We start from the raw sequence: 54,209 nt of genomic DNA, 5'->3' as shown, positions 1-54,209 counted from the left end.
GCGGAGATCGCCGAGGAGGACATCGACGAGATCCAGGGCGCGATCGACAACATTCCGGTCCACGAGGTCGACGCGTTTCTCATCATCGCCGCGCTGGGCGGCGGAACCGGGAGTGGGGGCGCGCCGGTGCTCGCAAAGCACCTCAAGCGCATCTACACCGAACCGGTCTACGGGATCGGCGTCCTGCCGGGCAAGGACGAGGGCGGCATCTACACGCTGAACGCGGCCCGGTCCTTCCAGACGTTCGTCAGCGAGGTGGACAACCTCCTCGTGTTCGACAACGACGCCTGGCGCAAGTCCGGGGAGTCCATCCAGGGCGGGTACGACGAGATCAACGAGGAGATCGTCACCCGCTTTGGCATCCTCTTCGGGGCCGGCGAGGTCACCGGGAGCGGCGACGTGGGGGAGAGTGTCGTCGACTCCAGCGAGATCATCAACACGCTTGCTGGCGGCGGCGTCTCGACCATCGGCTATGCGTCCGAGACCGTCGAGAACTCCGGTTCGAGCGGCGGTTTCCTCTCGAAGATCACCGGGAGCGGGGGTTCGGAAACCGAGGACTCGGCGAACACGACCAACCGGATCACGAGTCTCGTCCGGAAGGCCGCACTGGGGCGGCTCACCCTGCCCTGTGAGATCGAGGGGACCGAACGGGCACTGCTGGTCGTGGCCGGCCCGTCCAGTTACCTCAACCGGAAGGGTATCGAGCGCGGCCGCAAGTGGCTCGAAGAACAGACCGGCAGCATGGAGGTCCGGGGTGGAGACTACCCCGTCGGCGACTCCTCGCAAGTCGCCGCGGTCACGCTGCTCTCCGGAGTCACGAACGTGCCACGCATCAAGGAACTCCAGGGCAAGGCCGTCGAGGCCCAGGAGAACATGGACGACATCCGGCAGGAAAGCGAAGCGGCCTTACAGGACTTGGTGGAAGACGAGGACGATGAACTCGAGCCACTATTCTAAACTCGCGATCGCTGCGGTGCTGCTCGCGGTCGTCGCGGCCGGCCCGGCCGCGGCGGTGTCAGTGAGCGACGCCACGGCTCCCGATACCGTCGAGGTCGGCTCGACGGTCGACGTGACCTACACGGTCGAGGACCTCTATACCAACTACAACGAGTGGAACCTGGAGGGGGCGACCGAGCTCGAGTCGGTCACCTGGACGGTGACGACCTACGATCTCAGCGACAGTCAACTCGACAAACAGCAGTACAACGGCCAGGAGTTCAGTCACACCCTCGACAAGGAGGGGGACGTGGCGATGGTCGAAGTGCGAGTTCAGGGGACGGTTCCCGAGTGGTCGAACTGGTCCTACGAGCCGGCCCAGTCGATCACGCTCGCTGACTTCACCGAGAGCCAGTCCGGCGGCGCGGAGAACGATCTGCTGACCTCGACGGCGCGGCCGTATACTGAATCGAGCCAGGCCGCCCGGACGGCCCTCGACGATGCGACCGCGGCGATCCAGGACGCCGAGGACGCCGGTGTCGACGTGACCGAGGCCACTGACCGCCTCGATAACGCCCGGTCCGCGTTCAACTCCGGCAACTTCGAGAACGCGCAGGACCTCGCGGGCGACGCCCAGGCGAGTGCCGAGTCCGCCCAGCAGCAAAGCCAGCGGACGAGCACGCTGCTCATGATCGGTGGTGTCGTGGTGGTGCTCGCGATCCTCGCCGGTGTCGGCTACTGGTATCTCTCCAACCGGGAGACCTACGACAAACTCGGCTAGGCCCATGCGGGCCCGCATTCCGTTCGACGCGACCACCCCCAAGCGACGGCTCGGGTCCGTACTCTCCGCCTCCGAGCGCGCGGACTTCGCGATCGCGATGTTGCGTGACGTGCTGCAGGCGATGGCGCCCACCGAACTGGAACCGACGGTGATCGCGACTGAAGAACCCGAGGCGACTGTGTCGGCCCCCATTCGAGTGGACGATCGCCCCCTCGATGCGGTGGTCGAGGACGCTATCGAGGAGCGGACCCCAGTTGCGGTCGTCATGGCCGACCTGCCACTCATCGAGCCGGAATCGCTGGCTCGCCTGCAGGCGACCGCCGGCGACGTGGTCCTGGCCCCGGGGCGCGGTGGCGGGACGAACGCGATGCTCGTCCGGACGGACTCGTTCTCGGTCGATTATCACGGCGCGTCGATTCGCGATCACCGCCGAATCGCCGGGGAGCGAGCCCTTGAGGTGGGCGAGATTGATTCCTTCCGGCTGGGGACCGACGTGGACGAACCCGCGGATCTGATCGAGGTGCTGCTCCACGGCGGCCCCCACAGTGTGGCCTGGCTTCGGGAGGCGGGGTTCCGGATCGAGACGACTGCGGGCCGCCCAACGGTGACGAGAGTCCCACCGGAGAGCACTTAACTGCCGGCCACCCGAGAGCCAACTCGTGTTTCCCGCGGCCGGACTCGACCTGTCGATCGACCAGTCGGCAGTCGAGTCGCTGCTGGCGGTCGAGCCCACGGCAGTCGAGCCACCCGAAACCGTGACCGTCGCTCGAAACGTCTTTCTCCCGCTGACGACGGCCTGTCGGTACGCCTGTGGCTACTGCACCTTCTACGATCCGCCGGGGGCGGCCGACCTGCTGGACCCGGAAGCGGTCCGCTCGAAACTTCGCCGCGGCCGCGAGGCGGGCTGTACGGAGGCGCTTTTCACCTTCGGCGATGATCCGGACGAGCGGTACACGGCGATCCACGAGGCCCTCTCCGCCCGCGGCTTCGAGTCCGTCCAGGAGTACCTGCGAGCCGGAGCAAAATGGGCCCTCGACGCTGGCCTGCTCCCGCATGGCAACCCGGGTGAGCAGACTCGCGAGGAACTGGCTGCGGTGGCCGACGTGATGGCCAGCATGGGCGTGATGCTCGAAACGACGGCCGAGGTACCGGCCCACGCGGGGCCGCGGGGCAAGTCCCCGGCCGATCGACTCCGGACGATTCGCGCCGCGGGCGAACTGTCGGTCCCGTTCACCACCGGCATCCTCGTGGGGATCGGCGAGGACTGGCGCGACCGGGCCGAGAGCCTGCTCGCGATTCGAGCACTCCACGAACGGTACGGACACATCCAGGAGGTGATCGTCCAGCCGGTGACTCAAAACGAGCGCTGGCAGGGCGCGGAACCGGGAACGGACACGCTCAGGCGGGTCGTCGCGATGGCTCGAACGGCGTTGCCCCCGGCGGTCGCCGTCCAGATCCCACCGAACCTCGCATCCGTCGAACCGCTCCTCCGGGCCGGCGCGGACGATCTGGGCGGAGTGTCCCCGGTGACGGTCGATCACGTGAACCCCGAAGCCGCCTGGCCCGCGTTCCGTGACCTGGCGGCGACCGTCGAGTCCATGGGCATCGCGCTTCGCGAACGGCTGCCCGTCCGCGAGCGGTTCCTTCCCGCGTCCGGACTCGAAAACGAGTGGATCGGCGAGCCAGTGGGACGAGTGATCTACGGTGATACTCCCGCTGGCCGGCACTACCGTGCCATCATCGGCGACACGGACGGCCCGCGAACTTAGGGCTCGGGAACCGTCTCCCCCGGGGCCAGAAGCGGTGTTCCGTCCGCGAGCGGTCCCAATACCGGGCCTGGCCGCTCTCGCTTCGGGTCGATCCGGTGACGGCGCTCGTAGTCAGTCGAGCGCTCGACCGGCACGCGATCGAGATCGTCGATCAGGTCGACCAGGGCCGCGACCGAGCGGAACTCGCCGTGGTCCCCGCCGGCGCGGCTGGTGATCGACTCCGCGAGGAGCGTGCCCGAGAGGTCGTCGGCCCCACCAGCAAGGAGTGTCTTCGCCAGGTCGTCGCCGTGTTTCACCCAGGAGGCCTGGACGTGCTCGATGTTGTCCAGGAAGAGCCGGGAAACGGCCACGACGAGGCGGTCTTCGGCTCTCGTGGCACCGCCCGAAACCAGGCCCCGCCTCGCGAGTGGGGTGTCGTGATGGACAAAGGAGAGTGGGACGAACTCGGTGATGGCTCCCGTCCGGTCCTGTAACTCCCGGATACGGGCGAGATGCCTGGCCCGATGGGCCTCGTTTTCGACGTGCCCGTACAGCATCGTCGCGGTCATCGGGAGGCCCGCGGCGGCCGCTCCTGCCATCGCGTCGAGCCAGCCCTGGGTGTCGATCTTCCCGGGGCAGATGACCTCCCGGACTTCCTCGATTAGGATCTCGGCGGCGGTGCCGGGAACCGAATCGAGGCCCGCTTCGCCGAGCCGGCGGTAGACCGTCTCGAAGTCCCAGTCGGTCCCGCGACGGGCGTGATCGGCCTCTTCGGGCGTCATCGAGTGGACGTGAAGCCCGTCGACGGACACGGCCCGGAGCTGCCCGGTGTAGGTTCCCGGATCGGTGCGGTAGGCCGCGGGCGGCCGGTAGGAGTGGCTGGATTCGGCCGCCAGGATCTCCCGATGCTCGTCGTCGAGCGCGAGGGCGGGATGGAGCCCGCTTACGGTGGTGACTTCCGAGATCCCGCGTCGAACGGCCTCCAGCACGAGCGACCGGGATTGGGCCGGCGAGCGGGTGTAGCCACGATTCTCGCCGTCGTAGCCGGTCTCGAAGGTGTGAGCGCTGTCCCGATAGTTGCAGAACAGACAGCCCGTGTCACAGGCGGTTGTGACGTTGTTGTTGAGGTTCGCGACGAAGGTGACCGAGTCACCGACGACGTCCTCGCGGCGGTGATCGGCGGCGGTGACAACCGCCTCCAGGCGTTCGGGGTCGATGCCCCGCCGATCCGAGCCGGTAGTGAGCAACTCGATCGCATCGGCGACGGTGAGCCGGTCCCCGGCCCGGGCCCGGGCCAGGGCGTTCTCGAAGGACTGGTCGGTGTTCGGGCGGACCTCGAATTCGAACTGCTCGCGGGGGACACCGGTCGGCAGCGTGGGCCCGTCTGCCATGGCGTCGCGTATTCGGTACAGCCCAAAAAGTTCGCGGGGTCGGTGAGAAACGCTTTGGGGCCCCCGCTCCCAGGTGCGCGTATGACCAGCGTCAAGGACATTCGGGTCGAGACCCCGCCCTCGGAGGGGACTCTCGGGCAGGGAGCGTTCGTCTTCAGCGACGATTACTCGGTCTTCGACTGGGGGCGGATGCCCGACGAGATCCCACAGAAAGGGGCGAGTCTCTGTGCGATGGGCGCGTACAACTTCGAGCGCCTGGAGGAGGCAGGCGTTTCGACTCACTATCGCGGCGTGATCGAGGACGGCGAGGTACTGCCACTCGCGGCTGTGGAGGAACCCCCGACCGAGATGGCGATCGATCTGGCCCAGGTCCCGGACCTGCCACACACCGAGGCAGGCTACGATTACGAGGCCTACCACGCGGCTGGTGGCCCCATGGTCGTGCCGCTGGAGATCGTCTTTCGAAACGTCGTCCCGCCCGGATCGAGCCTGCGCCGCCGGACCGAGCCGGCCGATCACGGCCTGGATTATGACTCCTGGCCCGCAGAGACCGTCTCGCTCGAGGAGCCAATCGTCGAGTTCTCGACCAAATACGAGAAACAGGACCGCTACCTCGACCGCGAGGCGGCCGCACAGATCGCCGGCCCGGCGAGCATCGACGCGCTCGAGGACTGTGCCCGGACGGTCAACCGCGTCATTACGGAGCGGGCCGATCGAGTCGGGTTCACCCACCAGGACGGCAAGATCGAGTGTGTCTATCACGACGGCGAGGTGCTGGTCGCGGACGTGGCCGGCACCTTCGACGAGAACCGCTTCAGCGCGGACGGCATCCAGCTCTCCAAGGAGGTCATCCGCCAGTACTACCGCCGGACCGATTCGGAGTGGGTCGAGGCCGTCAAAGAAGCCAAACGCGAGGCCCTGGCGAGCGCGGAGCCGGACTGGCGCGAATCAGTCGAAATCTCGCCCAAACCGCTGCCCGAACACGTGCTCCGGCACGTCTCGAACATGTATGCGGCCGGCGCGAACACCTACCTCGGCCGGGACCGCTTCGACGCGCCACCCCTGGAGACGGTCCTGGATCATCTCCGCTCCCTGTAGGTATTCAGGAACGTGGGCTAACCCGGCGGTTCCAAAAGAGTTTTTGAGCACAATCGCGCACGTCAACTCGATGAGCGCCTACACCGCCACGGTGACGGTTCGTCTCAAGCGGGGCGTGCTCGACCCGGAGGCGACCACGACCCAGCGCGCCCTCGAACGCCTGGGCTTCGAACTGGAGGACCTCCGCTCGGCCGATCAGTACCAGATCGATCTGGACGCCGCGAACGCCGACGCCGCCGAAGATCGGGCCGCTGAGATGGCCGAACGGCTCCTGGCGAACCCCACGATCCACGATTACACGGTGGAGATCGCCGAGCGATGACCGTGGCAATCGTCCGGTTCGGCGGGTCGAACTGCGACCGGGACGCCGCCCGCGCGCTTGACTCCCTGGACATCGACAACGAGATCGTCTGGCACGAGGACGGTCTCCCAGCAGACACGACCGGCGTGATGCTTCCGGGCGGCTTCTCCTACGGTGACTATCTCCGGGCGGGCGCGATGGCCGCCCGCGCTCCGATCATGCAGGCCGTCAAGGAGCAGGCCGAGGCTGGCGTGCCCGTGCTGGGCATCTGCAACGGGGCCCAGATCGGCTGCGAGGCGAGTCTCACCCCCGGGGCCTTCACGACGAACGAGAGCGCCCGCTTCCAGTGTGAACACGTCCACGTCCGCGTGGAGAACGCCGACACCCGGTGGACCCGGGCCTACGAAGAAGGCCAAGTTCTCGAACTCCCGATCGCCCACGCCGAGGGCCGCTTCGAGATCGGCGCGGACGCCCTGGCGGACCTGCAGGCCGAGGACCGGATCCTCTTCCGGTACTCGACCCCCGACGGCGAAATCACTGCCGAAGCGAATCCGAACGGCTCGACTGACAACGTCGCTGGCATTCTCGGCGAGCGCGAAAACGTGGCCGTCCTCATGCCCCATCCCGAACGGGCCGCACTCTCGGACATCGGCGGGACCGATGGGCGGGGTATTCTTGCGGGCTTTGCCTCGGCTACCGTTCCACAGTGACCGGATTGCGGCAGGCGATCCAGCAGTGTGGACCGGCGTCGTCACGGACTTCGAACCAGCCGTCCGGACAACTGTATCCCTCTCGTCTGACGTCGGTCATGACCTGTCTCCCCTGCGGCGTGTGAGCCGCAGCCATGCTGTTCGACCGCATCCCTAATCAATCAATGGTACGTTCTCCTGCTATTTCCTGGAATTCGATAGGTCCTGTCGATCACCTCTCGAGTGGCATGTTGTAACTTTGTTCCCGTTCGAGGACGGTCTCCCAGGTCCGCTCGCAGGCACAGGACACCTCCCCGAAGACGGCCGGGTCCTGTCGCCGGTTGAAGTCCCCGATGGCCCGCTCGACTGTTTCATCACACTCCCCGCAGTTGTGCGGGCCGCGATCGCTGCCCGCGCCGACCGGGTCCGAGACGACGATGGCGTCGACGTCTGCGGTTCGGTTCAAGACTTCCGCGACTGACCAGAGCCAGGGTGGCCGGTAGCCACCGTCGTAGTACAGCTCCTCGATGAGCGTGTCCTCCATCACGGTCGTCGGGTTGAGCGAGATGGTGTGGGCGAACGCTGCGACCCGTTCGATCGATTCGACGGCGTCTTCGATGGCTTCGGACTCGGTGAGGAAGGGCGGTTTCAACAGGAGATAGCCCTTCACGCCCGCGCCGGCCTCCCGGGCGACGGCCGCGGCCTCCTCCACCGCCTCGAAGTCGAAGTACTTGTTCACGGCGTCCCGGCGGACCCGGTCGTTCGCGGTCTCGATCCCGACGGCGACGTCCGTCGCCAGCCCGGCTTCGAGGAACGGTTCGAGTCGGTCCGCGGTCACGAAGTCGGGGAGGGTCTCGATGACGATCCGCTCCCGGTCGGCGAAGGTCTCGGCGATGGCCGCTCGTGTCTCCGGGCCGACCTCCCGGTCGTCCAGGATCGACCCCGAGGAGTAGAGTTTCACCACGTCCGCGGGCCCGTCGGCCTGTTCGGCTTCACGCTCCAGGGCGGTCTCGATCTGAGCCAGCAGGGCCTCGTGGCTGACGCCCTCGGCGTTTTCGGACTCCGAGACGTACCCACACATCGTACAGCCCCCGGCCCGTGCCCAGCGACACCCGCCGGTGTCGAGGATGATCGTGAGCGAGGACCTGAGCCCGTCGGGTGTCAGATCCTCGTCGAGCCAGGTCCGGGTCGGTTGGGTCGGGTCCCCGCCCTCGTGCCGGGACCGAAGTCGGCCGGTGGCCCGGTTGAGCGCGTCGAGGTGGTTCCCGTAGTCGTATTCCGGTCGCGATTCGGCCATTGATGCACTCTACGCGTCGGCGCGTAAAGTGCCGTCGCTCGCGGCCCGTAACGGGTATTCGTTACATACTGACGGCAAGGACTACCCCATCTCCGCCCGTGGATGAATAGTGGAGGTTACTCATGACCGAACTTGGCGGATTTAACGACTGTGTCGCCCGCGTCGACCTGACAGACGGGGCGGTGGATTACGAGAGCATCCCGGACGAGGACGCGAAGAAGTATATCGGGGCTCGTGGCCTCGGTGTCAAATACGTCTTCGACAACGGCCCGGCGGTAGACCCCGAAAGCGAGGAGAACATCCTGACCTTCATGACCGGCCCGCTGACGGGCTCGCGGGCGGTCATGTCGGGCCGAATCGCCGTCGTCACGAAGTCCCCGCTGACGGGCACCGTCACTGACTCCCACCACGGTGGCTGGAGTGGGGCCCGGCTCAAGTGGGCCGGCCTGGACGGCCTCGTCTTCGAGGGTTCGGCCGACGAACCGGTCTACGCCGTCGTCGAGGACGGTGAGGTCGAACTCCGTGATGCCTCCCACGTCTGGGGCATGACCACCCACGAGGCCCGGGAGGTCCTGGAGGAGGAAGTCGAGGGCGAGTACGGCAAGAACCTGAGCTACATGGGCATCGGCCCGGCCGGCGAAGAGGGCGTGAAATACGCCTGCATCATCAATGAGGACGACCGTGCGAGCGGTCGCGGTGGCACGGGTTGTGTCATGGGATCGAAGAACCTCAAGGCGGTCATGGTCAAGTCCAAAACGGACATGCTGGATCCGGCCAACCCCGAGGCCTTCGCGGACGGCACCGGTCAGGCCATGGACGCGGTCCGTGGATCCGATGTCACGGCGCCCAACGAGGGCGGCCTCTCGGTGTACGGGACGAACGTCCTGATGAACCTCACCGAGGAAATCGACGCCCTGCCGACCCGGAACGGGAAGTACACCTCGACCCGTGCCGAGCGCGAGGACGACCCCGAAGAGCCCAATATGGAGGCCGAGGACGTCTCCGGGGAGTACGTCCGGGAGAACATTCTGGTCGACGAGCCGACCTGTCACTCCTGCCCGGTCGCCTGCAAGAAGGAAGTCGAGGTCGAGACCACCGTCGACGGCGAGGACATCAGTGTGCGGATGGAGTCCCTGGAGTACGAGCCGGCCTTTACCTTCGGCCCGAACTCCATGAACGACGACGTGGAGAAGTTGGCGGTCATGATCGACCGGTGTAACAAGATGGGCATCGACGCCATCGAGACCGGGAACATGATGGCCATGGCCATGGAGATGGACGAGAAGGGCTACGTCGAGGACACCATCGACTGGGGCGACGCCGACCAGATGATCGGCCTGATCGAGCGGATCGGTCGTCGCGAGGACGACTTCGCCGACGCACTCGCCGAGGGCGCGGCCGGGGCCGCCGAACGTCTGGATGCCCATGACACCCGGCTCGATGTCAAGAACCAGACCATCCCGGCCTACGACCCGCGTGGCATGAAGGGCATGGCCATCGGCTATGCGACCTCGAACCGCGGGGCGTGTCACCTTCGCGGGTACACGCCGGCTGCGGAGGTCCTGGGCATCCCCGAGCAGGTCGACCCCATCGAGGCCGAGGGCAAGGGCGAACTTCTGACGGTCTTCCAGGACCTGCATGCGGTCTCTGACTCCTTTGACATCTGCAAGTTCAGCGCCTTCGCCGAGGGCATCGAGGAGTACACCAAGCAGTACAACGGCATGACCGGCCGGGACCTCACCGAGGAGGAACTCAACGAGGCCGGCGAGCGCATCTACACGCTCGAACGCTACTACAACAACCTCAACGGCTTCGACGGCGAGGACGATACCCTCCCGAGTCGCTTCATCGAGGGTTCCGAAGACGCCATCCCCGGCTCCGGGGCCGCCGAGGGCGAACTGGTCGAGATGGACCTCCTCAAAGACGAGTACTACGACGTCCGTGGCTGGGAAGACGGCGTCGTGCCCGAGGAGAAACTCGACGAACTCGGAATCGAAGTCGGACCCGGGACTGGCGTCGGCGGTGCGGCCTCCGCCGACGACTAACCACGCCCAGTCGACCGAAGACAGGGGCCTTAAGAGAGCGCATTGATTGGTGGGAAACATGCCCACCGTCGCTGACATTCGTTCCCACGACGCGGACGACGACCCGCTGACCTTTCTGACGGCGTATGACGCACCGACTGCCGCTGCACTCGAGGCGGCCGGTATCGACATCATCCTCGTCGGCGACAGCGTCGGCAACACGATGCTCGGGTACGATTCGACCCTTCCCGTGACCGTCGAGGAGATCCTGAGCCACACCGGCGCGGTCACCCGGGCGACCGACGAGTCGCTGGTAATCGCTGACATGCCCTTCATGAGCTACGGGGCCGACCCCGACGAGGCCATCGAGACGGCCGGGCGGATGATAAAGGAGGCCGGCGCACAGGCGATCAAACACGAGAGCGGCCCCCACACTATCGAACTGACCGAGCGACTGGTGCAAAACGGCATCCCCGTGATGGCCCACCTCGGCTTGAACCCCCAGAGTGTCAACGAGACCGGCGATCTGACCCGTCGGGCGACCGACGCGGAGGAGGCCGAGGAGATCCTGGAACTCGCGAAAGCCCACGAGGAAGCCGGCGCGTTCGCGCTCCTGCTCGAACACATTCCGGCGAACGTCGCCAAACACATCGACGAGGCCCTCTCGATCCCGACGATCGGAATCGGGGCCGGCCCGCACGTGAGCGGCCAGGGCCTGATCATCACCGACGTGCTGGGTGTGGGCGACTGGGTCCCGCCCTTCGCCAAGCAGTACGCCGACGTGCAATCAGAGATGGAGAAAGGCGTCGAGGGCTTCCGCGAGGAGGTACAAAACGGAGAGTTCCCCGCGAACGATCACTACGTCGAGGAGCCCATCGACGGCTGGGACTAGCCTTTCGAATCGGCTTCGAGGGCGGTCCAGGTCGCCCCCGTCTCGTCCTGGGCACCGCGCTCGACAGCATCCGCGGCCTCGGTCAGGGCGGCCGCGATTGACCGTGCGTCACTGGGCGAGAGGCCGCCGACGAACACGTCGACGGACTCATCGGCCGACCGGATCCCCAGATTGATACGGTCACGATAGGCGTTCACGACGATTGATGGAGTAAGTCGGTCGGCCACGAACCGGGAGAACTCGTCCTCGAAGAGGACATCGAGGTGGGGATGGCTCATGCCTGGTCCCAGAACCGCTGCTCGGTTAGCGGTGGCGGTTCACCCGCCGGACCGAACCGCCTTTCGAGCGAACGTCTCGACGACGTCTTCGAGCACGGCTTCCTCGCCCTCGAAGGTGATCGTTATCTCGGTCAACTCGATCGAGGGGCCAATCGCGATCTTCTCGGCGGCGAACTCAGCCTCCCACCCAGGTCCAGTCGCCCGCTCGTCTTCGACTGTCTCGGCCCCGACCGATTCGAGGTAGATGCGGACCAGATCGGGGGTGATGCCCCGGAACGTCCGCTCGACGCGCATCTAGCCACCCGCCACCGGCGGGAAGACCGAGAGCCGGTCGCCCTCCTCCAGGCCCTCTTCCAGGCCGTCGAGATAGGAGATCTCCCGCCCGTTCTTGAGCACGTTGAGCTGTGGCTGGAGCCCGTCTTCGTCGAGGATTTCGCCTTCGAGGTCCGGGAACTCGGCTTCCAGGGACTTAAGAACCGCACCCACCGTGACCGGCGCTTCGAACGTCCGGGTGATGGTCTTCTGCCCGACGGCCTCCCGGAACGTGGCAAAGAGCCGGATTTCGAGTTCCATGCTACTCGGTGTCCTCCAGGCGGATGCCGTCCTCGACCAGGCGGGCGTTTCGCTCCCGATCGATGAGCGCGGAAATCTCCTCGTGCTCGTGGATCTGGGCGATCAGGTCGGCATAGAGGTTCCGCCAGCCGATGGCATAGATCGGAGATTGGCCCCAGGCACGCAGTTCGGCGACGAACTCGTCGTACTCCTCCTGGCGGTCCTCGAAGCGTTCGAGGACGTCGACGACCCGGCTGGCGGCCTCCTGGTCGGTGGTGGCCTCCTCGATGAATCGGTTGAGGCGGTTCTCCCAGGCCGCGACGGCCGACTGCATGTCCGCGGCCGCGTCGTCTTCGGATTCGGGAAGCGACTCGAGGATCTGGCGAGGGACACCGAGTGAAATGTCTTCCATGCCCACGGATGGGTCCCCCAGGCACAAAAGGGCCGCGTCGGGGGCGATTGACGCCCGGGCCGATCATCGCCCGACGAAAATCAGTTCAGTGAAGCTTCGACGGTCGGACGGGGTAGGTGTACAGGCCCATCTTCACGCGCTGCCAGAACGTCTCTGCCTCCTCGGCCTCCTGCTCCTCGGGGCCGCGCTGCTTGCCCGAGGGGCCGCGACTGAGCAGTTTTTCGGTCGCCTCCCGCACGCCGAAGTCGAACTCGACGTACCGGACCGGATAGTGCCAGGGGCGGACGTTCATGACGAAGTACAGACTCGCCAGGAGCACCACCCAGCCGAGCGCCGCGAGACCGAGGTAGCCGAGATTGATCGCCATGACTCAACCGAGGAATCCAACGACCGAAAAGGTATCCATATCGAGTCAGTCGATCGGCTCGGTGTGTCGCACGTCGACGGCTTCGCCTCGCGTACTCCGTTCCATCGCGGTTCCGTGCATCGTCGCCCGGCCGATTCCGAAGGCCTGGGGGCCCTCGAAGAGCACCTCTTCGCCCACCTGAATCGAGGACTCGGCCGTGCGGATCCCCGGCGCGAGGATGCTGCCGTGGGGCTGGAACGCGTCGATCTCGACGTGCTTTGTCTCGATCGAACTCTCGGCCCAGGCGTGTGCGCCGGCGAGCGTGAGCGCGAGGGTGCCATACTGGGGCACCAGGGCCGCCAGCTGGTCGCCATCGGAATCGAGTGCCTGGAGCCGGGGGTAGCGCCCCTGGAGTGTCAGTTCATCGAATAGCTCCTCGCCCGCGCCGGCTCCGAACTGGTAGTCGGCGATCGCCCGCAGGGTCGCCCGTTCCTTCTCCTCGACGCGGATCGTCCGCTCACCCTCCAGGGCCTCACCCAGTGCGGAAAGCGAGTCGCCGTCGGTGGGGTGGCCCGAAACGGTGTCGGTGACCGGCAGGTCCATCCCCGACGTGGCCCGTTCGACGATCTCCCGGTAGCCGTCCTCGGGGACGTGAGCGACGATCCGCGGGTAGTCGGTCCGCTCCAGATACGTCCGTAGCCGGTCGGCGACGACCTGGATCTCGGTCTCGCTCCAGGATCCGGTGACGGCGGCGTCGTAGTGCTGGGCCGGGTAGGTCAGTTCGAGTTCCTGCGGGACGACCCCGAGTGGCGAAGTCAGCGAGACCTTGTGGGCGCGATAGCGAGCGGCCTCCTGGAATCGCCGGTGGCTCTTGGAGTCGCTGTAGGGCTTGCCGGCCGAACAGGGGACGAGCAACAGCGGCACGTCCGAAAAGCGGTTCGTGTACCGCTCGGCCACTCGATCGGCGAACTGGGCCACCGCGGGCCGGAACAGCGAGTCCTCGGTCGTCGCGAGGAGTTCGCTGCCCCGAAAGAGCGGGGTCCGCTCGCGGAGGTAGGTTCCCTCCTGGTCGAGTCGCCGGAGCGCCGCGGTCAGCCAGGGCTCGTGTCTGACCTGGCCTTCGAGGTACTCACGAAGCGTCCCGGCTCGGATCCGCTCGCGAACTCGCCGCAGTTCGGCCCGAAGCGCTGCGACGTTGTGGTCGACACAGTCCGCTCGGGTAAACTCCGCACGCGGGCCCTGACAGGCCGGACAGGCACAGCCGAGTTCCGCGCGATCCTCCAGGAACGTCTCGCCCGTCGAATCGAGATAGCGACCCTCGGTCCCCGCCAGGACCGCCCGATGGTCGTCCACGAGATCCACCCCAGCGTAGGCCAACAGTCCCACGTTCGCCGGCGTGGCGATCCCCGACACCACGAGGGCAGCGTCGTCGGGAATCGTCCGTCGCACGTCGAGAAGCGTCTCCACGAGCGCTCGCGCGTGGCCCACGAGTTGGCCGGGGGCGGAGAGTACGTAGGCGTCAGTACCGAGGTCCGCGACGGTCTCGGGCGAGACGACGGCGGCACTCGGGCCGTCGATTTCGGGGGCGGGAACGTCCATGGCGGACTGCAGGTCCGCCGGCGTGCCGGCGGGGAACGCCCGGTGGGGGAGCACCGTGAGTTTCGCCGGGTCTCCCTCGGGGACAGTTCGATCCGCCGCCCAGAGACTCCCGGCGTCGGCCAGCGTGTCGCCGACCAGGCCAGGGGTCGCCCGGGGCTCCGTCAGCCGAAGCTCGCCCCGTCGGGCGGGCCCGTCCCGGTCGAGGACCTCGAAGTACTCGGTCATGTCCGCCTCTGGGGCCCCGGTCGGGAACTATCTTCCCATCCCCGACCCCAGATCTTCGACCGTCACGCGGGCCGGCAGGGTTTCGATCGCTTCGCGGGGCCAGTCGAACTGTGCGACCACAAATTTGGTCTCGGGATTGGCCTCGACGAGCCGTTTGACGCCGCGAGCCGCGGCCACGTACCCCGAATCGTCCATGCGCTCGGGCACCTCCGCCGTCAACGGGTACGTCGTCGAGAGTGCCGGCGGGACCGGGCCGAACGGTGGCTTGATCCGCCAGGAATCCTCGTAGCCGTCGTCGGATTGTCCTTCAGTGAGCAAGAGTGGGCCCTCGGCGTCCAGGCGGCCCAGCCGGTCGTGATGGCGCCTGACCTCCGGGCGGCGGGCGCTGTCCTCCGAGAGGTAGAAGAAAGTCGACTTGCTCGCCCGGTCGGCCCGCTCCAGTTGCTCGACGTGATCGAGCAGGGTGCGATAGCCATCAAGCAGGCTCGGGTGGGCGTGGGCTCGGGATTCGACCAGTTCGAGCAGCGACCCCTCACGGATCGCCTCCCGGATCCGCCGCATCTCGGCCATCGAGACGTGGAGGTTGTGTTCGGCCAGCAGCCGGGTCCGGGTCGTCTCGTCGGCGTCCCGGAGCGTAGCCGGGTCGTGCTCGGCACAGACCGGACAGGTACAGGAAAACTCCTCGATGTCTTCGAGATGCTTCGTCCCGCGGACGGTGAGGTATCGCTCGTCCCGGGCGAACAGGGCGTAGGCGGCCGAATCAAAGAGGTCCGCGCCCATCGCGACCATCAACGCGAAGGTCATCGGGTGCCCGGCCCCGAAGAGGTGGACCGGCCTGGACGGGCCGAGGCCGCGTTTCGCCGCGGCGAGCAGGTCGACCGCTTCCGCGTAGCGGTAGTTGTTCAGGAGGGGGACGACCGCCCCGACCGGGAACACGTCGAGATCTGTCGCCGCCGCGTTCGCCCCGGCCTGCTCGCGGAGGTCGGGGAACGTTCCGCCCTGGACCGGGGCCGTGACGAGCATGTCGCCGGTGTCCACCGACTCCGCGATCGCGAGCCGGCGTTCGGTCTCCGCCAGGTCCGATTCGACGGTCTCCCGGTCGGCGTCCGGGTGGGTCGGGATGTCCACCGGGGTCGCGATGTCAGAGCCCATCTCGGCCTGGAACTCGAGGATCTCTTCGGTCGTCACCGAGATGTCCCCGTACTCCGCGAGCTGGAAGGAGCCCGAATCAGTCATGATCGGCCCGTCGAAGCCGATCAGTTCGTGGAGCCCCTCGGATCGAGCCCGCTCGCGGAGGTCCTCGTCCTGGTAGATGATGTAGGAGTTCGTGATGAGCATCTGCACCCCGAACGCCGAAAGCCGGTCAGGGTCGATGGTGCGATAGTGGGGATTGACCACTGGCAACAGTGCCGGGGTTTCGACGGTCCGGTCGGCGCGGGGGACCGCTAGCTCGCCGATCCGGCCGGCCGCGTCCTGCTGCCGGATCTCGAAGGGCGCAGTCATTGCCCGCCATTGGCCCCGCGCGGTCAAACCCGTTCTGTTGTGGGCGGCGCGACCGTCACCTGGTCTTCCTGCTCGGCCACGTATCGCAGGAGCCCGAGGGCGGTCCGTCCGTCCCGGAGGTCCCCGGACAGCACTCGCTCCAGAAGCGCGCCGAGCGTGCTCGTCGTCACCCGGATGCTCTCGTTTTCGTCGAGGTCCTGTGTTCCCGTGGGCTCACAGCCCGTCGCAACGAAGAAATGGAAGACGGCGTCGGTGATGCCGGTCGCCGGCTCGAAGCTGTCGAGTGCGGTAAGCGCCTCGGCCACGTAGCCCGTCTCCTCGGTGAGTTCTCGCCGGGCGGCCACAGCAGGCTCTTCGCCCGGTTCAACCCCGCCAGCCGGGAATCCGAGGGTCAGCCCCTTGACGGCCTGTCGCCACTCCTCGATGAGAACGAGGTCGCCCTCGGGCGTGAACGGCAAAATCACGACACTCGGCGCGTCGTGCAGGTAATCGAAGTCCGTCTCGGTGCCGTCGGGCAGGGTGATCTCCTCGTGCACGATCGAGAATCCCGGGCAGGTGTAGGCGGTCGACCGCGATTCGGTTCGCCAGCGCAGCGAGTCGGCCCCCGCCTGGTCGTCGGTCTCGGGGCCTGTGTCGTCCATGTCTGTGTGTGGGCTTCTCGCTCGCAAAAACGTCCCGGTGGGAAACTGTTGGCCGACCGCGAACGGGGAACTCAGGGAGGGGGACTGTTCAGGCGGGACTGACACGCCAGGTCGTCGCGCTCGTGTACGACCACTTCTCGATCTCCAGGTCCGAGGCGCTCTCCTTGAGTTTGACCATGAGCGCACCGATCTCCTTCGGCGAGAGGCCGACGTCCTCGGCGATGAACTTGCTCTTGAAGTAGAGCTCGCCGTCGGTCGCCTTCTCCCGCAGGTAGGAGCGGAGCCGTGCTTCCTTGGGTTCGGCAGTGGTGGTCGTGGAGGGGCTCATACAGATACCCCTACTGTGGCCGGCATCTTATAGCGGGGTGAACGTTCGATCAAATTCGGTCACTTTCACGCCGACTCGATCCTTTTGAGACGTTTTATAAACTGCTCAGAACGTTCGAGACGTTTTACAAAGCGTTCTGCATCCGTAAGCGGAAAAATGGGAGCCTCCTCAGTGCTCGCGCTCGTGAACCCAGAATTCCTCAGCGACGGTCGTCTCCTTCTTGAAAATCGGAACCTCGTCCTTGATCCGGTTGATCCCCGCCTCCACGGCCTCGAAGGCCTGATCGCGGTGCCCGGCCAGCACGACGACGAAGACGATGTCTTCGCCGCGCTCGATCCGCCCGACCCGGTGGTGCATCGCGACCTCGTAGACCCCATCCCGGTCGGTCAACTCGGCTTCGATCTCGGCCATGCGGGTCTCGGCGACGCCCTCGTACTTCTCGAAGGTCAGCGATTCGGTCGGATCGTCATCCGGGTCTTCTTTGGCCCTGACTCGCCCGGTGAAGGTCGCGATTGCTCCGGAGAGTTCGGCTTTGGGGGACGCCTTCACTCGTGCGATCAGGCTGTCAAGTGTCTCGATCGGTTCGCCCGCCTCGGCAGTCGAGACGACGGCGTCCAGATCGAGGGCCTGTGGTGACTCGGCGACCATGGCTGGCTCCTCGATGTCGACTGCCCCGACGGCGATCTGTGGGACTGCCGCGTCCGGGAAATCGACGAGCAGGCCGTAGTCGTGGGCCGTCGCCACCGTCGACAGCGCGCTCTCGGCGTCCAGGCCCTCACCTTGGGCCGCCCAGCCGTCCTCGCCGACCTCGTAGACGGTCCGCTCGGCTGTTGGGTCGCCGGGCCGAACGACGCCGACCGATCCCTCGGCTTCCAGACGGTCCAGCACCGGTTCGAGGACGCTGTCGGGGGACGTTTCCGGCCCCGTGACGATCCCCAGTGGGTACATATCTCCACGCAGGGGCGGGCGCGGTTTGTAGGTGTCGTACGCGGCGGTGGGGATACCAATCCTTAAGACCGCTACCGGGTTAGCAGGGCCCAATGAGGGTGGTGGTTTCTATCGGCGGCAGCGTTCTCGCGCCCGACCTCGAGGAGTCGGTCGTGCAGGGTCACGCTGACGCCATCGAACAACTGGACGCGACCGGGATCGACCTCGGCGTGGTCGTGGGTGGCGGGTCGGTCGCCCGCGAGTACATCGAGGCCGCCCGGAACCTCGGGGAAAACGAGATCGCGCTGGACGACATCGGGATCGGGGTCACCCGGCTCAACGCCAGGTTGCTCATCGCGGCGCTTGACGATATTGCCGCGCCGGCCCCGATCGAGAGCTATCAGGGCGGCCTGGAAGCGATGCGGCGGGGCGACGTGCCCGTGCTGGGTGGGGTCACCCCCGGTCAGACGACCGACGCCGTCTCCGCAGCGCTCGCGGAGTACGTCGAGGCCGACCTCCTGGTCTATGCCACGAGCGTGCCGGGCGTGTTCACCGCCGACCCGGACGAGGATGAGACGGCCCGGCACATCGAGGCCATGACGCCCCAGGAACTGATCGACGTGATCGTCGACACCGAACTCGTCGCCGGGAGTTCGGCCCCGGTCGACCTGCTGGCGGCCAAACTAATCGAGCGCTCCGGGATGCGAACCATCGTGCTCGACGGGACCGACCCCGATCGGCTCGTCGACGCAGTGCTCCGCGGGGACCACGACGGGACCGACGTGACGGCCGACGGCGCGCAAACGATGCTCCCCGAGTGGCAGTGATGTCTGACGAGCACTCACCCATGCCCGACGAGACAGACCCCTATGTCCTCGACTCGGTGGACTCCCGGCGGGTCTTCTGGGCCGATACGGTTGCGGACCTGATCGAGGCCAGAGAGCCGACCGAACCCATCGTCATCAAGGGTGGCATCTCGCCCTCGGGGGTCCCACACTTCGGCAACATGAACGAGATCGTTCGGGGCTACTTCGTCGCCGAGGTGCTCCGCGAACGGGGCTATACGGTCCGGCAGGTCTTCACCAGCGACGACCGGGATCCGCTTCGCAAACTTCCGCGGAAGCTGGCCGCTCTCGACGGGGAGATCGTCGACCTGGGAGCCGTCGATGCCGGGGCGCTCGGCCGGAACCTGGGCAAGCCATACACCGACATTCCCGACCCCTTCGGCTGCTGTGACTCCTATGGCGCGCACTTCGCGAGCCTCGTGGAGCAGTCGGCGGCGGCACTCGACATCCCGGTGGAGATGATCTCGAACACCGAGCAGTACGAGGACGGCGCCTTCGAGGCCGCCACGCGAACGGTCCTCGAACGGGCCGACGAGGCTCGTGAGTTGCTCGCGGCCTACCAGGACAAAGTCGACGCGGAGTATGTCCCGTTCAACCCGATCTGTGAGAACTGCGGTCAGATTACCGAGACGGTGACGGACGTCGACCTGGAGGCGGGTACGGTCTCGTACCGATGTACAGATATGGAGGCCGGCGACCAGGTCATCGAGGGCTGTGGACACGAGGGCACGACCTCGCTCCGAAACGGGAAACTCCCCTGGCGGTTCGAGTGGCCGGCCCAGTGGCAACTGCTGGGGGTGGACCACGAGCCCTTCGGCAAGGACCACGCCGAGGGGTCCTGGCCCAGCGGCGCGGAGATCTCCCGGGCGATCTTCGACCACCAGCCCCCGGTGCCGATGGTCTACGAGTGGTTCACCCTCGACGGCGCGCCCTTCTCCTCCTCGGCGGGCAACGTCATCCTCGTCTCGGAGGTCCTGGAGTTTCTGGAAGTGCCGGTAGTCAAGTACTTCTTCAGCAAGGACCCCCGGAAGGCCAGGGACTTCTCGATCGAACATGCCGACCAGCTGGTCGCGGAGTTCGACCGCCTGGAGGCGATCTACTTCGACGAGATCGAGGACGCAAGCGAGGACGAACGAAAGCGGGCCGAGCGGGTCTATCCCTTCCTCGTGGACTCGATCCGCCCCGAGCGGATCCGGATTCCCTTCTCCTTTGCCGCGGTCCTTGGCATGACCGAGGACGAGGCGCTTCGGGAGGAGATCGCGCGACGGGAGGGCCACATTCCCGACGACGCCCCCGAGTGGGCGATCGAGGCGGCCCTCGACCGCGTCGAGCGAGCCCGGGAGTGGGCCCGTCGGACTGACAACGCCTTCAACTACGACCTCAAGCGGGCCTCGATGCCCACCGTGGAAATCGACGAGCCGACGGCGGCGGCCCTGGACGACCTCGCGGACTTCATCGAGGCGGGGGCCAGCCCCGAGGAGATCCAGGGCGAGATCTACGAGACGGCTCGCCGACACGACATCGACGTCGGGGACTTTTTCGCCACGGGGTATCGACTCTTCTTCGACCAGCCCGAGGGGCCGAAACTCGGTACCTTCCTCGGGAAACTCGACGAGCCCTTCGTGCTGGCACGGTTGCGCCGGGAGCGCTAGGGGAGGTCTGCCTCCCGGTCCCCGTAGAGCCCGGTGGTCACGACGATCCGGAGTCCCTCGGTGACCGAGAGTTCCGTCGCGATGACCTTCGAGCGGGCCACGATGGTGAGATAGCCGCCCATCGGGTTCGGGCTCATCGGGATGTAGACGTCCACGTACTCCGACTCCGGAAGCCGGGTCGAGAGCCGATCCGGGGTCTCGTCGGTCACGAATCCGAGCGTGTAGACACCCTTCCGTGGCCACTCGACGAGGACGACTCGCTCGAACTGGTCGCCGTGTTTCAGCAGGGCCGTCGAGGCCTCACGCGTCGGCGAGTAGATGGTGCGGACGATCGGAATCCGCTCCATGACGTGATCGAACTGGACGATTAGTTCGTCGCCGGTCCCCCGTCGAAACGCGATTCCGAGTCCGGTGATGACTCCCACGAGCAAGACCAGGGCCACGGCGTTCTCGACGAACCCGGTCTCGCCGGGCCAGAGTACGAGCAGGGGATCGATCGCGGAGACGAGCCAGCCAAAGAGGACGGACAGCACGAGCCAGGTGACCACGAGCGGGGCCACGACGACCACGCCGCTCACGAACCCCGTTCGGAGCGTCCGCAGTAGATCCTGCCCGTTCACGCGTGTCGATTCTCACCCCGGCCCCAAATATCTCGCGTGGGCACCCAACCCGAACGCCTAACCCGTTTCGGGACGGCTCTCCCGATGATGAATCCCTGGTCCTGGGTCCTCGGCGGCCTGCTGGCCTACTGGCTGGCGCTCTCTCTGCTTCGTTCCCGAGACTGGTTCCCGGAGTTTATCGGCGTGACAGGTCCGATACTGACTGTCCACACGAAACGGGGCCGTGACCTGCTCGACCGCCTGGCGGGTCCCCGACGGCTCTGGCGAGTCTGGGCGAACATGGGGCTCGGGTTCGCACTGGTGATCCTCGTCGGGTCCTTCCTGCTGTTGCTCGCGAACGCGGTCCAGGTCCTTCGGAACCCGCCACAGCCAACCGCGGTCAACCAGCCACAGAACTTCCTGGTCATCCCAGGGGTGAACGACTTCCTCCCGCTCGCGGTGGCCCCGGAGATCCTCTTTGGCCTCTTCATCGGCATGCTGGTCCACGAGGGCGGGCACGGCATCCTCTCACGGGTCGAGGGCATCGACGTCGAGTCCATGGGCGTGGTGCTGCTCGCCATCCTCCCGATTGGGGCCTTCGTGGAACCCGAGGAGGAGAGTGTCGAGGCCGCCGATCGAGGGAGCCAGGCCCGGATGTTCGCGGCCGGCGTGACGAACAACTTCCTGCTGACCGCGATCGCCTTCGCCATCCTCTTCGGGCCGGTCGTGGGCTCGATCGGTGTCGCACCGGGCGCGGCGGTCGGTGGGGTGTTCCCGGGTTCGCCGGCCGCCCAGGCGGGTGTCGACGCCGGCGACCGGATCGTCGCGGTCGGCGAGCAACCCATCGAACAGAATTCCGACCTCGAGGAGACGCTGGTCGCCTCGGGTGCCGACCGGGTGACGCTAACCCTCGGTGACGGAACCGAGACCAGCGTCCGGCGATCGGTACTGGTCACTGGCGTCGCGGATGACTCGCCGTTCGCGTCGCTTGGAACCAACACGACCATCACGGCGGTGAACGGGACCGCAGTCCAGACCGAAGCTGCCCTCCGGGCTGCGGTGGCGAACGAGACGGTTGTGACACTGGATACGGCCGGGGGCGACCGCGTGACGGGACCAGCAGGGGCGCTTGTCACCGTCGTCCCGGATGGGCCGGCGGCGACGGATGGGCTACCGACGGAGACCCCTATCGTCGTCACTGAGATCGGCGGGCAACGGGTCGCCTCTCAGACACAGTTGAACGCCGTGCTGGACGACTTTGACGCCGGCGAGACCGTCTCGGTCACGACCTACCAGGACGGGGCGGCCGAGACGAACGAGGTGGAACTGGGCGCCCAAGACGGCACGAGTTACCTCGGCGTGCAGGTCTACCGGGGGATCAGCGGCCTCGTCGTCTCGGACTTCGGGACGACACTCTATCCCGCCCAGACCTACCTCGATATGGCCGGTGGTGAGGCCACGGGGCCGGGCATCGTGGGCTTCCTCCGGGGGATCGGCGTGAGCCTGCTGCTCCCGCTGATCGGGAGCGTGGGCCTGACTGGCTTGGAGTACAACTTCGCCGGGTTCGTCGGGTGGAACCTGGGCTTTTTCACCGTCGAGGGCCCGCTCGCGCCGCTGGGGGGTGGCGTGTTCGTCCTCGCGAACGTCCTCTTCTGGACGGGCTGGATCAACCTCAACCTCGGCTTTTTCAACTGCATTCCGGCCTTCCCGCTGGACGGCGGGCACCTCTTGCGCATGATGGCCGAGGCGGTGGTCTCCAGGCTCCCGATCGGGGACCGCCAGATCGCAGTCCGGGCGATCACCACGTCGGTCGGTCTGACGATGTTGCTTGCCCTCCTCTTGATGCTGTTCGGGCCACAGCTACTCGGTGGCTGATCAGATCGAGAATCGGACCCAGACGTCGTGGCCGTCCGGACAGGTCAGCAACCGCGTTTTCGAGTCCACCGTCGTGGTCGGCTTCCCGTCCTGGCTCACCTCGAGGACCTCACTCTCCCGTGGCACGCCGACCCTGATCTCGCTTTCACAGGACGGACACTGAACGTACTCGACGCCCATGCCAGGGAATTCCATGGCAGTCGGGAAAACGATGTCGCCTCCGGGTGTTTATTTCGGTGCCGCCTGTAGGGCCCCGTGCATGCTGGGACCAGGGACCGCAACGCGCCGTGCAGCTGGCACTCGGTGGCCGTCCCCTGTGGGCGGTCGGGAGGGCTAACATGGGGGAGACGCCTGCGGACGAACGCATCGCGGAGCTCTCCGTCGAGGAGGAACTGCACCTCAAGGAGGACGCCATGGACGCCGCGCCGGTCGGTATCTCGATCTCCGATCCGTCGCTCCCGGACAACCCGCTCATCTACGTCAACGACCAGTTTACCGAGACCACCGGCTACGAGCGCCCGGAGATCCTGGGCACGAACTGCCGATTCCTGCAGGGCCCGGAGACGGACATGGACCGGGTGGCGAAGATGGCCGAGGCGGTGACCGAACAGAAACAGGTTGCCGTCGAACTCAAGAACTACCGGAAGGACGGCGAACTGTTCTGGAACCGCGTCGAGATCGCCCCGATTTACGACGAGAGCGGCGACGTGGCGTATTACGTGGGTTATCAGGCCGACGTCACCGACCGCAAGGAGGCCGAACTCGCGCTCGCGGCCGAACGGCAGACGCTGGATCACGTGCTCTCCCGGGTCACCTCGCTGGTGCCGGACATCGCCGAGACGATCGTCGACTCGGACACCAGGGATGACCTGGAAGCCTCGATCGCCGAGCGTTTCGCGACCGTGCCGGATCTCACCGCGGCCTGGGTCGGCCGCTACAACCCCTCGACTGGGCTGTTGCGCCCCGTCGCGGGTGATAATCGTCCTACGGAGCCACTCGGGGCCGAGGATGTCACCGGACTCGCCGCCGCGATCGACTCCGGAACCGTCGAAGTGCTCACGGACTCGACGGGTTTGTTCGCCGGGATGGAGCCCCCCGCCGCCACCGCGCTCGTGCCGCTCCGCTACCGTGACAGCGTCTACGGCCTGCTCGCGGTCGCGACGGCCGAGGCGGACGTGTTCGACGAGCGGGAGACCGTCGTCCTGGAGGCCATCGGTCAGTCCGCCGGGGCCGCGATCAACGCGCTCGAACGGGTGAGTCTCTCCGCCGGGGAGTCGGTCATCGAGGTCAGACTGGAGGTCGCCGATCCGGCCATGCCGCTGGTCGAACTCGCCGACTCGCTCTCGGGTGAGGTGACCGCCGACGGCCAGGCCACCATCTCGGACGGCCAGCCGACGCTCTTGCTCACTGTCTCGGACGTCCCCTCCTCATCGGTCGCCGAGCAGGTCAAGCGAACCGGCGATCTGAAACTGGTCGCCGGGAGCGAATCGGGGACTGTCCTGGAGTGGACCGTTCCCCCGGGGCCGTTTGCCCGCTCGATCGTCCAGGACGCCGTTCGACTCGAAGACCTCTCGGCGACTCCGTCGAGTGTCCGGCTCACCTTCGCGGCCGCCTCCGAGCACATGGGTAACACCGTCGTCGGGCGCTTCCGGGACGGCTATGAGGGGGTCGAACTGCTGGCCTTCCACGAGGTCGCGGACCGCGAGCAATCAGCGGAGAGCTTTCGTGAGCATGTGACCGACGATCTCACTGGTCGGCAACTCGAAGCCCTGCAGAAGGCGTATGTCAGTGGCTTCTTCGAGTGGCCGCGGGCCGTCGAGGGTGAGTCCCTGGCCGCGGCGATGGACATTCACCCCTCGACGTTCCACCAGCATCTCCGGGCCGCCGAGCGCAAACTCATCAGCGCGTACTTCGATGGGTAAAATCGAATTTTCGTGCGCCTGGGCATAGTTTATTACCGTGGCTCGGGAACACAAACAGTATGGCGGAGGTCTGCCCGACGTGCGGGCTCCCCGAAGAGCTCTGTGTCTGTGAGGACGTGGCAAAAGAGTCCCAGGAACTGTCCGTGCACATCGAGACCCGGCAGTACGGCAAGGAGATGACAGTCATCGAGGGATTCGACGAGAACGACGTGGATGTCTCCTCGCTTTCGAGTACACTCAAGTCCAAGCTCGCCTGCGGAGGGACCGTCAAGGACGGGGCCATCGAACTCCAGGGCAATCATCTGAACCGGATCGAATCGATCCTCGAAGAGGAGGGATTCAGCGTCGGGTCGATCGACCGCTGATCAAGGCTTCTCGACTGTCGCCCCGTGGGCCTGTATCTCAGTGCCGATCGTCTCCCAGAGTTCCGCGTTCGCGTCGCTGGCGCTGAAAAACCGGATCGAGCCGCTCTCGTAGAACCCCACCGAGACTGCCGACCCAGCGCGCTCGAAGGTCGTTCCAAGATAGGAGATGTCCCCCGCGTAGTCGGCGATGTACGAATCGGCCTGGGAGTCCTCGGGGATCGCCATTCGATAGCTGCCCGTGGCCTGCTCGTCGATCGCCAGATTGCGAACCTGGAGTGAGCCGACCGAGACGTCCCAGTCGATTTCGGTGGCGGCTTCGTAGACGCCCGCCAGGTCCAACTCCAATTGAACCGGAGCTTGCCCGAGGTCGATCTGTTGCTGGATTGCCGACGCGACCGCCCTGGTGTCGCGGCCGTTCGAGAACACTTCGAGGCGCTGTCGGTCGAAGTCCAGCCTGAAGGGAATCGACTCGACGGTCTGGACTTCCTCCTCGACCAACGCTCCCGCGTCGGTGTCGTAGGACTGAATCTCGACGGGCCGGGATCGCAGCAGTCGGGCTGTGACCCGGTCGGATTCGACGCCCTCGATCTCGAAGCCCGTGGCCCCGTCCGCGCCGAACGCCGCTTTGCCCAGGGTGTCTGTGACCGTCTTGAACTGGCTGTCGTCGACGCCGATCGTCGCGAGGTTGACGGTGAACGGCCCGGAATCGAGCATGTCTGGAGGTCCCGTGGTGACCGAATGAAGGTTTTCCTTCGGGTTGTGTAATTGTCACCTACACTGCCTTCGTCGTCTCTCCGTCAGTTCCCGGAGCGGAATCCGCCTAATTCAACAGCCGCTAGCGGTCTTTTTCCCCACGTTTTTGCGAGGGGCTGCGCAGCAACCCCTCGGAAAAAGTGGGAGTGGCTCGCGGTTCCACCGCTCGCCTTCGAGGGACTCACTACGTTCGTCCCTCGCTATGCGCCGGCCGGGAATTGAACCCGGGCTATGAGCTTGGGAAGCTCATGTCCTACCACTAGACCACCGGCGCTCGAACCTGACTTTCCGAGGAACGCACTAAAACGTAGCGCTTGCGGTCGGGACCCCTATTATGCTGGGCGACCCACACCCGAACATGACAGGGCCGGACGAGCTGGACCCCCTCGATCTGCGATTCGAGCCGGACGAACTCGACCCGGTCGTCGACTCGATCGAGTCGTTCATCCAGGAGACGATGAGCCAGGCCGGGGCCGACCGGGCGATTCTCGGCCTCTCCGGCGGCATCGATAGCACCACGACCGCCCACCTGCTGGTCGACGCGCTCGGCCCGGAGGCGGTCCACGGGCTGGTGATGCCCGGGCGAGTGAGCCAGGCGGACAACATGAGCGACGCCGAGCGGGTCGCCCTCGATCTGGGAATCGAGTACGATGTCATCGAGATCGAGCCCTTCGTCGACAAACTCGTCGGCGCGTTTCCCGAGACCGAGATCGATCAGTTCGCGATCGGCAACGCCCGGGCGCGGGTCCGGGCGGTTCTCAACTACCTCCTCGCGAACCACGAGAACGGGCTGGTTGTCGGAACCGGGAACCGAACCGAGATTCTGGTGGGCTACTTCACCAAGTACGGCGACGGGGCCGTGGACTGCAACCCGATCGGGCGGCTCTACAAACAGCAGGTTCGACAGGTCGCCCGCCACCTCGGCGTCGATGAGGACCTGGTGACCAAAACGCCGACCGCAGGGCTCTGGACCGGGCAGACCGACGAGGACGAGCTGGGGATCGAGTACGAGGTCCTGGACGCGATTCTCGCCCTGCATATCGACGGTCGACTCTCGGCCGGGGCGACGGCTCGGATGCTGGACGTGGATCGCGAGCTGGTCGACCGTGTGGACACGATGGTAAAGCGGACCGAACACAAACGGACGCCTCCGGCAACGCCGGCTCCACACGACTGACCGCACTGGGATCGACGCTTTGGGGGCACGAGTTCGGGGGTGTGGTTTGGTCCTTTCCAAAGGTCTTTGCCGCTCCCCACCATAAATCGGGTACGATGGACGAGGTCGCGCAGGCGCGCATCGCGGTGACGGAGGCGATCAGGGAGATCACTCCCGATCGGCTCAGAGAGACGATGGACGCCCATATTCTCGGGACGTCCATGATTCCCGGCGTGCTCGCCCTTCTCAGTGCCTCGGTGGCCGCCGGCGACGCGGAGGAGCCAGTCGTTTCCAACCGCGCTGCCGGCGTCCAACTCATTTACGACGGCCTTCGGCTCACCCGGGCCCTGGTCCACGACGAGCCCTGGACCGGCACCGGCGACGTCGAGGACGATCTCGACGTGCTGGCCGCCGACGTGCTCGTCGCCCGGGGGTTTCAACTCCTCTCGCACACCGAAGCCGCAGACAAGGCCGTCGAGACGGTCCGGGAGTTCGGCCAGGAGCAGACCGAACTCCGGAGCGGGGGGACCACCGCCCGCTCGCTCGAGGCCAACGTCTTCGAACTCGCGGTCATCGCCGGCGCGACCGCCACGGGCGGGGAGACGCCGCTCTCGCTGCGCCAGTACGTGGTCGGGTTGGCTCGGAACCACGGCGAGCCCCCACTCCCGCCGGCTCCGGAGGGCCTTCCGGATGGTATCGAGGACGCCATGCGCCGGGTCGGGGGCCGGGCGACCGGCGAGGAGCCGGTGCGAACCCCCTCCGCGACGGACCCCTGATCGGGCGTAATCGAAACCCCTAACAGGGGTCGGGTTCCTCTCATCGACTGCCTGCCTGGGTAGCTTAGCGGTAAAGCGCGTCCTTGGTAAGGACGAGAGCCCGGGTTCAAATCCCGGCCTAGGCTTGCGCCTGCGGCGCAGACTGTAATTCGGAGACTGCGCCGCTCTAACATATACTTGTCGCCGATTAGAGCATGAAAGGCCACCCGTTTCTCGGCGTTTTTTGCCGGTGAGTAGCATCAGTAAAGGATACCCGCGGGAGCAATCACCCGACCGCGTGTGGTGGTTCGAATAAATGACTCCCACACCAATTGATTAGTTGAGTTCCTCCAATTCCATGCTAAATGGCAGTTGTTGACTAGCCTCTTTCGGGGTGATGTTCTGTCGGTCAGCAATGACAAATGTCATGAGTACTTTCCACTGCCCAATTACATCAAGGGCATCAACCCCTCCCCCAGTAACAGATTTATCAAGTACCCATTCAAGATAGTACTGTGACGCCGTCGGGCTGATAGCATCTACCGTTTTAAACATAGCCAAAGTTTGCACTATCTTGGCACCATTTGACATATAGCGATTCCAGTCCCTCATAGCGGCCAACCGCTCTTTTCCATCACTTTCGACCGCTTCTTGGTACAACACGACATCTAAAGCGGTCTGTCGTAATCCGACTGCAACGAGGAGGACGAGCGATACGGCTGCCCCCACCCAAGCAGGTGGAAGCATCCAGACCGGTGGAGAGACCACTTCCGGAAGAGCGGGAAGGATACTAATTAGGGCAAGAACGAGCGCAAGATTCCCTTCCCCGTCAGAGAGGAATTGTCCGGCATTATTGTACGCCTGTTGAACCTCCCGCGCAAGCGTTTCTGGGGATTTATCTACTTCTACCTCACCAGTTCTGACAAATTCCGATGCGGTCTCTACAAACTCCTCTCGCAATTCTCTCGTGAAGGTCAGTCCGGGGTAGAGTGAAAAGAAGGACTGGAAGCCGAGTCGAGGAGATGGTAGAGTTCCAAACAACTCAATCCGGTTCACGAACGTGGAGAACGTAGATGAAACCCCGACAGAAAGAATTGTCAGGGAATCTTTGAATCCAATTCTGATTCCCGGCCCATCAGATAGAGCAAGGGTAAGAATGAGGAATAGGAGACCCGAAATTAACAGGAGGAGGACGATAGCCGTCTCCAGTCCCACAACTGAGCCTATCGCAAGCAATATCGAGAGAAGAAGTAGGGCTATCCCCGGTTCGAGGAATAGTGTAAGAATCCCGAACCCGACAAAAATCAGAAGTGCCGATTGTAACCCAATCGCGTAGGAAAGTGCCGCTAGGAGTACAGCGAGAACTATTGAAAAACTCCAATCAGCTACCACAAAGAGGAGGAATAGTCCGATTGCGACCGCGTTGAGGACAGTTGGCATACTATTGTCGTATCTCGGTAATAGACAAGTAACTTTCCTGCGTATGACTCAAAGATTGGATGTGATACCAAAATCACCGAGGACTCTTCTACTAACTCGGGATAATAACCTTCGGGCATTCTCTATAGGGGCGGTTCATCACTCTCCGAGTTGCCGAGTAGAGTCAATCGTTAGTACAACATCCTACGCTCTTCCTCAGTCTCACCCAAGAAGTAGACCGTTGCAGACTCACCGTCGGGAGAAGGTACATAGTCGGGTGATGGCGGAAGAAGGTACGGGCGGTCTCGTCTCGGCCTATTGTTTCCGTCTCCTTCGGTCGGGATTCCGTCTCAGGCTCCCTATCGAACTCGTCGGAGAAGTCGAACACGAAGAAGGAGACGGTCACCTCGTCGCAGTCCTCTGCGGCGGGAAGGTGGCTCACGGATTCGGCGTCCGCTCGTACCATCCAATGAAGGTTAGCGTTATTCGCATCTGCCTGTTCAAGACTTCCGCCGGTCTGTGTGGTCGTACTCATTCCGAATCCGGGGGCACGGAAACGCGCCGTTCTTGACGGCAGTCCTCGGAGAACGCTCCCCCATCTTGTTCTAACCAGAATATATGACTGTAGCAGATGAGGTGATCCCGGCTGACCTAATTCGAAGAGATAGAACGGGGAGAAGAGCGTTTCTGCCGCTATGGGCAAGCCGAACGGCCTTTCGCGCACGGGAATCTGCTCATCGTTGAGAGATAGTAACGTTGGTTCGGAAGCCCCTTCTAGAGTGGTGTAATAACCGACCGGGCGTTCCTGCTGTGTACAACTCAGTCGAGCGCAGTATTTTGCCTATGAAGGATTGCTCTATTTAAACTGTCAACATCCCAGACACCACAAAATACAATAATTACGAAGGTCAGACAGAAGTGTGGTAACTGATAAGTTAGTCCCCTATTGGGTTCGTCTGAGAACAAAGAACAAGCCGGGCGTGGCGGTTGATGAGAGCGAATACTTCGATTTGACATCATTACCCGACCCGAATGGTGGCTTCGAGAATTACGATACTTTTCTTGAACTGCTACTAAATCGGCTTCATACACTGCGAGATCAAGGATACGTAGATGAAGATATTGAGAAGTCACTTACAATCCGACAACTAGAATCGAGTGACACCGGTGAGCATAGCACGGTTACTGTAGAAGGAGTATTCGGATATGGGAAATTCGGTCGTTCAGCAGATCACCTGAATATTGAAAAGTTACAGGACGCCTTACCTCCTAGTGATGCTCGAAATCCTAACGCCCGCGATCAAAGTACTGCGGAAGTCCGCCGTCTTTACTTCCTCTTCCATATCCCTCAAGAAAAACAATCTAGGGGGGTCTTGATTCTACACGCTTGGGGTCAATCAGGCATCAAGGGAATGTTTTACCGTGCGTTACAGCAGCCTTTGCTGGAAGACTATATTGAAAGTCCCTCTGATGAAGACAACGGAATCAGTTTTTCAATGAACCCCATCGCTTCAAAAGATCTAGTCCAAAGGCTAACGGAAGTGAATATACACGGATTTGAACTCGTAAAAAGAAACACTCCAACCTCTGCATATGGAAGCAGTAGCAGCATCTTAGGAAATGTGCGAGACGCGAAGGCACGATTCACGATAGATACTGACTTGGACATCTCGTTGGATGAAGAAAGGGCCAAAACATTAGTATCAAAAATACAAGATAGTGACTATCCTTATGCTGAAATATTCCCCTCTGAAGTTGACACTAAGAATATTGATTCTGTAAAGGCCCATATCAACGCAGACGGGAGTAATAAACTAGATTTAGAACAAGACAGAGTCAGAATGAAACGGGCAATTAATGAAGATATTGAGTATGATGAAGAAACTTATAGGCCTAAATTGCACACTATTGGGGAGGTAGCACGTGAATTCGCAAACGAGCAACTTGAGGAATACGATCTGGAAAAACTAGAGACGGATAGCCTATTAGAGTGAATGTATAGTCTATTCGGCATTTGGGAAGAGTTTCATTCGCCACTTAAGCAAGAAACAGCACCATATAAATTTAGAGCACTTGTGTATGTCATTCCTTTGTTGCTGTCTATCGGTGCACTCCTAGCGAATTTTATTATAGATTATAACGCTTTGAGACTCATAATTCCCGCAATATCATTGTTTGTTGGATTGCTGACTAATTCGGTGATACTTCTACTCAGGTATAGTGATACAAATAACCCATCTGAGAACCTGATTGACCAAACTAGGAATATATCAATATATTTAATTGTTTCAGGAATCTTGATCGTGGCACTTTCTATCGGAGGGTATTTTTCCTCCTTGGTAATTGATGATTTTGTTCTGATTGCAAAAATATACTCCGCAACTATAGTTTTTCTTCTATCTCATTATCTATTTTCAATTCTTCTGTTACCTGCCAGATTATTTGTAATAATTGAGAATTCTTCTAAAACAAGTCCAGACTGTGATTAAATGTTAATGAGATAGTCTCGTCGTCTCTCGGCCTTTTCTGCACTGGTTCCTTTATCTTAGTGTTTATCCAGCACCTTCCCGCTCATATTGACCCGCTCGCCGGTCACGTCCTTGGGCTGTCCCGCGTTCCGCGCTGCCGTGACGTAGCCCCGACGAAGGGCGTGTGGGCTGACCGAGCCGGGACACTTGCACGAAGCGTTCCACGGCATAGCCTCACAGGTCTCGGGTTCCCGGTCGAACGGGCAGTTCCCGCCGTTGTAGTAGCAGGGACGGGTCGCCGTGTAGACGTACCGCTGTATGGTCGTCTCCACGATACGCCCGCTCTTGGACGTCAGAAGCGGTTCCCTGCCGTGGTCGTCGGTGACGTCTTTCCGGTTCATATCGACATAGTCGCGGACGACGTCGGCCACCTCCGGGGTTATCAGTACGTCCCGCTCGCTCCGTTCCATATTCTTGAGCGCCGTTCCCTCCGTGGGTCGGTGGCGGAGTTCCAGCGCCGGACGGCCTTCGTCAAAGTCTCCGAGGTCTAGCGCCCGGAGACCGCTAAGACGCATCCCGGTCTTCCAGAGCAGTAGCAGAGTGACGTGCCGGTTGCTGGCGTACTCGTACTTCCCGAGGAAGTCCAACATCTCGGTGGCTTCGTCCCGCGTGAGGAGGTCGTCACAGATTTCGTCGCTCTCTCTGACAGAGGGTATCCGAGCCATATCGGCCATCTCGCGCGGGGCAGCCGTGATGTGCTCGCAGAACTCGATGAACTGCTTGATGATCATCATATCCTGCCGTGCCGTGATGACCTTGACCTTGGACAGCCGGAACTCCTTGTACCGCTGGATGAGTTCGCTGTCGAGGTCGTTCAGGTTCGTGAGTTGCTGGCCGTCCAGCCAGTCACAGAACTGGCGCAGGGACGTCCGGTAGTTCTTGAGCGTCTTCCGAGTGACGCCCGGCTTCTTGTCGTTGAGGAATCGGCTCTTGGCTTCGTGCGGCGGCGTCGGTTTCAGGCTCATAGGCTGTCTGGGTACAGCCTGCGTAAACGGGTCGTCCGGGTACACAGGGCGTGAAACGGCCGGCGGACGAGAGTCCCGGCGTTCTTTCCCGGCCTAGGCTTTTGCTGTTTCCAGTTTTCGCGTACTTTCATGATCCCGACTACGGTCCCTGTAGATAATCAGAACGGCAGGACACATAGATAATCGACCGGTTGCCTCTCCACGAACCGTTTTCTCTCATTGGGAGATAATACCACGAAGCAACAACGCCCCAGATTTTGTATTCTGTTCCGGGTGGGAAATCCCGCAGTTACTCAGCGGAGCCTTACTGTTCGATAACCGTTCTATGACAATAGCCAGGTGGCGAGTACGCCCCGTTCATGGACTCAAACCAGCCACCAGATCACGGGGCCGATCTCGGCCTCGGTGTATCACGCCGCCAGATGTTGAAGGGTCTGGGAATCGGGGCGGCTGCGGGGGTCGGCTTTACCGGTGCTGCAAACGCTCACGAGGTTATTGGAACGCCCGTCTTCTGTGGGTGTTCCCAGCTCTGTGTCTGTGTTAACGGCACCGCTGACGTGCTCATGGCCCAGGAGACCGAGGACGGCTTCGAGATCGGATTTGTCGTCGGCGAGGACGAACTCGATCCCTATCCACGGGGTGAACCACGGTTTCGCGGTGACTTCTGTCTCGACACTGCCCAGGACGAGATTCTCGATGGGATGATCATTGGCCTCCAGGTCGACAGCAACCGGTGGGTCAACCCGAACGCCTGTGCGCAGGACGCATTGAACGCCGAACAGGAGCAGTTGGACTCGACTCATCCTCGGCCCGCGGTGAGAGCGGAACGCGCTGTGAAAAACCACCGTGTAAATCAACACGCTCGGTAATCGCGCTCCCGCCCCTCTCGGAAAGCGAGCCGAACAGTCAAGCGTTCGGCATCAACGATGCGGGGACAGTGGTCGGTGGTTCGGCCACTGGGGGCCAGTTTTACGCCGTTCGCTGGTCGAATACGGAGACGGTCGAGGATCTGGGGACGCTTCGAGCGAACGATGCGGGAACGATCGTCGGTACCAATACTGTTCGGGGGCCGACTGCGGGAGTGCACGCTGTTCGGTGGATCGACGACGCGGTCGAGAAACTCGGATCGCTGGCTGGGAGCGACGGAGATAGCTATGCGACGGACATCAACACGCAGGGGGAGATCGCAGGGTCGAGTGACCGGTCTGGCGAGGGGAGGACTGCCGTCGTCTGGAATCGGTGACTGGTGATTCCGTCGACCGGGTCCGTTCTGCCCCCTACTCCTGGACCTCGAACTCGAAGGAGACGTCCACGGAGGCTCCGGCGGTTGGAGTGTCCTCATCCTCGGATTCGTCCTCGGCCTGGGTTTCGTCGTCGGTCCGTGTCTCTTGGGGATCACGAAAGGTGATGGTTCCAGTGGCGGCGTCCTGGGCCTCGGCCACCAGGGAGCCGTCGGCGTAGACCTCTATCTCGACGCCCGCCGTCACGTCGTAGGAGACCGTGTTGTTGTCGAAGGAGGCCGACTGCAAGTCATCACCCGCACCCGTGAACTCCGTCTGGTCGACGAGCGAGTACGTGGGCTGCCAGCGAACACTGCCCCGTGGCTCGTCAGGATGCCGATTCATCGAGTCCGAGAAGTCCCCAAACCGATCGAACTCGACGTCGAGATCGAGCATGACGGTTTCCGAGGGACCGGCCCCGGTCTCGAAGTCACCGGAGACATCCCCGGTGATGCGGAGATCGTCGATGGCATCGTCGTCGGGGAGGTCGACGGTGGTGTCCTCGAAGGCCAGGGCGACCTGGGCCGACGCCGTCTGGGTGAGTTGATGAAGGCCAAACAGGCCCGCCGAACCGGCCACGGCCCCGGCGCCGATGTACTTGAGTACCTGTCGCCGGGGTTCCGTGTCACTATCCATACTATTGGTCGTGACTTGGTTTCCTTGGTAATGAGTAACGTAAGTCGAGTAAGCTACACCCAGTGGCTTACGGCCTGTGGGGCCGACATTCGAGTCCCGTGTAAGCCGCCCTTACCGGAGAATACTGTGTGTCTGCTGTAGGATTGCAGCACTCCCGGACCTGATGGGGTCTGCAATGTTGTTCAGGGTTCGAGTCCGGCGTGTGGTGTCATTTCTAGCTGGGCGTTTCGAACGACGCCGACCCTCCATCGAAGGAGTCCAACGCTGAGGAGCCCGATGAACAGGGCTCCACTCACGACGTAGAACGAAAGCCGGTAGCTCCCTGTAGCTTCCACGATCCGGGACACAAGCGTGGGGCCAGCGACGCCAGCCAGTGACCACGCGGTGAGGGCGTAGCCGTGAATGGCGCCAAGCTCCTGCGTGCCGAAAAGGTCGGCGAGATACGCCGGCAGGCAGGCAAATCCACCGCCATAGCAGGTAATAATGAGAAAGGTAATGCCTGCGAACAACGGCAGCGTGGTGACTCTGGGCAAGGCCAGGAAGGCGACGATCTGGATCGTGAAGAAAATCGCGTACGTCCGGGTCCGACCAAGGTAATCCGACAGGGACGACCAGACGATTCGGCCGGCCCCGTTGAAGACCCCGATGAACCCGACGACCGTGGCTGCGACGGCCGCACTCGCGCCCGTAACTGCCTGTGTCATGTTCGACGCGACAGACAGGAGCATAATTCCTGCCGAGATATTGATGAAGACGATGACCCACACGAGGTAAAACTGCGGCGTCCGGATCGCCTCACTGGCCGTTAGCTGCTGTAAGTCCGACTCCACCCTCACTCCCATTCGTGTGTTCCCGTCCCCCTCATCCAGGTCTAGCCCTCCGGGTTGCCACCCTTCGGGAGGCTTCTGGAGATAACTCGCCCCGGCCGCCATTGCGAGAAAGTAGGCGACGCCGAGGATGTAGAACGTCGATGGGATTCCCACCACTCCAATAAGAGCATTTGCGACGGGACCGGTCACCAGCGCGCCGGCACCGAAACCCATGACTGCAAGCCCGGTTGCCAGCCCCCGCCGATCCGGGAACCACTTCACGAGCGTCGATATGGGGGTGATGTATCCGATCCCGAGTCCGATTCCGGCGAGCACGCCGTAGGTCAGCAGAAACGCGACATGGCTTCCCATGTCGACGGCGACCCCTGCAAGGGCGGTTCCGGTCCCGTACGTGCTTGCAGCCACAAAGCCCGAGACTCGGGGTCCGTATCGCTCCACGTATCGCCCCAGAATAGCGGTCGACAGTCCGAGGGTAAAAATCGCCACCGTGAAGGCTGCAGTCACGGCAGCGATACTCCAGCCCTGGGACTGTTGAATCGGATTTTGGTAGACGCTGTAGGCGTACACGGACCCGATCGAAATGTGGATGAGCATGGCCGAAGCCGCGATCAGCCAGCGATTTTTGCTCGAGCTGTCCGAGCCCATGTGTCAACGTACTCAAGAATTAACAATCATCTTTTCCCCGGACCACACGAACCTATTTATTTGCCCACCGCTCCAGAAAAGACACGAACCTCTCGATCACCGATGTCACCTTCCCTCCGTCTCCGCGATTTCCTGTCCGTCGACGCCGACTCGCTCGCCCCGCGGGTCACAGTCGGGTTGACCATCGCCGTCGCCCTCCTCTCGATCGTGACCGGCGTGGCGAACATCAGCGCCCAGAGCGTCGTCGGGCCGCTGGCGGAGTTCATCCCGGTGGGCGTCCAGCGTACCGCCGGGTTCACCGGCGTGCTGACCGGCTTTTTGATGCTCGCGAGCGCGCTCGGTCTCCGTCGCGGCCTCCGGGTGGCCTGGTTCTCGACGATCGCGCTGCTGCCGCTCACCGCTGTCCAGGGCCTCTTGCAGTCGAGCCCGCTCTCGGTTCCTCTCGTGGTGCTCTCGGTACTGGCGCTGCCGGGCGTGGTCTACAACCGCTCGCGGTTCACCCGCTCGCTCTCGCTTTCGACCTCACAGCTGGCGGCGCTTTTCGCCATCGTCGGCGTCCAGGTCTATGGGACCGTCGGGACCTACGCCCTCCGCGAGGAGTTCGCCTCGGTCGAGACCCTCGTCGACGCCTTCTACTACACGCTTGTTACCGCCTCGACGGTCGGCTACGGCGACGCGACACCCCTGACACAGGTCGCCCGGCTCTTCGGGATGTCAGTGGTCGTCTTCGGCACCGCCAGTTTCGCGCTGGCCCTCGGTACACTCTTGGGGCCGCTCCTCGAAGCTCGATTCGCCAGAGCGCTTGGACGCATGACCGACCGAAACTACGACCTCCTCGAGGACCACGTCCTCATCCTCGGCTGGGGGGAACTGACCGAGGCCATCTTCGAGGAGATCGAGCCCGGGGAGAGCTACGTCCTCGTCACCGACGAGACCGACCGCGTCGCCAGACTGGCCGATCGTGACATCGAGGTGCTCGCGGGGAACCCCAGTGACGAGGCTCCGCTCCGGTCGGCCGGTATCGAACACGCCCGGACAGTGTTGGTGGCGACGAACGACGACGGGGACGACGCCCTCGCCGTGCTCACCGCCCGGGAGCTGAATCCCGACGTTCGGATCGTCGCTGCGGCGACGAATCGGGAGAACGTCCCGAAGCTCCGCCGGGCGGGGGCCGATTCGGTCATCAGCCCGATCGCCCTCGGGGCCCGGATGCTGGTCGACGCGAGCTTCGGCGAGCGGGCGGAGTGACTGCCGGCCCCCACCTATTTATCCCGTGGACGGCTGAGCTCCGGTGATGCAGGTCCCGATCGCACAGGTGCTACTCGGGGTGTATCTCGGCCTGTTGGCCGCCCTGTTTCCGGCGCTCATCGCCTTTGCGATCGGCTTTGGATTCAAATATTTCACCAACGTGACCGTCCCCGCGCTCGGGGTGGTGGTCGTGAGTGGCGCACTCGCGGGGGTTTCGGGCGGACTCATGGGATTCATCGACCCGCAGATGGCCGACAGCTGGACGGGAATCACCGCCACAGCGGTCATCCTGATGGCGAGTCTCTGGGCGCACAGCCAGGGGGACAAACTGGCCGTGGCGACACCGCGGGGGCTCACCCTGCGCCGGCTCCGGGAGAGCCGGCTCTCCAGCGATCTCATCGAGCGGATCGACACGCTCGGCCAGGTCCACATCCGACCGATCGGGGACATCCAGGATCTGGAGGGGTATCCGCCGCTGTCGGCGGACCTCCGGGAGCGTCTCACCGCTGGCTCCTGGAAGTTTCCCGCCGACCTGCCGCGGTCGGAACTCGAGGCCAAGCTCGAAGCGCGACTCCTCGCCGATTACGAACTCGTAGACGTCCGGGTCACCATCGACAAGGCGGGCCGGGCCGAGATCGCGGCGGCCCCCGAATCCGCTGGCCTCTCGCGTCGAGTCCCGACGGGCAAACGGGCCGTGACGGTCAAGACGCTGTTGCCGACCGGGCTCGCCCGGGGCGACGTGGTCTCGATCGAACTTTCCACTGGGACGGTGACCGGCCCCGTCGTGAGTGCCAGAACCGAACGGCCCAGGCCCGAACCGTCTATCGAGCCGGACGAGCCGGCACGTTTTGACGACACCGAACCGGTCGAGTCACGACCGCCAGCCACCGCGACCACCGAGGGCGGTCTGGGGCAGGTGACGATCGTGGTCTCGCCGGCCGAGGCGCGGGAGGTGCTCCGGACGGCGTTCGCCCCGATCGTCGTCCACCCCCGGGGGACATATCGTGAGTACGAGACGATCGCGTTGCTCACCGACGCGGGCGCCAAGTTCCGGAAGTACTCACTGGGTGCGGACAGCGACCTGGTGGGCCAGACGATCGGCGGGGCCCAGATCAGGGACACTTACGGCGTCGCCGTGCTGGCGATTCGTCGGCCGACCGAACGGATCGTCGCGCCCAGTGGACGGACCGAATTGCACGGCGGCGATGACCTGATCGTCGTGGGCACCAGCGACCAGTTGGCTGCCTTCGAGGAGGTGATCGCGTGAGTCTCGCCGTGGTCGAGCTGGGGACGCGACTGCTGGAGTCCGTGGTTCACGTGATCGGCCTGGTGCTTTTGGCGGGCGGGACGACTGCGATCGCCGCTTTCGCGTACCGGATTCGGGTTCGACACGCGCTTCCCGAGGGGGTCACGCTGATTCTCGGGCTGGGGGTCGTCGCGCTCTACCTGAACACACGCACCCTCTTCGCCCAGTTTGTCCAGGGTGGGGCTGCCAGCCCGACCGTGGGCGAGGCGACGCTCAACGTCCTGGTGTTTGCCATCGCGGCTCTCGCCTCGTACGGTGGGAACACGCTCGGGGACCGCCTGGCCCGATCCGACCGGCTCTCGCTGTCCTGGCTGCAGCGCGATCTCAGTCCGATCGTTCGGGCCGCGGGCCGTCACATCTCGGTGACCCTCCCGGCGGAGATCAGGGATATCGAGGGCTACGATCCGGTCGAGGCCGCCACGAAGGAGTCACTCGTTGGCCGGACGCTTGACTTCCCACGCGGGCTCACCGTCGCGGAACTGCGGACACAGCTCCAGGCCCGGCTCAAGGAGAAATTCGACGTGGGCTACGTCGATTTGGAACTCTCCGCGGCGGGTGAAATCCAGTATCTCGGGGTCGCCAGACGCCCAGCCGGCATCGGCCCGACCTTGCCACCGAACGCGGCCGCGGTCGCCGTCCGGGCGGATCCGCCGTTCAGCGCCACGGCGGGGGATATCGTCCAGCTCTGGGCCGTCGAGGATACGCCCCGAAAGCTCGGGACGGGCGAACTCAGGGCCCGGGTCGGCTCGATCGCGACGATCACGACTGATCGTGCTGTCGCCACGGCGATCGACCCGGAGGCGGAGTACCGGCTGCTCACCCTCGAGGCGGACTCGCGCCCGGATCGTGAGTTCGCCGCGATGCTCCGACGGGCGGACGAGACCATGCGCCTGCTCTCGATCACTGACTCCAGTCCGCTGGTCGGTCAGTCCGTCGCTGCCATCGACGGCACGGTACTGGGGATTCGGACGGCTGGCGAGTCTGTCGAGACGATCCCGAACCGGAGTCGGGTGATCCAGGCCGGGGACGAGTTGTTCGTGATCGGGCGACCCGAAATCCTCCGCAAACTGGACGGAACCGACGGCGTGCACGCTGTCGAAACGGAGTCGGCGACGGAATCCCGATCCGGGGGCCGACCGTGGTCAGCCGGCCACTCAGAGAAAAGCGAGTGAGATCTCGCGGCTGGCGGCGACGGCGCCACCGGTCGCAAGTAGGCCGAGCACCAGGAGGAGTCCGTTGCCGATGGGGTTCGACGCGTTGGTCAACTCCAGGGAGTACGAGCCGTGTCCCAGGGGCTCGAAGGGCCGAATTCCCATGGGCGTGAGCGCGTCGGCCAGAATGTGGGCGCCGATGGTCACGATCCCGAGGAGGGCCCCGAAGGCGGCGAGCCCGAGCTGAGCTCGTGGAGCCATCCCCTCGCCGACGTACCAGCCCGCCGCACCGAGAAGCGCACCAGCGAGGAGGGCGAACCAGATCGTATGCGTGATGCCGCGGTGGGAGATGAAGGGCACCTTCTGGTCCCAGTCCGGGACCATCGATCCGCCGGCGACGACCACCGCACCGACGGCCGCTAGCTCGTCGAACCCCGCCGCCAGCAGGACGAAGCCGATCGGAGCGTACACCAGCAGTGCTGCGCCGTAGTGTCCGGTTCGATACATATTCAGAACCCAACGACTTCGGCGGGACCGGAAACGTTCGTTTCTCGTTGCATACCTGTCTGTTACCGATGGGCGTACAAAAGGGGCGTGACTCGATCGGCGACGGCGGCCCGATCAGTCGAGATCCGCGAGCATGGCCGCCACCGCGTCGAGTTCGTCGTCGTTGACCGTGTGCGCCATTCCGTCGTAGATCCGGGTGTCGACGGCTGCATCGAGGGATTCGAATACGGCTGCGGTCGCGTGCACTCGCTGTTCGGGGATGTGTGGGTCGATATCGCTACAGCCGAGAAAGACCGGCGTCCCGTCGAGGGCTCCCTGGTAGTCTGCCGGATCGACAGTCTCGCCCAGCAGGCCGCCGCTCAACACGGCCAGGCCACCGTAGCGGTCGGGATTCCGGGCAACGTACTCGCTCACGAGACACGCGCCCTGGGAGAACCCAGCGAGTGCGATTCGCTCGGTCGGAATCGAGGCCGCCCGGGCCGTTTCCACGGCGTCGTCGATCGCCTGGAGCCCGGACCGGCGACCTGGCTCGTTCTGCTCGACCGGGGCCAGAAACGACTGGGGATACCACTCGTTGTCGGCTGCTTGCGGCGCCAACAGTACAAATTCGGTCGGCGCGACCTGGCGACCGAACTGGATGATGCTCCGGGCACTCGCCCCGCGACCGTGGACCAAGATAAGGGCCGCGTGGGCGTCCTCGACAGCCGTTCCGGCCTGAACGAGCGGTTGGCCCTGATGTGGGCCAGGGGTGGCGTCACGCATTGACGTTGCTATCAAAGGGTGGCAGTTCGGCTTCGATCTCCGCCCGGCGCTCTTCGAGCCAGTCGGGCAGCACGAGTTTCGTGCCCAGGTCCTCGAGGGCCTCGTCGACGGTGTACCCCGGCTCCGCCGTGGCGAACTCGAAGAGGATCCCGGCGGGTGTCCGGGCATAGACCGACTCGAACCACTTCCGGTCGATTACCTCGGTCGGGCGCAATCCACGATCCTGGAGTAACGCTCGCCACTCGGCCTGTGTCGACTCTCCTACGCGGAAGGCAACGTGATGGACCGTGCCAGCGCCCTGTCGGCCACGCGGGGCCTCCGGGTCGACTTGCACGTCGAGGACGGCTCCCAGTTCGCCACTCGATTCGTAGCGGGTTCTGGCCGCCGTCCGGTCGGTCTCCTGATAGCCCATCGCCTCCAGGAGTCCGGTAAAGCCCTCATCGGCCGCGACCGTGAGTGTCACGCCGAAAAAGCCCCGGATCGCGTGTGCTTCGGGCACCGGTCCCGCCGGGGGGCTTCCCGCGGGCGCGTCGGTCGCCACGAGTTCGAGTGCCAGCCCGTCCGGGTCCCTGAGCGGGATGACAGTGTCGCCGAACCGTTCGATCGGTTCGTCCCGGTCGATTCCCGCTTCGTCCAGGCGGTCGAGCCAGAACTCGACGGCCGCGTCCGGAATCGTGAACTGGACGGTCGTGGCCTGGCCGCTCCCGGACTCGCCCGGCGTGGCCCCCGGATAGGGGAACACGGTCATACTCGTCCCGGGATTGCCCTCGCGGTCGCCGTAGAAGAGGTGATAGACCGTGGGATCGTCCTGGTTGACACTTCGTTTCACCAGCCGGAGACCCAACGTCTCCGTGTAGAACTGGCGATTCCGCCCCGGATCGGCCCCGATGGCCGTGACGTGGTGGATACCGGGTGTTGACGGGCTCATGCCCGTGATAGGCTCGCTCACCGAATAACCCTGTGGGCCGGGAACGGTGTCTCCGCGTTAGTCGCCGGACTCGTTCTGGGTGACCTCCCGGTACTCCACGTCACGGCCGGCGACCCCACTCTCGGAGATCACGGGCAGGAGGTTGTAGCCGTTCGGCCCCTTCTTGACGACGTTGATGTCGAAGACGAACTCGACTGGCTCGTCGGCGGTGACCTCGAAGGGTTTCACGATCTGGAGCTTTTCACTCGGAACTTTGACCGGTACTTCCTCGCCGTCGACGATCCCCTCGACTGCGGCCACCTCGAGTTCGATCTTGTTGTAGGTGCCAGTCTCGAGTTCGCCGTCGAAGACGGAGATCGCGTCCTCGCCGACCACCTGGGTCAGGTCGACGGTTTTTCCCTCCAGGTCGAGCCGGAAGAAGCCCCGCTCGTCCGCGTCGGTTTCGGTCCCCGTCGTGGTGGTTGTCTCCGCTTCGACGGTGGTCTCGGTGGTCCCGTCCTCCTGGGTGGTTGTTTCCTCGGTGGTCGTCTCTGGTGCGGACGTGGTTTTGGTGGGCTCCGCTTCGGTGGTCGTCCCCGCTTCGCCTTCGAACACGCGAGCGCTGTCGAGGGTCACGTCCAGTCGGTCGAAGTCAGCGATGTCCGCGGGCTGGTCGCTCACGAGCAGCCGGAAGGTTCCGGTCTCGCTTCCGTTGGTGTCGCCGGTACACCCGGCCAGGAGGCTGACGCCGACACCGGCGCCGACCGCGAGTAGCTTTCGTCGCGGGAGGGTCGGGCCGTCGATGTCACCGTCGTTCGATGAGTTCTGTGGGTTCATTACACTCGGGGAATGGTCATCGAGACCTTAGTACGCCCACGTTCGTTGGCCCGATTTCAACCGATTTACCGCGTTTTGGCCGGATTTGTGGCCGTTTTGGCGGGGTTGGTGGAGAAGAGCTGGCCTACCCGAACTTCCCGGAGATGTAATCCTCGACCCGCTCGTTGCGCGGGTTCTGGAAGATCCGATCGGTGTCCCCGTACTCGACGAGATGGCCGCCGGTCAGGAAGACCGCCGTCTTGTCCGAGATCCGGGCGGCCTGTTGCATGTTGTGCGTGACGATCACGACGGTGTAGTCCTCGGCGAGTTCGTCGATGAGGTCCTCGATTTTGGAGGTCGCGACCGGGTCCAGTGCGCTTGCCGGCTCGTCCATCAGGATGACTTCGGGATCGACGGCGATGGCCCGCGCGATGCAGAGCCGCTGTTGCTGCCCGCCCGAGAGGTCGGTCCCGCGCTCGTCGAGTCGATCCGAGACCTCGTCCCAGAGGGCGGCCTGCCGCAGCGCCCGTTCGACCCGCTCGTCCAGGTTCTCGGTGTCGTTCTGGATGCGCGGGCCGTAGGCGACGTTGTCGTAGATGCTCTTCGGGAACGGGTTGGGGGCCTGAAAGACCATCCCGACCTGGCGGCGCAGGGCCACCGGATCGACGTCGTCGTCGTAGACGTTCTTCCCCTTGAATCGGAGTTCGCCGGTGACACGGGCGATGTCGATGAGGTCGTTCATCCGGTTGATCGAGCGGAGGAACGTGGATTTCCCACAGCCGGAGGGGCCGATGATGGCGGTGACCTCCTGCTCGGGGATCGACATGGACACGTCGTTGAGCGCCCGCTCCTCGCCGTAGTAGACATCAAGCCCCTCGGCTTCGATGATCGTCTCCTCCGGGGGAATCCGCTCGATGTCCCGCTCGCTCTCGGGCTGGGAATCGTCCAGACCGGTCGCTGACCACTCGCTACTCATATAGCGTCACCACGTCGGGTTCACGGTTATGTCTGCTGTTCATACCTGTTGCGAAGGTAAATCGCGAGGACGTTCATCGAGAGCATTACGACGAGCAGGGTGACGACGCCGGCCGGTGCGATGAGTTCCCTGAAGGCCGACTTCTGGTGGAACGACCAGTAGAAGACCTGCAGGGGCATCGCCGAGACCTGGCTCGCAAAGCCCGTGGGCGGCCGGAAGACCGTCGTCGCGGCCCCGATCATCAGGAGCGGGGCCGTCTCACCGATGGCCCGGCTCAGGGCCAGGATCGTCCCGGTGAGTACCCCCGGAACCGCCCGGGGGAGCACCACGTTCCGGATCGTCTGCCACCGGGTCGCGCCCATGCCGTAGGAGGCCTGTCGCACCTCCTCCGGAACCGATCGGATGGCCTCCTGGGCGGAGATGATCACGATCGGGAGGATCAACAGGGAGAGTGTGAGCCCCGCCACGAGGACGATTCCCATCCCCATTCCGATGAGATTGACGAAGAGCCCCAGGCCCAGCAGGCCGTAGACGACGGAGGGCACGCCAGCCAGATTCGAGATGTTGACCCGGATGATCCGGGTTATCGTCCCGCCGAGCCCCGTCTGTGGGGCGTACTCCTCGAGGTAGATGGCTGCGCCCACGCCCACCACGAAGGAGACCAGGGCCACGATGGTGATGATGAACACCGACCCGACCATCGCTGGGAACAGGCCGGCGTTCTCGGGGATGGTCGAGGGCGCACTCGTGAGGAACTGCCAGTCGAGGACCGGGTCCGGGCCAGTTGCGCCGATGAGGTCACCGAGGGTAATACCGAGCCCAATCGCGAGCACGGCGACTCCCGGGGCCAGCAGTCCGGGCCAGGCGCTGCGATCCGCCGCAAGCACGTGGCCGTAATACCAGCCGACCGGCAAGACGGCGGCCACGTAGAGGATGACCGACGTGTCGGGGGTCACCCCGATGGTCGCCGGGCCGACGAAACTCGCCAGCACGCCGCCGAGTGCGGTCAGACCGACGATCGTGGCCTGCCGCCGTCTGTCTCCGGTCGCCTCCCGCCAGGCGATTATCGCCCCGGCCGGGACGGAAAGCACCCACACGAGGCTGGCCCAGGGCATCGGTTTGACCGGAAGCGCGGCGTCGACGAACACGCCGAGGCCGAGCCCGATCACGCCGACGGCGGTGGCAAAGAGCGGCGCGCGAGTGTCCTCGCGGCTGGCGAAGTGGCCATAGACTGCCACGGCCGGGAGCACGCCGACGGTGTAGTAGGTGAGCCAGTGGACCGGCTCGAAGACCAGGAAGAGGATGAAAAGCGCGCCGGCGAGGACGAGCCCACCCGGCGGGATGACCGTCGACCTGACCGCGATCCATCCGAGTTCGGGACGGGTCCGACGGATGTACGCGCCATAGGCCAGCAGTGGCACGCCGAAACCAACAGCGGCACCGAGATACCAGCCCACGCTGGCCGCCGGAAGCCCGAAGGCGTCGACGACGACCATGAAGAGCAACCAGGCGAGGACGAGGATTCCGAGCCACGAGGCTCCCTTCGCGAGCGCGGCGAAGACCTGCCCGCGCAGTCGGCTCACCCCGGCAAAGGCCGAGTCGGTGGATTGCTCGTCCATTTCAGTATTCCTCCCGGTAGCGCTCCGAGATGATGTTGCTCACGACGTTCATGAGAAGTGTGATGACAAAGAGGGTCAGTCCGATTGCGAAGAGGCTGTTGTAGGCCAGCGTGCCCCCAGCGAGGTCGCTGTTGGCGATTTGGACCATCGCGGCGGTCATCGTCTGCCCGGAGCCGAGGAAGACCTCTCCGGGGTGGACGAATGGGATACCGAGGCCCAGCACGTCCGCGTACCGCACCGTCGGGAGCGCGGGCTGCATCCCCATCGCGACCGTGACGATCATCGTCTCGCCGATGGCTCGCGAGATGGCGAGGATGTACGAGGAGACGATCCCCGAGGTCGCTGCGGGGACGATGATGTCCGTGGTGACCTCGTACTTCGTCGCGCCCATGCCGTAGCCGGCCCGACGCAACGAGTCCGGAACGGCAGCCATCGCGTCCTCGGAGATCGAGGAGACCATCGGGATCGTCATGATGCCGACCAAAAGCGAGGCTGAAAGGACGTTGAACGTCGAGACACTCGGGAAGAAAAAGTCGATGACCGGGGTCACATAGACCAGGGCGAAGAAGCCATAGATCACCGTCGGGACGCCGGCGAGAATTTCGAGCAGCGGTTTGAGGATCGCTCGTGTGCGGGGGGCAGCATACTCGCTCAGGTAGACCGCGGTGAGCGTGCCCACCGGAATCGCGATCAGGGCGGCGATCGCCGTGACGACGAGGGTGCCAAAGACCAGTGGCAACACCCCGAAGGAGACCGGTCGGAGACTCGGGCTCCAGTCCATTCCAGTCAGGAAGGCGATCACCGAGTACTCCGCGAAGAAGCCCACGGCGTCGATTAAAAGCGTCAGGATGATCGCGATGGTGGTGAGAACCGTCGCCGCCGCGAACGTGAAGAAGACGGCTTTGTAGAACCCTTCCCGGAGGGACTGGAAGCCCCGATTGCCGGCGAGGTCCGGGTCCTCGGAGTACTCTGTCATTGATCTGTGTTAGATGCGGGTGGGAAAAATCCTAGTGATTCCGATCAGCCGGCGTCCTCGATCGCCGTCTCGAGTGCCGCGAGCTGTTCATCGACCGCCGCCTCCGTGTTCGGCACGTACCCGACACGGTCGGCAACGAGTTCCTGGTTGCCGCTCTGCTCGACGTAGAAGCGGGCGAACTCGGCGACGTGCTCCTCGGCGAGGGCCCCCTTCGCGGCGTAGGTGAACAGCGGTCGGGAGAGCGGGGTGTACTCGCCGCTCTTGGCGGTCTCGACGGACGGATCGACACACCCGTCACCGCCGTCGATGGCCAGTGCCTTCACGCTGTCCGGGTTGTTGTAGTAATACGAGAAGCCGAAGTACCCCACCGCGAACTCGCTTCCCTGGACGCCCTGGACGATGAGGTTGTCCTGTTCGGTCGGCTGGTAGTCACTCGAGTGGTTGTACTCCTCGCCGAGAATCTCCTCGCGGAAGTAATCGAAGGTCCCGGAGGTGTCGGCGGGGCCGTATCGTTCGATGGTCTCGTCCGGCCAGTCCGAGTTGATCTCCTGCCAGGTGTCCGGTCCGTCGGCGCTCCAGACCTGCCGGAGTTCCTCGACGGTTATACAATCGATCCACTCCGCTTCGTTGTTCACGACGACGGTCAGCGCGTCGGTCGCGACCCTGAGTTCGAGGGGCTCGATCCCGTTGTCCGCACACATGTCCTCCTCGGCGTCGGTGATCTGTCGGCTGGCGTTGTTGAACTGTGAACGGCCCCGGCTGAAGTGGTTCTCGAAGCCCCCGCCGGTCCCGGTGGACTTCACGGAGATGTCGACTTGGGGGTGGTCTTTCATGAACTGCTCGGCGACCGCCTCGGCCAGCGGGAAGACCGTCGAGGAGCCCGAAATCTCGATGGCTCCGGACAGTCCCTCGCTCGTCGTCCCGCCGTCGTTGTCGGTACTCGTACAGCCCGCGAGAATAGTTGCCCCGGCTGCGCCAGCGCCTGCGATCAACCGGCGGCGAGTCAGTGTGTTACGCCCGTCGTCTCGTGCCATCACCCGAAGGAAGTCCACCCGTAAATAAAGAGTCTGCTATGTGGTCTATATAGATAGGTATACCCACGGGATAGCTCCTCATGGTCCGGCATTCGTACAGCGGACGGCCGTGGCCTTGACGGTCGCGACGACTGGCGTGCCGGGTTCGAGTCCGAGTCGCTGTCGGCTCTTCTCGGTGACCAGCACCGTGAGCGGGGTCGGCGCGCCCACGTCCACGTCGACCTGGTGCACTCGCTCACCGGATGTAATCGACTCGACGGTCCCCTCGAAGCGGTTGCGGGCGCTGGTGCCGCCGGCCGCTGGCGCGTCGCTCGGCGCGTGTAGGGTTACGGCGTCGGCTCGAATGCCGACGGCGACCTCTTCGACGCCCGGCGGCACCAGCGCCCGGGTCAGTCCCGCGTCGGTCTCTATTTCGGCGATCTCCCCGTCCCGGGAGGTCACCGTCCCCTCGAAGACGGTCTCCGTGACCTCGGCAACGGCGGCGTATCCGGTCTCCAGCCGTTCGAATCGCTGCAGGAGTGACTCGCCGGCGTCCGTCACCTGGCTGCCGCCGCCACCGGCCCCTCCCCGGGTCCGCTCGACGAGCGTGCCAAACGCCGATTCGAGGGTCGTAACCCGCTTTTGACAGCGGGCGTAGGAGCGGCCGAGTTCGGCCGCGGCCTTGTTCAGCGACCCTGCTTCTCGGATGGCTTCGAGGAGCGCCGCATCCCGGGCTGTAAAGACGACTTCGCCCTCCTGCAACTGCGCCTCGAAACTCGGATCCATGGACGGCTGTAGGCGACCTCCGGGCAAAACAATTCGGGCCTGGCTCGCCCGGCTCAGTACACGAGGTCCCCGGCGATGAACTGCCGGGTTCGTTCATCCGCCGGGTCCTCGAAAATCTGGTCGGTCGGGCCGATCTCCGTGATGCCGTTTCCAAGGAGAACACCGACCCGATCGGCGACCCGTTGGGCCTGGTGCATATCGTGGGTCGCGATCACGACACCGAGTCCCCGATCACGGGCTCGCCTGATCGCGTCTTCGATCAGTCCCGTGTTTCGGGGATCCAGATCGGAGGTGGGTTCGTCGAGCAGCAGGTAGGTCGGGTCATATGCCAGCGCCCGGGCGAAGGAAACCCGCTGGGCCTCGCCCCCCGAAAGCGAGCTGGCGGCCTGGTCTCGCTTGTCGGTAAGCTCGACGATGTCCAGTGCCTCCTCGATGGCTGGCGGGGCCTCTCGTAAGCCCAAGACATCGAGGATAGCGGCCTGCAGTCGCGCCGGCCAGGACCGGCGAACTCGAAGCCCGTACTCTACGTTCTGGGCGACCGTTCCGTCGAAGAGACTGGCCTCCTGAAACACCATCCCGACTTTTCTGCGCAGTTGTAGTCGGGTTCGGTCGTCTGTCCCCCAGGCGGCTTGACCGTCGAGTTCGACGGCGCCCTCCTGAGGTTGCATGAACAGTGCGAGTATCCGCAATAGCGTCGTCTTGCCGACTCCCGACGGACCGATAATCCCGACTACTTCTCCCGGGGAAACCGAGACGGACACGTCCTCGAGAACTGGCTCTTCGTCGTACGCGTGAGAGACGTTCGAGAGCCGCATCATCGGTTCATTGACCCCTCGTCACCGAGTCTGATGACGATGGCGTTTATCGTCAGCACCAGGACGACCAGTATGGCACCAAGAATCATCGCCGTCTCGTACTGGCCTTGCCGTGCTTCGAGCTGAATGGCGGTGGTCAGCGTCCTCGTCTTCGAGATCCCGGCTGAACTCGTGATGTTCCCGCCGACGATGAGCACCGACCCGACCTCGCTGACCGCCCGGCCGAACCCGGCGAGGATTGCGGTGATGATCCCGTATCGGGCCTCCTTGAGCACGACCAGGGCGACGTCGAACCGTCGGCCGCCCAGAACGTGGGCCGCGTCCCGGACGTTTCTGTCCACGCCGGTGATCGCCGCCAGGGTAATCGCCGTGATCGGTGGGGTCGCCAGGACGAACTGGGACATGATCATCGCCTGCTTCGTGAAGATCAAATCGAAGGCACCGAGTGGACCCTGATTGGAGACGGCAAAGAGGACGACGAGCCCCACCACGACGCTCGGGAACCCCATGCCGGTGTTGATGACTGATTTCACGAACTGTTTACCGGGGAAGTTCGCGAACCCCATTACGATCGCTACCGGGATGCTGACCAGCGCACTCAGGACGACGGCGGTGACGCTGACAGTGAGTGAAACCCAGAGCGTGCTCCAGACATACCCGTCCCGAAACGGCAACTCCAGGACCGCGGGTAGCAGGTGGATTGCTGACTCCACAGCTACGGCTTATTCGGCGTCGCTACTCCAACCCTCCGGAACGTACTGCTGGAAGTCCGGCTCCTCGGTGATGGCCTCGGGGTAGAACAGCTGTTCGCCGTTCATCGTGTACTCGGCGATGGCCTCCTGGGCCCCCGGGCTCGTGAGCCAGCCGATGTAGGCCATTGCCAGGTCGTAGTTCGCGTTCTCGTGGACGCCCGGATTGACCGCCATGACGCCATAGGGATTCGCGAGGATCTCCGGCCCGCCCTCGATTGGGCCCTGCACGAGGATCGTAAGGTCGATTTCGGAGCGCTGGGATATGAAGGTGCCCCGATCCGAGAGCGTGTAGGCGCCCTGCTGGTTGGCGATGTTGAGTGCCTCGCCCATTCCCGTGCCGGTCTCCTGGTACCAGTCGCCGCCCGGGTCGGCCCCGGCAGCCTCCCAGAGGTTCAGCTCCTTGGTGTGTGTCCCCGAGTTGTCTCCGCGGGAGACAAACTGGGCCTGTGCGTCGGCAATCGCGGTGAGGGCCTCGGTCGCCGAGCCCATCGACTCGACTCCCGCTGGGTCATCCGCCGGCCCGACGATGACGAAGTCGTTGAACATGAGGTCCCGACGGTTCTTCCCGTAGCCGTTCTCGAGGAACTCGTCCTCGAGCCCGCGGGCGTGCACCATCACCACGTCCGAGTCACCGTTCCGGGCGGTTTCAAGGGCTGCGCCCGTCCCCTGGGCGACGGCGTCGACTTCGACGCCGTACATCTCCTCGAAGTGGGGGTGAATTGCATCAAGGAGTCCGGTGTCGTACGTACTCGTCGTCGTGGTGAGTGTGAGCGTTTCTCCGGCCACCTCCGGGAGGTCCTCCGACGGCTCGGTCGTCCCGTCGTCGGATGCGGTCCCCGTTGGCGTGCCCTCGCCCGTGTTGCTTGAACAGCCGGCCAGACCCGTGATACCTGCGGCCCCGAGGCCCAGCAGCACTTGCCGTCGCGTCCGCTTGCCAGAATCGTCCGATCGTTGTTTCATATCCGATATAACGGTCAGGGGCCGTCCACATAAACGCTTGGTTCGGAATGGTCCGACGGGTGAATCTAATCGGGGTGAACTGGACGAAAGGGACGGCAATTCGTCACAACTGACGGGCCACCTAAGTGGGCCGCGGCCAATCGGTGTCACATGCAACGCCGCTCGTTCATCGCGACTCTCGGTGCCGGCGCCATCGCCTCACTCGCCGGCTGTCAGACCGCCGTCGGCTCGGTCGCACTGCCCTCGGTCCCCGAGGCGGCCCTGGATTCGGGTGGCTGGGAGCAACTGGAGCAGACCAAAGACGAGACGGTCATCGAGAAGGATTACGGTCCGGTGACCGTGGAGGCAGTCGCCTCGTCGGTGACATACACCGACGCCGCGCTCCGGGAGCAGGTCCGGGCGGACACGCTCTCGACTGTCGAGACGGACCTGGCGCTCTTCTCGGCCACCCGGATCGACATGGCCCCGTCGGTGGACGAACTCGGGCCCGTCCAGTCGGAGGTCAAAAAGCAGATTCGGACGGCCGCGATCGACGAACTTCGGGCACAGATGGACGCCGCCGGGATCACGAACGTCGAGGAAACAGGGACCGCGACGATCGAAGTGGCCGGCGGTACGACCGCCGAGATGACCGAACTCACGGGCTCGTACCCCGTCGAGGACATGGAATTCCCGGTCAGCGAGGACACCGCGATCACTATCGAGGGCGGCGATCTGGCCGTGGACGCGGTGCTGGCGGTCTGGTCGGCGAACGGGAACTATCTCGTGGCCGGCGGGGCCTACCCGGCCGAGAACTTCACCCGCGAGACGGACTCGGCCCTGACCGATGCGATCTCGGTCAGCATCGATATCGATCTGGGGCTCACGCCCGATGCGTACCGCGAGGAACTGCTCGATCTAATCGCCGGCGTCAGCTGATCGGCTGGGACTGAAGCCAGTCCGCGAGCTTCGAGAGCGCTCGCGCACGATGGGAGATCTCGTTTTTCTCGTCCATCGAGAGCTCCGCGAAGGTCCGGCCCTCGTACTCGAAGATCGGGTCGTAGCCGAAGCCGCCCTCGCCACGGGGAGCGACGAGTTGCCCCTCGACAGTCCCCTCGAAGACCTCGACGCGGTCGCCGTCCGCGTAGGCGATCGCACTGGTGAACGCCGCGTGTCGGTCTGCAAGCTCCGAGGCCAGCGACCAGACCCGCTCGATCCCGAGCGTGTCGTCCACGTAGGCGGCGTAGGGCCCGGGAAAGCCGTCCAGCCCGCGGATCGAGAAGCCCGTGTCGTCGACGATCACGGGCCCCTCGCCATCGGCCTTCTCGTAGGCCTCTTCGGCGCCACGGGCCGCGACCTGCGCGACTTCAGCAGCCTGGACCTCGACGTAGTCGTAATCGACCTGTTCGACAGCCATGGGAGCCAGGTGGGCCTGTGCCTCGGCGGCCTTCTCGGCGTTGGTCGTCACGAAACGCAGCATACCCGCCAGTCGGCTGGCGGCGAAAAAGCGTTCCCGGTTTACTCTTCGATGACGACGTCAACCGCTTCCTCGGCTTCTTCCTCGTCCTTTCGTTCCTGGAAGACGAGCGCGGCGGCCACGCCCAGCACCAGCCAGGACCGCCAGTTCGCGAGGTTCAGCGTGTAGCCGATGCCAAACGGCGTCTCGGCGATCATACCCTTTCCCGGTTGCCAGTACGCCGAGAGCAGGCGCTTCAGGCTCGGGCGTTCGAAGTTGTACGGGATACCGAAGATCTTCCCGGCGGCTTCCTGGGTCATACCAGAACTGACGGCCGCGTCGGGCAAAACTGTTGTGGCGACTACTGGTATCGCCCGCGGCCCTCGATCTCACGGAGCCGATCGATCACGGCCGAATCGCCGACCGCGGCGTAGCCCCGTTCGGCGGCCGTGGCGAGTGATTCCGGGTCGTCCGCAGTCCCAGCCAGGGACTGTTCGAAGACGTGGAGGTCCATCGCGTAGTCCTCGACGTCGTCGGTGTAATACCCCAGACCGAAGTCGATGAGCACCGTCTCCGGGTCTCCCTCCCGAACTCTGACGTTGCGCACCGTGGGATCGCCGTGGACGAACCCGCCCGCATGAATTTTCGCCAGGTGGCTCCCGACCGCTCTCGCGCGATCCGGACTGAGTGCGTCCCGCAGATCACGTTCGCCCACGCGCTCGAAGGTGATGGTCGTCTCGGCGAGATCCACGTCCCGGACGATCGGGGTGGGGACCCCGAGGGTTCGGGCCTCGTGGGTCAGTCGAACCTCCTGGACGGTCCGGTCCCGGCGGAGTCGCTCATCCAGGGTCGGATGACGGTAGGACTTCGGTCGCCGACGCTTTCGCACCGTCTCGCCCGCGATTTCCACCACGGCTTCCGCGCCTTCGAGCGAACCGGTTCGATCGCCCCGCTCGGGAATCGTCTCCGAGCGCCAGGTCACCGGGACCTGGTCGGGGCGGAAATCGGCGTCGATGCCCGAGTCCGCGATCGGAATGGTGTCCCCGGCCTCGTACATCGTTGCGCCCAGGACCGCGATCATGCCTGCGTTATCCCGCAATAGCTCCGGCTCGGGGGCGAAAAAGCGCGCGCCACGCTGGTCGGCCATCTCCTGGAGCATCTCCCGGAGGCGCTTGTTCTGTCCGACCCCGCCACCGAGCACCAGTTCGTTTCGCCCGGTGAGCGAGAGCGCGCGCTCGGCGACTTCGGTGAGCATCGCGAAGATGGTCTCCTGGAGGGCGTCGCTCACGTCCTCGACCGGGACGCCCTCGTCGTAGGCGTCCTTGGCCGCGCTCATGATGCCCGAAAAGGAGAAGTCCATCCCCTTGACCACGTAGGGCAAGTCGATGTAGGACCCCTCCATGGCGGCCTGCTCGACCTTGGGACCGCCGGGGTGGGACCAGCCGACGTGGCGGGTGAACTTGTCGATAGCGTTGCCCACCCCGGTGTCCATGGTCTCCCCGAGCACGCGATATCGACCGTTTCGAAAGCCCAGGACGTGGGCGTTCGCGCCGCTCGCGTTCAGACAGATCGGCGAGTCGAACCCCGAGCGATGGCGCCCGATCTCCAGGTGGGCGACCATGTGGTTCACGCCAACGAGGGGCACATCTAAGGTCCCTGCGAGGCTGCGGGCGGCCGTGCCGACGATGCGCAGGCAGGGCCCCAGTCCCGGCCCGCGTGAGAACGCCACCGCGTCGATGGGCCCCTCGGCCTGATCGAGTGCCGTCTCGATTACTTCGGGGATCGCCGAGCGCATGTGCTCGGCCGCCTCACGCGGGTGAATGCCGCCGCTCGCTGGCTGGTAAGCGTCGGATTCGACGAAAAGCCGCTCGGTCGTGTCGTCGTAGACGGCCGCGCTCGCGGCCCAGGCGGTTCCTTCGATGCCGAGGATCCGCGTCACTTCCACTCGGTGTAGCCACAGCGACCGCAGTGCTTGCGGTCGTCGTGG

At 64.3% G+C, this 54,209-nt stretch carries 58 protein-coding genes and 2 tRNA genes (2 of these 60 only partly in view); 24 read left to right on the top strand and 36 right to left on the bottom strand.

Annotated elements, in window-relative coordinates:
• The 4 genes in view from HSR6_RS10250 to cofG are tightly spaced (at most 25 nt apart) and all read left to right on the top strand, a layout consistent with a single transcriptional unit that may run on beyond the window.
• On the top strand, window positions 1-957 hold the 3' portion of the coding sequence (locus tag HSR6_RS10250) for a tubulin/FtsZ family protein (RefSeq protein WP_070365780.1). The gene continues 225 nt to the left of window position 1, outside the view; 957 of the gene's 1,182 nt are visible here — the last part of the coding sequence; the start codon falls outside the window, past its left edge; it ends in the stop codon at window positions 955-957.
• The gene (locus HSR6_RS10245) at window positions 935-1,717 is read left to right on the top strand and encodes a DUF4398 domain-containing protein (RefSeq protein WP_070365779.1); all 783 of its coding nucleotides are present in this window, start codon (window positions 935-937) and stop codon (window positions 1,715-1,717) included. The genes HSR6_RS10250 and HSR6_RS10245 overlap by 23 nt, the downstream gene beginning before the upstream one ends.
• 4 nt (window positions 1,718-1,721) lie before the next feature.
• The gene (gene cofC / locus HSR6_RS10240) at window positions 1,722-2,351 is read left to right on the top strand and encodes a 2-phospho-L-lactate guanylyltransferase (RefSeq protein WP_071933546.1); all 630 of its coding nucleotides are present in this window, start codon (window positions 1,722-1,724) and stop codon (window positions 2,349-2,351) included.
• A gap of 25 nt (window positions 2,352-2,376) precedes the next feature.
• Window positions 2,377-3,486 (top strand): 7,8-didemethyl-8-hydroxy-5-deazariboflavin synthase subunit CofG, encoded by a 1,110-nt coding sequence (gene cofG, locus HSR6_RS10235; RefSeq protein WP_071933545.1) that lies wholly within the window; start codon window positions 2,377-2,379, stop codon window positions 3,484-3,486.
• Here the strand turns inward: cofG and cofH are convergent.
• Window positions 3,483-4,856 carry a 7,8-didemethyl-8-hydroxy-5-deazariboflavin synthase subunit CofH gene (gene cofH, locus HSR6_RS10230; RefSeq protein ID WP_071933544.1) on the bottom strand — a complete coding sequence of 458 codons (1,374 nt, stop codon included), beginning with the start codon at window positions 4,854-4,856 and terminating at the stop codon, window positions 3,483-3,485. The two genes, cofG and cofH, sit on opposite strands and share 4 nt — an antisense overlap.
• Window positions 4,857-4,937: 81 nt before the next feature.
• On the opposite strand from cofH, the gene HSR6_RS10225 reads away from it, so the two are divergent.
• The 3 genes from HSR6_RS10225 to purQ all read left to right on the top strand — a co-directional run bounded on the left by HSR6_RS10225 (window position 4,938) and on the right by purQ (window position 6,965).
• Window positions 4,938-5,954 (top strand): phosphoribosylaminoimidazolesuccinocarboxamide synthase, encoded by a 1,017-nt coding sequence (locus HSR6_RS10225; protein ID WP_071933543.1) that lies wholly within the window; start codon window positions 4,938-4,940, stop codon window positions 5,952-5,954.
• A 70-nt stretch (window positions 5,955-6,024) separates the two neighbouring features.
• Window positions 6,025-6,276: a phosphoribosylformylglycinamidine synthase subunit PurS gene (gene purS, locus HSR6_RS10220; RefSeq protein WP_070365774.1), complete on the top strand. Its 252-nt coding sequence runs from the start codon at window positions 6,025-6,027 to the stop codon at window positions 6,274-6,276.
• Entirely contained in the window at window positions 6,273-6,965 is a 693-nt protein-coding gene (gene purQ / locus HSR6_RS10215) for a phosphoribosylformylglycinamidine synthase I (protein ID WP_071933542.1), read from the top strand. Before purS ends, purQ begins: the two co-directional genes overlap by 4 nt.
• A gap of 211 nt (window positions 6,966-7,176) precedes the next feature.
• Here the strand turns inward: purQ and HSR6_RS10210 are convergent, their stop codons facing one another.
• A complete protein-coding gene (locus HSR6_RS10210; RefSeq protein WP_071933541.1) occupies window positions 7,177-8,241 on the bottom strand; it encodes an archaeosine biosynthesis radical SAM protein RaSEA in 1,065 nt (354 codons plus the stop codon).
• 122 nt (window positions 8,242-8,363) lie between these two features.
• Here HSR6_RS10210 and HSR6_RS10205 point away from each other — a divergent pair, with 122 nt between their 5' ends.
• Complete coding sequence (locus HSR6_RS10205; RefSeq protein WP_070365771.1) at window positions 8,364-10,286, top strand: aldehyde ferredoxin oxidoreductase family protein; 1,923 nt, start codon at window positions 8,364-8,366, stop codon at window positions 10,284-10,286.
• Between the two features lie 58 nt (window positions 10,287-10,344).
• A complete protein-coding gene (panB, locus tag HSR6_RS10200) occupies window positions 10,345-11,157 on the top strand; it encodes a 3-methyl-2-oxobutanoate hydroxymethyltransferase (protein ID WP_071933540.1) in 813 nt (270 codons plus the stop codon).
• On the opposite strand, the gene HSR6_RS10195 is transcribed toward panB, so the two are convergent.
• The 10 genes from HSR6_RS10195 to HSR6_RS10150 form a co-directional block, all read right to left on the bottom strand.
• Window positions 11,154-11,435, bottom strand: a complete 282-nt coding sequence (locus HSR6_RS10195) for a hypothetical protein (protein ID WP_070365769.1) — start codon at window positions 11,433-11,435, stop codon at window positions 11,154-11,156. The two genes, panB and HSR6_RS10195, sit on opposite strands and share 4 nt — an antisense overlap.
• A 39-nt stretch (window positions 11,436-11,474) precedes the next feature.
• On the bottom strand, window positions 11,475-11,729 hold the full coding sequence (locus HSR6_RS10190) for a hypothetical protein (protein ID WP_070365768.1): 255 nt from the start codon (window positions 11,727-11,729) through the stop codon (window positions 11,475-11,477).
• Window positions 11,730-12,008, bottom strand: a complete 279-nt coding sequence (locus tag HSR6_RS10185) for a ubiquitin-like small modifier protein 1 (RefSeq protein WP_070365767.1) — start codon at window positions 12,006-12,008, stop codon at window positions 11,730-11,732.
• Window position 12,009: 1 nt separating this feature from the next.
• A complete protein-coding gene (locus HSR6_RS10180) occupies window positions 12,010-12,399 on the bottom strand; it encodes a hypothetical protein (protein ID WP_070365766.1) in 390 nt (129 codons plus the stop codon).
• A gap of 85 nt (window positions 12,400-12,484) precedes the next feature.
• Window positions 12,485-12,766 carry a hypothetical protein gene (locus HSR6_RS10175; protein WP_070365765.1) on the bottom strand — a complete coding sequence of 94 codons (282 nt, stop codon included), beginning with the start codon at window positions 12,764-12,766 and terminating at the stop codon, window positions 12,485-12,487.
• 45 nt (window positions 12,767-12,811) lie between these two features.
• Complete coding sequence (gene arcS / locus HSR6_RS10170) at window positions 12,812-14,569, bottom strand: archaeosine synthase subunit alpha (protein WP_071933539.1); 1,758 nt, start codon at window positions 14,567-14,569, stop codon at window positions 12,812-12,814.
• A 27-nt stretch (window positions 14,570-14,596) separates the two neighbouring features.
• Window positions 14,597-16,072: a tRNA guanosine(15) transglycosylase TgtA gene (gene tgtA / locus HSR6_RS10165; protein WP_070365763.1), complete on the bottom strand. Its 1,476-nt coding sequence runs from the start codon at window positions 16,070-16,072 to the stop codon at window positions 14,597-14,599.
• Between the two features lie 23 nt (window positions 16,073-16,095).
• A complete protein-coding gene (locus HSR6_RS10160; RefSeq protein ID WP_070365762.1) occupies window positions 16,096-16,713 on the bottom strand; it encodes an NUDIX hydrolase in 618 nt (205 codons plus the stop codon).
• A gap of 88 nt (window positions 16,714-16,801) precedes the next feature.
• A complete protein-coding gene (locus tag HSR6_RS10155) occupies window positions 16,802-17,041 on the bottom strand; it encodes a DUF7123 family protein (RefSeq protein WP_070365761.1) in 240 nt (79 codons plus the stop codon).
• Window positions 17,042-17,209: 168 nt separating this feature from the next.
• The gene (locus tag HSR6_RS10150) at window positions 17,210-17,989 is read right to left on the bottom strand and encodes a molybdopterin synthase (protein ID WP_071933538.1); all 780 of its coding nucleotides are present in this window, start codon (window positions 17,987-17,989) and stop codon (window positions 17,210-17,212) included.
• Window positions 17,990-18,081: 92 nt separating this feature from the next.
• Here HSR6_RS10150 and pyrH point away from each other — a divergent pair, with 92 nt between their 5' ends.
• Together pyrH and lysS are read left to right on the top strand one after the other, a co-directional pair.
• Window positions 18,082-18,795 (top strand): UMP kinase, encoded by a 714-nt coding sequence (pyrH, locus tag HSR6_RS10145; RefSeq protein ID WP_070365759.1) that lies wholly within the window; start codon window positions 18,082-18,084, stop codon window positions 18,793-18,795.
• On the top strand, window positions 18,795-20,465 hold the full coding sequence (gene lysS / locus HSR6_RS10140; protein WP_070365758.1) for a lysine--tRNA ligase: 1,671 nt from the start codon (window positions 18,795-18,797) through the stop codon (window positions 20,463-20,465). Before pyrH ends, lysS begins: the two co-directional genes overlap by 1 nt.
• Here the strand turns inward: lysS and HSR6_RS10135 are convergent.
• On the bottom strand, window positions 20,462-21,085 hold the full coding sequence (locus tag HSR6_RS10135) for a DUF502 domain-containing protein (RefSeq protein WP_070365757.1): 624 nt from the start codon (window positions 21,083-21,085) through the stop codon (window positions 20,462-20,464). The genes lysS and HSR6_RS10135 overlap by 4 nt on opposite strands.
• Before the next feature lie 87 nt (window positions 21,086-21,172).
• On the opposite strand from HSR6_RS10135, the gene HSR6_RS10130 reads away from it, so the two are divergent.
• On the top strand, window positions 21,173-22,939 hold the full coding sequence (locus tag HSR6_RS10130; RefSeq protein ID WP_071933537.1) for a site-2 protease family protein: 1,767 nt from the start codon (window positions 21,173-21,175) through the stop codon (window positions 22,937-22,939).
• On the opposite strand, the gene HSR6_RS10125 is transcribed toward HSR6_RS10130, so the two are convergent.
• Window positions 22,940-23,119: a hypothetical protein gene (locus HSR6_RS10125; protein ID WP_070365756.1), complete on the bottom strand. Its 180-nt coding sequence runs from the start codon at window positions 23,117-23,119 to the stop codon at window positions 22,940-22,942.
• Between the two features lie 158 nt (window positions 23,120-23,277).
• Here HSR6_RS10125 and HSR6_RS10120 point away from each other — a divergent pair, with 158 nt between their 5' ends.
• Window positions 23,278-24,861: a PAS domain-containing protein gene (locus HSR6_RS10120; RefSeq protein ID WP_070365755.1), complete on the top strand. Its 1,584-nt coding sequence runs from the start codon at window positions 23,278-23,280 to the stop codon at window positions 24,859-24,861.
• A 59-nt stretch (window positions 24,862-24,920) separates the two neighbouring features.
• Window positions 24,921-25,226 (top strand): stress response translation initiation inhibitor YciH, encoded by a 306-nt coding sequence (gene yciH, locus HSR6_RS10115; RefSeq protein WP_071933536.1) that lies wholly within the window; start codon window positions 24,921-24,923, stop codon window positions 25,224-25,226.
• Here the strand turns inward: yciH and HSR6_RS10110 are convergent, their stop codons facing one another.
• Complete coding sequence (locus tag HSR6_RS10110) at window positions 25,227-25,940, bottom strand: hypothetical protein (RefSeq protein ID WP_071933535.1); 714 nt, start codon at window positions 25,938-25,940, stop codon at window positions 25,227-25,229.
• Between the two features lie 242 nt (window positions 25,941-26,182).
• Window positions 26,183-26,253, bottom strand: a tRNA-Gly gene (locus HSR6_RS10105).
• Between the two features lie 84 nt (window positions 26,254-26,337).
• Here HSR6_RS10105 and HSR6_RS10100 point away from each other — a divergent pair.
• The 3 genes from HSR6_RS10100 (at window position 26,338) to HSR6_RS10090 (ending at window position 28,036) form a co-directional block, all read left to right on the top strand.
• Complete coding sequence (locus HSR6_RS10100) at window positions 26,338-27,156, top strand: NAD+ synthase (protein WP_071933534.1); 819 nt, start codon at window positions 26,338-26,340, stop codon at window positions 27,154-27,156.
• A 95-nt stretch (window positions 27,157-27,251) separates the two neighbouring features.
• On the top strand, window positions 27,252-27,911 hold the full coding sequence (locus HSR6_RS10095) for a DUF7114 family protein (protein WP_071933533.1): 660 nt from the start codon (window positions 27,252-27,254) through the stop codon (window positions 27,909-27,911).
• A gap of 53 nt (window positions 27,912-27,964) precedes the next feature.
• Window positions 27,965-28,036: transfer RNA gene (locus HSR6_RS10090), tRNA-Thr, on the top strand.
• 190 nt (window positions 28,037-28,226) lie between these two features.
• Here HSR6_RS10090 and HSR6_RS10085 read toward each other — a convergent pair.
• The gene (locus HSR6_RS10085) at window positions 28,227-29,330 is read right to left on the bottom strand and encodes a hypothetical protein (RefSeq protein WP_071933532.1); all 1,104 of its coding nucleotides are present in this window, start codon (window positions 29,328-29,330) and stop codon (window positions 28,227-28,229) included.
• An 899-nt stretch (window positions 29,331-30,229) separates the two neighbouring features.
• On the opposite strand from HSR6_RS10085, the gene HSR6_RS10940 reads away from it, so the two are divergent.
• Complete coding sequence (locus HSR6_RS10940) at window positions 30,230-31,303, top strand: hypothetical protein (RefSeq protein WP_148661828.1); 1,074 nt, start codon at window positions 30,230-30,232, stop codon at window positions 31,301-31,303.
• Between the two features lie 551 nt (window positions 31,304-31,854).
• Here the strand turns inward: HSR6_RS10940 and HSR6_RS10075 are convergent.
• On the bottom strand, window positions 31,855-32,802 hold the full coding sequence (locus tag HSR6_RS10075) for a tyrosine-type recombinase/integrase (protein ID WP_071933530.1): 948 nt from the start codon (window positions 32,800-32,802) through the stop codon (window positions 31,855-31,857).
• 359 nt (window positions 32,803-33,161) lie between these two features.
• On the opposite strand from HSR6_RS10075, the gene HSR6_RS10935 reads away from it, so the two are divergent.
• Together HSR6_RS10935 and HSR6_RS11305 are read left to right on the top strand one after the other, a co-directional pair.
• Window positions 33,162-33,671 (top strand): twin-arginine translocation signal domain-containing protein, encoded by a 510-nt coding sequence (locus tag HSR6_RS10935; protein ID WP_148661827.1) that lies wholly within the window; start codon window positions 33,162-33,164, stop codon window positions 33,669-33,671.
• Window positions 33,554-34,045 carry a hypothetical protein gene (locus HSR6_RS11305; RefSeq protein ID WP_257786080.1) on the top strand — a complete coding sequence of 164 codons (492 nt, stop codon included), beginning with the start codon at window positions 33,554-33,556 and terminating at the stop codon, window positions 34,043-34,045. Before HSR6_RS10935 ends, HSR6_RS11305 begins: the two co-directional genes overlap by 118 nt.
• Window positions 34,046-34,079: 34 nt before the next feature.
• Here the strand turns inward: HSR6_RS11305 and HSR6_RS10065 are convergent, their stop codons facing one another.
• The gene (locus HSR6_RS10065) at window positions 34,080-34,718 is read right to left on the bottom strand and encodes a hypothetical protein (protein ID WP_071933528.1); all 639 of its coding nucleotides are present in this window, start codon (window positions 34,716-34,718) and stop codon (window positions 34,080-34,082) included.
• A 182-nt stretch (window positions 34,719-34,900) separates the two neighbouring features.
• Complete coding sequence (locus HSR6_RS10060; protein ID WP_071933527.1) at window positions 34,901-36,193, bottom strand: L-lactate MFS transporter; 1,293 nt, start codon at window positions 36,191-36,193, stop codon at window positions 34,901-34,903.
• 102 nt (window positions 36,194-36,295) lie between these two features.
• On the opposite strand from HSR6_RS10060, the gene HSR6_RS10055 reads away from it, so the two are divergent.
• Genes HSR6_RS10055 through HSR6_RS10045 form a run of 3 tightly spaced genes read left to right on the top strand, consistent with a single transcriptional unit; the run spans window position 36,296 to window position 39,919 of the window.
• Window positions 36,296-37,441, top strand: a complete 1,146-nt coding sequence (locus HSR6_RS10055; RefSeq protein ID WP_071933526.1) for an NAD-binding protein — start codon at window positions 36,296-36,298, stop codon at window positions 37,439-37,441.
• Between the two features lie 46 nt (window positions 37,442-37,487).
• Complete coding sequence (locus tag HSR6_RS10050; RefSeq protein WP_071933525.1) at window positions 37,488-38,708, top strand: cation:proton antiporter regulatory subunit; 1,221 nt, start codon at window positions 37,488-37,490, stop codon at window positions 38,706-38,708.
• The gene (locus tag HSR6_RS10045; protein ID WP_071933524.1) at window positions 38,705-39,919 is read left to right on the top strand and encodes a TrkA C-terminal domain-containing protein; all 1,215 of its coding nucleotides are present in this window, start codon (window positions 38,705-38,707) and stop codon (window positions 39,917-39,919) included. The genes HSR6_RS10050 and HSR6_RS10045 overlap by 4 nt, the downstream gene beginning before the upstream one ends.
• Here the strand turns inward: HSR6_RS10045 and HSR6_RS10040 are convergent.
• The 12 genes from HSR6_RS10040 to HSR6_RS09985 form a co-directional block, all read right to left on the bottom strand.
• The gene (locus HSR6_RS10040; protein ID WP_070365747.1) at window positions 39,902-40,405 is read right to left on the bottom strand and encodes a metal-dependent hydrolase; all 504 of its coding nucleotides are present in this window, start codon (window positions 40,403-40,405) and stop codon (window positions 39,902-39,904) included. The genes HSR6_RS10045 and HSR6_RS10040 overlap by 18 nt on opposite strands.
• 114 nt (window positions 40,406-40,519) lie before the next feature.
• Window positions 40,520-41,167: an alpha/beta hydrolase gene (locus HSR6_RS10035; RefSeq protein WP_071933523.1), complete on the bottom strand. Its 648-nt coding sequence runs from the start codon at window positions 41,165-41,167 to the stop codon at window positions 40,520-40,522.
• The gene (locus tag HSR6_RS10030; RefSeq protein ID WP_071933522.1) at window positions 41,160-42,095 is read right to left on the bottom strand and encodes a VOC family protein; all 936 of its coding nucleotides are present in this window, start codon (window positions 42,093-42,095) and stop codon (window positions 41,160-41,162) included. Before HSR6_RS10030 ends, HSR6_RS10035 begins: the two co-directional genes overlap by 8 nt.
• A gap of 57 nt (window positions 42,096-42,152) precedes the next feature.
• Window positions 42,153-42,911, bottom strand: a complete 759-nt coding sequence (locus HSR6_RS10025) for a DUF4382 domain-containing protein (protein WP_071933521.1) — start codon at window positions 42,909-42,911, stop codon at window positions 42,153-42,155.
• Window positions 42,912-43,035: 124 nt separating this feature from the next.
• A complete protein-coding gene (gene pstB, locus HSR6_RS10020) occupies window positions 43,036-43,866 on the bottom strand; it encodes a phosphate ABC transporter ATP-binding protein PstB (protein ID WP_070365743.1) in 831 nt (276 codons plus the stop codon).
• Between the two features lie 26 nt (window positions 43,867-43,892).
• Window positions 43,893-45,485, bottom strand: a complete 1,593-nt coding sequence (pstA, locus tag HSR6_RS10015) for a phosphate ABC transporter permease PstA (protein WP_071933520.1) — start codon at window positions 45,483-45,485, stop codon at window positions 43,893-43,895.
• A gap of 1 nt (window position 45,486) precedes the next feature.
• Entirely contained in the window at window positions 45,487-46,461 is a 975-nt protein-coding gene (gene pstC / locus HSR6_RS10010; protein WP_071933519.1) for a phosphate ABC transporter permease subunit PstC, read from the bottom strand.
• A gap of 44 nt (window positions 46,462-46,505) precedes the next feature.
• On the bottom strand, window positions 46,506-47,495 hold the full coding sequence (locus tag HSR6_RS10005; protein WP_071933518.1) for a PstS family phosphate ABC transporter substrate-binding protein: 990 nt from the start codon (window positions 47,493-47,495) through the stop codon (window positions 46,506-46,508).
• 78 nt (window positions 47,496-47,573) lie between these two features.
• Window positions 47,574-48,260: a TOBE domain-containing protein gene (locus HSR6_RS10000; protein WP_071933517.1), complete on the bottom strand. Its 687-nt coding sequence runs from the start codon at window positions 48,258-48,260 to the stop codon at window positions 47,574-47,576.
• A gap of 53 nt (window positions 48,261-48,313) precedes the next feature.
• Complete coding sequence (locus tag HSR6_RS09995) at window positions 48,314-49,078, bottom strand: amino acid ABC transporter ATP-binding protein (RefSeq protein ID WP_071933516.1); 765 nt, start codon at window positions 49,076-49,078, stop codon at window positions 48,314-48,316.
• Window positions 49,075-49,788, bottom strand: coding sequence for an ABC transporter permease (locus tag HSR6_RS09990; RefSeq protein ID WP_071933515.1), 714 nt, complete (start codon window positions 49,786-49,788; stop codon window positions 49,075-49,077). The genes HSR6_RS09995 and HSR6_RS09990 overlap by 4 nt, the downstream gene beginning before the upstream one ends.
• 9 nt (window positions 49,789-49,797) lie before the next feature.
• On the bottom strand, window positions 49,798-50,787 hold the full coding sequence (locus tag HSR6_RS09985; RefSeq protein WP_071933514.1) for a substrate-binding domain-containing protein: 990 nt from the start codon (window positions 50,785-50,787) through the stop codon (window positions 49,798-49,800).
• A 150-nt stretch (window positions 50,788-50,937) separates the two neighbouring features.
• On the opposite strand from HSR6_RS09985, the gene HSR6_RS09980 reads away from it, so the two are divergent.
• A complete protein-coding gene (locus HSR6_RS09980) occupies window positions 50,938-51,705 on the top strand; it encodes a DUF6517 family protein (protein ID WP_071933513.1) in 768 nt (255 codons plus the stop codon).
• Here the strand turns inward: HSR6_RS09980 and rdgB are convergent.
• The 4 genes in view from rdgB to HSR6_RS09960 are tightly spaced (at most 41 nt apart) and all read right to left on the bottom strand, a layout consistent with a single transcriptional unit that may run on beyond the window.
• The gene (rdgB, locus tag HSR6_RS09975) at window positions 51,698-52,246 is read right to left on the bottom strand and encodes an RdgB/HAM1 family non-canonical purine NTP pyrophosphatase (RefSeq protein ID WP_070365734.1); all 549 of its coding nucleotides are present in this window, start codon (window positions 52,244-52,246) and stop codon (window positions 51,698-51,700) included. The two genes, HSR6_RS09980 and rdgB, sit on opposite strands and share 8 nt — an antisense overlap.
• A gap of 38 nt (window positions 52,247-52,284) precedes the next feature.
• Entirely contained in the window at window positions 52,285-52,542 is a 258-nt protein-coding gene (locus HSR6_RS09970) for a DUF5808 domain-containing protein (protein WP_071933512.1), read from the bottom strand.
• 41 nt (window positions 52,543-52,583) lie between these two features.
• Window positions 52,584-54,167 carry a bifunctional N(6)-L-threonylcarbamoyladenine synthase/serine/threonine protein kinase gene (locus HSR6_RS09965; RefSeq protein ID WP_071933511.1) on the bottom strand — a complete coding sequence of 528 codons (1,584 nt, stop codon included), beginning with the start codon at window positions 54,165-54,167 and terminating at the stop codon, window positions 52,584-52,586.
• Window positions 54,158-54,209 carry the 3' end of a 30S ribosomal protein S27ae gene (locus HSR6_RS09960; RefSeq protein ID WP_070365731.1) on the bottom strand. It continues 80 nt past the right edge of the window, so the window shows 52 of its 132 coding nt (coding positions 81-132); its start codon lies beyond the right edge, outside the window; its stop codon occupies window positions 54,158-54,160. Before HSR6_RS09960 ends, HSR6_RS09965 begins: the two co-directional genes overlap by 10 nt.

This window comes from Halodesulfurarchaeum formicicum (assembly GCF_001886955.1).
GTDB classification, from domain to species: Archaea; Halobacteriota; Halobacteria; order Halobacteriales; family Halobacteriaceae; genus Halodesulfurarchaeum; species Halodesulfurarchaeum formicicum.
Note: the sequence above shows the minus strand (reverse complement) of the source record. Positions and strands in the feature narration are given on the sequence as shown.

Excerpts from the sequence above, each read along its gene's own strand:
- pstA (WP_071933520.1), bottom strand. The coding sequence starts at position 45,485 with ATGGACGAGCAATCCACCGACTCGGCCTTTGCCGGGGTGAGCCGACTG.
- HSR6_RS10150 (WP_071933538.1), bottom strand. The coding sequence starts at position 17,989 with ATGTACCCACTGGGGATCGTCACGGGGCCGGAAACGTCCCCCGACAGC.
- HSR6_RS10195 (WP_070365769.1), bottom strand. The coding sequence starts at position 11,435 with ATGAGCCATCCCCACCTCGATGTCCTCTTCGAGGACGAGTTCTCCCGG.
- HSR6_RS10055 (WP_071933526.1), top strand. The coding sequence starts at position 36,296 with ATGTCACCTTCCCTCCGTCTCCGCGATTTCCTGTCCGTCGACGCCGAC.
- HSR6_RS10210 (WP_071933541.1), bottom strand. The coding sequence starts at position 8,241 with ATGGCCGAATCGCGACCGGAATACGACTACGGGAACCACCTCGACGCG.
- cofH (WP_071933544.1), bottom strand. The coding sequence starts at position 4,856 with ATGGCAGACGGGCCCACGCTGCCGACCGGTGTCCCCCGCGAGCAGTTC.
- HSR6_RS10130 (WP_071933537.1), top strand. The coding sequence starts at position 21,173 with ATGAATCCCTGGTCCTGGGTCCTCGGCGGCCTGCTGGCCTACTGGCTG.
- HSR6_RS09980 (WP_071933513.1), top strand. The coding sequence starts at position 50,938 with ATGCAACGCCGCTCGTTCATCGCGACTCTCGGTGCCGGCGCCATCGCC.
- HSR6_RS10050 (WP_071933525.1), top strand. The coding sequence starts at position 37,488 with ATGCAGGTCCCGATCGCACAGGTGCTACTCGGGGTGTATCTCGGCCTG.
- HSR6_RS10185 (WP_070365767.1), bottom strand. The coding sequence starts at position 12,008 with ATGGAACTCGAAATCCGGCTCTTTGCCACGTTCCGGGAGGCCGTCGGG.
- pyrH (WP_070365759.1), top strand. The coding sequence starts at position 18,082 with ATGAGGGTGGTGGTTTCTATCGGCGGCAGCGTTCTCGCGCCCGACCTC.
- HSR6_RS10190 (WP_070365768.1), bottom strand. The coding sequence starts at position 11,729 with ATGCGCGTCGAGCGGACGTTCCGGGGCATCACCCCCGATCTGGTCCGC.
- HSR6_RS10030 (WP_071933522.1), bottom strand. The coding sequence starts at position 42,095 with ATGAGCCCGTCAACACCCGGTATCCACCACGTCACGGCCATCGGGGCC.
- HSR6_RS09985 (WP_071933514.1), bottom strand. The coding sequence starts at position 50,787 with ATGAAACAACGATCGGACGATTCTGGCAAGCGGACGCGACGGCAAGTG.
- HSR6_RS10225 (WP_071933543.1), top strand. The coding sequence starts at position 4,938 with ATGACCAGCGTCAAGGACATTCGGGTCGAGACCCCGCCCTCGGAGGGG.
- HSR6_RS10065 (WP_071933528.1), bottom strand. The coding sequence starts at position 34,718 with ATGGATAGTGACACGGAACCCCGGCGACAGGTACTCAAGTACATCGGC.
- HSR6_RS10175 (WP_070365765.1), bottom strand. The coding sequence starts at position 12,766 with ATGGCGATCAATCTCGGCTACCTCGGTCTCGCGGCGCTCGGCTGGGTG.
- HSR6_RS10180 (WP_070365766.1), bottom strand. The coding sequence starts at position 12,399 with ATGGAAGACATTTCACTCGGTGTCCCTCGCCAGATCCTCGAGTCGCTT.
- purQ (WP_071933542.1), top strand. The coding sequence starts at position 6,273 with ATGACCGTGGCAATCGTCCGGTTCGGCGGGTCGAACTGCGACCGGGAC.
- purS (WP_070365774.1), top strand. The coding sequence starts at position 6,025 with ATGAGCGCCTACACCGCCACGGTGACGGTTCGTCTCAAGCGGGGCGTG.
- HSR6_RS10120 (WP_070365755.1), top strand. The coding sequence starts at position 23,278 with ATGGGGGAGACGCCTGCGGACGAACGCATCGCGGAGCTCTCCGTCGAG.
- HSR6_RS09995 (WP_071933516.1), bottom strand. The coding sequence starts at position 49,078 with ATGATGCGGCTCTCGAACGTCTCTCACGCGTACGACGAAGAGCCAGTT.
- lysS (WP_070365758.1), top strand. The coding sequence starts at position 18,795 with ATGTCTGACGAGCACTCACCCATGCCCGACGAGACAGACCCCTATGTC.
- HSR6_RS10060 (WP_071933527.1), bottom strand. The coding sequence starts at position 36,193 with ATGGGCTCGGACAGCTCGAGCAAAAATCGCTGGCTGATCGCGGCTTCG.
- arcS (WP_071933539.1), bottom strand. The coding sequence starts at position 14,569 with ATGACCGAGTACTTCGAGGTCCTCGACCGGGACGGGCCCGCCCGACGG.
- panB (WP_071933540.1), top strand. The coding sequence starts at position 10,345 with ATGCCCACCGTCGCTGACATTCGTTCCCACGACGCGGACGACGACCCG.
- cofC (WP_071933546.1), top strand. The coding sequence starts at position 1,722 with ATGCGGGCCCGCATTCCGTTCGACGCGACCACCCCCAAGCGACGGCTC.
- HSR6_RS10935 (WP_148661827.1), top strand. The coding sequence starts at position 33,162 with ATGGACTCAAACCAGCCACCAGATCACGGGGCCGATCTCGGCCTCGGT.
- HSR6_RS10075 (WP_071933530.1), bottom strand. The coding sequence starts at position 32,802 with ATGAGCCTGAAACCGACGCCGCCGCACGAAGCCAAGAGCCGATTCCTC.
- HSR6_RS10000 (WP_071933517.1), bottom strand. The coding sequence starts at position 48,260 with ATGGATCCGAGTTTCGAGGCGCAGTTGCAGGAGGGCGAAGTCGTCTTT.
- HSR6_RS10095 (WP_071933533.1), top strand. The coding sequence starts at position 27,252 with ATGGACGAGGTCGCGCAGGCGCGCATCGCGGTGACGGAGGCGATCAGG.
- HSR6_RS10085 (WP_071933532.1), bottom strand. The coding sequence starts at position 29,330 with ATGCCAACTGTCCTCAACGCGGTCGCAATCGGACTATTCCTCCTCTTT.
- pstB (WP_070365743.1), bottom strand. The coding sequence starts at position 43,866 with ATGAGTAGCGAGTGGTCAGCGACCGGTCTGGACGATTCCCAGCCCGAG.
- HSR6_RS10035 (WP_071933523.1), bottom strand. The coding sequence starts at position 41,167 with ATGCGTGACGCCACCCCTGGCCCACATCAGGGCCAACCGCTCGTTCAG.
- HSR6_RS10110 (WP_071933535.1), bottom strand. The coding sequence starts at position 25,940 with ATGCTCGATTCCGGGCCGTTCACCGTCAACCTCGCGACGATCGGCGTC.
- HSR6_RS10025 (WP_071933521.1), bottom strand. The coding sequence starts at position 42,911 with ATGAACCCACAGAACTCATCGAACGACGGTGACATCGACGGCCCGACC.
- rdgB (WP_070365734.1), bottom strand. The coding sequence starts at position 52,246 with ATGCTGCGTTTCGTGACGACCAACGCCGAGAAGGCCGCCGAGGCACAG.
- HSR6_RS10100 (WP_071933534.1), top strand. The coding sequence starts at position 26,338 with ATGACAGGGCCGGACGAGCTGGACCCCCTCGATCTGCGATTCGAGCCG.
- HSR6_RS10005 (WP_071933518.1), bottom strand. The coding sequence starts at position 47,495 with ATGGCACGAGACGACGGGCGTAACACACTGACTCGCCGCCGGTTGATC.
- HSR6_RS10160 (WP_070365762.1), bottom strand. The coding sequence starts at position 16,713 with ATGGACGACACAGGCCCCGAGACCGACGACCAGGCGGGGGCCGACTCG.
- HSR6_RS10125 (WP_070365756.1), bottom strand. The coding sequence starts at position 23,119 with ATGGGCGTCGAGTACGTTCAGTGTCCGTCCTGTGAAAGCGAGATCAGG.
- HSR6_RS10205 (WP_070365771.1), top strand. The coding sequence starts at position 8,364 with ATGACCGAACTTGGCGGATTTAACGACTGTGTCGCCCGCGTCGACCTG.
- HSR6_RS09970 (WP_071933512.1), bottom strand. The coding sequence starts at position 52,542 with ATGACCCAGGAAGCCGCCGGGAAGATCTTCGGTATCCCGTACAACTTC.
- pstC (WP_071933519.1), bottom strand. The coding sequence starts at position 46,461 with ATGACAGAGTACTCCGAGGACCCGGACCTCGCCGGCAATCGGGGCTTC.
- HSR6_RS10040 (WP_070365747.1), bottom strand. The coding sequence starts at position 40,405 with ATGTATCGAACCGGACACTACGGCGCAGCACTGCTGGTGTACGCTCCG.
- tgtA (WP_070365763.1), bottom strand. The coding sequence starts at position 16,072 with ATGACTGCGCCCTTCGAGATCCGGCAGCAGGACGCGGCCGGCCGGATC.
- HSR6_RS10155 (WP_070365761.1), bottom strand. The coding sequence starts at position 17,041 with ATGAGCCCCTCCACGACCACCACTGCCGAACCCAAGGAAGCACGGCTC.
- HSR6_RS10245 (WP_070365779.1), top strand. The coding sequence starts at position 935 with ATGAACTCGAGCCACTATTCTAAACTCGCGATCGCTGCGGTGCTGCTC.
- yciH (WP_071933536.1), top strand. The coding sequence starts at position 24,921 with ATGGCGGAGGTCTGCCCGACGTGCGGGCTCCCCGAAGAGCTCTGTGTC.